64 protein-coding genes (2 of these 64 running past the window's edge) are annotated in these 57,671 nt (G+C 37.9%); 47 read left to right on the top strand and 17 right to left on the bottom strand.

Features of this window, described 5'->3' with window-relative positions; all coding sequences use genetic code 11:
* The 3 genes from FG383_RS00775 to FG383_RS00765 form a co-directional block, all read right to left on the bottom strand.
* Nucleotides 1-168 carry the beginning of an AraC family transcriptional regulator gene (locus FG383_RS00775; protein ID WP_142604931.1) on the bottom strand. 699 nt of this gene lie to the left of the window's left edge, so only the first 168 of its 867 coding nucleotides appear in the window; it begins with the start codon at nt 166-168; its stop codon lies off the left edge, out of view.
* A 93-nt stretch (nt 169-261) separates the two neighbouring features.
* On the bottom strand, nt 262-930 hold the full coding sequence (locus tag FG383_RS00770; protein WP_142604930.1) for a GNAT family N-acetyltransferase: 669 nt from the start codon (nt 928-930) through the stop codon (nt 262-264).
* A gap of 22 nt (nt 931-952) precedes the next feature.
* Nucleotides 953-1,864 carry a carbon-nitrogen hydrolase family protein gene (locus FG383_RS00765; protein WP_142604929.1) on the bottom strand — a complete coding sequence of 304 codons (912 nt, stop codon included), beginning with the start codon at nt 1,862-1,864 and terminating at the stop codon, nt 953-955.
* 234 nt (nt 1,865-2,098) lie between these two features.
* Here FG383_RS00765 and FG383_RS00760 point away from each other — a divergent pair, with 234 nt between their 5' ends.
* Nucleotides 2,099-2,614: a hypothetical protein gene (locus FG383_RS00760; protein ID WP_142604928.1), complete on the top strand. Its 516-nt coding sequence runs from the start codon at nt 2,099-2,101 to the stop codon at nt 2,612-2,614.
* Nucleotides 2,615-2,750: 136 nt separating this feature from the next.
* Here the strand turns inward: FG383_RS00760 and FG383_RS00755 are convergent, their stop codons facing one another.
* Complete coding sequence (locus tag FG383_RS00755; protein WP_142604927.1) at nt 2,751-3,242, bottom strand: hypothetical protein; 492 nt, start codon at nt 3,240-3,242, stop codon at nt 2,751-2,753.
* 246 nt (nt 3,243-3,488) lie between these two features.
* Nucleotides 3,489-4,130, bottom strand: a complete 642-nt coding sequence (locus FG383_RS00750) for a TetR/AcrR family transcriptional regulator (protein WP_142604926.1) — start codon at nt 4,128-4,130, stop codon at nt 3,489-3,491.
* A 114-nt stretch (nt 4,131-4,244) separates the two neighbouring features.
* On the opposite strand from FG383_RS00750, the gene FG383_RS00745 reads away from it, so the two are divergent.
* On the top strand, nt 4,245-4,994 hold the full coding sequence (locus tag FG383_RS00745) for an SDR family NAD(P)-dependent oxidoreductase (protein ID WP_142604973.1): 750 nt from the start codon (nt 4,245-4,247) through the stop codon (nt 4,992-4,994).
* Nucleotides 4,995-5,137: 143 nt separating this feature from the next.
* Here FG383_RS00745 and FG383_RS00740 read toward each other — a convergent pair whose 3' ends face one another.
* Entirely contained in the window at nt 5,138-5,464 is a 327-nt protein-coding gene (locus tag FG383_RS00740) for a nucleoside triphosphate pyrophosphohydrolase (RefSeq protein ID WP_142604925.1), read from the bottom strand.
* A 119-nt stretch (nt 5,465-5,583) separates the two neighbouring features.
* Here FG383_RS00740 and FG383_RS00735 point away from each other — a divergent pair, with 119 nt between their 5' ends.
* A complete protein-coding gene (locus FG383_RS00735) occupies nt 5,584-6,315 on the top strand; it encodes an MBL fold metallo-hydrolase (protein WP_142604924.1) in 732 nt (243 codons plus the stop codon).
* An 84-nt stretch (nt 6,316-6,399) separates the two neighbouring features.
* Here the strand turns inward: FG383_RS00735 and FG383_RS00730 are convergent, their stop codons facing one another.
* Nucleotides 6,400-7,281 (bottom strand): LysR family transcriptional regulator, encoded by an 882-nt coding sequence (locus tag FG383_RS00730; RefSeq protein ID WP_142604923.1) that lies wholly within the window; start codon nt 7,279-7,281, stop codon nt 6,400-6,402.
* Between the two features lie 129 nt (nt 7,282-7,410).
* On the opposite strand from FG383_RS00730, the gene hutG reads away from it, so the two are divergent.
* Both hutG and gltS read left to right on the top strand, forming a co-directional pair.
* Complete coding sequence (gene hutG, locus FG383_RS00725; protein ID WP_246096778.1) at nt 7,411-8,385, top strand: formimidoylglutamase; 975 nt, start codon at nt 7,411-7,413, stop codon at nt 8,383-8,385.
* Nucleotides 8,369-9,559 (top strand): sodium/glutamate symporter, encoded by a 1,191-nt coding sequence (gene gltS, locus FG383_RS00720; protein WP_142604922.1) that lies wholly within the window; start codon nt 8,369-8,371, stop codon nt 9,557-9,559. The genes hutG and gltS overlap by 17 nt, the downstream gene beginning before the upstream one ends.
* Before the next feature lie 66 nt (nt 9,560-9,625).
* On the opposite strand, the gene FG383_RS00715 is transcribed toward gltS, so the two are convergent.
* Nucleotides 9,626-10,045, bottom strand: a complete 420-nt coding sequence (locus FG383_RS00715; protein ID WP_142604921.1) for a pyrimidine dimer DNA glycosylase/endonuclease V — start codon at nt 10,043-10,045, stop codon at nt 9,626-9,628.
* Between the two features lie 169 nt (nt 10,046-10,214).
* Between FG383_RS00715 and FG383_RS20795 the strand changes: the two genes are divergently transcribed.
* The 3 genes from FG383_RS20795 to FG383_RS00705 all read left to right on the top strand — a co-directional run bounded on the left by FG383_RS20795 (nt 10,215) and on the right by FG383_RS00705 (nt 12,091).
* Nucleotides 10,215-10,376: a hypothetical protein gene (locus tag FG383_RS20795; protein ID WP_221887495.1), complete on the top strand. Its 162-nt coding sequence runs from the start codon at nt 10,215-10,217 to the stop codon at nt 10,374-10,376.
* Between the two features lie 91 nt (nt 10,377-10,467).
* On the top strand, nt 10,468-10,713 hold the full coding sequence (locus tag FG383_RS00710; RefSeq protein WP_142604920.1) for a hypothetical protein: 246 nt from the start codon (nt 10,468-10,470) through the stop codon (nt 10,711-10,713).
* A gap of 253 nt (nt 10,714-10,966) precedes the next feature.
* Nucleotides 10,967-12,091: an NADH-dependent flavin oxidoreductase gene (locus FG383_RS00705; protein ID WP_142604919.1), complete on the top strand. Its 1,125-nt coding sequence runs from the start codon at nt 10,967-10,969 to the stop codon at nt 12,089-12,091.
* Between the two features lie 53 nt (nt 12,092-12,144).
* On the opposite strand, the gene FG383_RS00700 is transcribed toward FG383_RS00705, so the two are convergent.
* Both FG383_RS00700 and FG383_RS00695 read right to left on the bottom strand, forming a co-directional pair.
* The gene (locus FG383_RS00700) at nt 12,145-13,038 is read right to left on the bottom strand and encodes a fumarylacetoacetate hydrolase family protein (protein WP_142604918.1); all 894 of its coding nucleotides are present in this window, start codon (nt 13,036-13,038) and stop codon (nt 12,145-12,147) included.
* Between the two features lie 15 nt (nt 13,039-13,053).
* Nucleotides 13,054-13,959, bottom strand: a complete 906-nt coding sequence (locus FG383_RS00695; RefSeq protein ID WP_142604917.1) for a VOC family protein — start codon at nt 13,957-13,959, stop codon at nt 13,054-13,056.
* 174 nt (nt 13,960-14,133) lie between these two features.
* On the opposite strand from FG383_RS00695, the gene FG383_RS00690 reads away from it, so the two are divergent.
* Both FG383_RS00690 and FG383_RS00685 read left to right on the top strand, forming a co-directional pair.
* A complete protein-coding gene (locus tag FG383_RS00690) occupies nt 14,134-14,772 on the top strand; it encodes an aspartate/glutamate racemase family protein (protein WP_142604916.1) in 639 nt (212 codons plus the stop codon).
* Between the two features lie 19 nt (nt 14,773-14,791).
* The gene (locus tag FG383_RS00685) at nt 14,792-16,441 is read left to right on the top strand and encodes an FAD-dependent monooxygenase (RefSeq protein WP_185907803.1); all 1,650 of its coding nucleotides are present in this window, start codon (nt 14,792-14,794) and stop codon (nt 16,439-16,441) included.
* Here the strand turns inward: FG383_RS00685 and FG383_RS00680 are convergent.
* Entirely contained in the window at nt 16,434-17,180 is a 747-nt protein-coding gene (locus tag FG383_RS00680; protein ID WP_185907802.1) for an IclR family transcriptional regulator, read from the bottom strand. The two genes, FG383_RS00685 and FG383_RS00680, sit on opposite strands and share 8 nt — an antisense overlap.
* Before the next feature lie 217 nt (nt 17,181-17,397).
* On the opposite strand from FG383_RS00680, the gene FG383_RS00675 reads away from it, so the two are divergent.
* From FG383_RS00675 to FG383_RS00645, 7 genes are all read left to right on the top strand, one after another.
* On the top strand, nt 17,398-18,420 hold the full coding sequence (locus FG383_RS00675) for a TRAP transporter substrate-binding protein (RefSeq protein ID WP_142604913.1): 1,023 nt from the start codon (nt 17,398-17,400) through the stop codon (nt 18,418-18,420).
* Between the two features lie 28 nt (nt 18,421-18,448).
* Nucleotides 18,449-18,994, top strand: a complete 546-nt coding sequence (locus FG383_RS00670; protein WP_142604912.1) for a TRAP transporter small permease — start codon at nt 18,449-18,451, stop codon at nt 18,992-18,994.
* Complete coding sequence (locus FG383_RS00665; protein ID WP_142604911.1) at nt 18,991-20,298, top strand: TRAP transporter large permease; 1,308 nt, start codon at nt 18,991-18,993, stop codon at nt 20,296-20,298. Before FG383_RS00670 ends, FG383_RS00665 begins: the two co-directional genes overlap by 4 nt.
* A gap of 204 nt (nt 20,299-20,502) precedes the next feature.
* Complete coding sequence (locus FG383_RS00660) at nt 20,503-21,117, top strand: NUDIX hydrolase (RefSeq protein WP_142604971.1); 615 nt, start codon at nt 20,503-20,505, stop codon at nt 21,115-21,117.
* A gap of 252 nt (nt 21,118-21,369) precedes the next feature.
* Nucleotides 21,370-21,570 carry a cold-shock protein gene (locus tag FG383_RS00655; protein ID WP_093273989.1) on the top strand — a complete coding sequence of 67 codons (201 nt, stop codon included), beginning with the start codon at nt 21,370-21,372 and terminating at the stop codon, nt 21,568-21,570.
* 195 nt (nt 21,571-21,765) lie between these two features.
* Nucleotides 21,766-22,404: a PAQR family membrane homeostasis protein TrhA gene (gene trhA, locus FG383_RS00650; protein WP_142604910.1), complete on the top strand. Its 639-nt coding sequence runs from the start codon at nt 21,766-21,768 to the stop codon at nt 22,402-22,404.
* Between the two features lie 59 nt (nt 22,405-22,463).
* Complete coding sequence (locus tag FG383_RS00645; protein ID WP_142604909.1) at nt 22,464-22,889, top strand: GatB/YqeY domain-containing protein; 426 nt, start codon at nt 22,464-22,466, stop codon at nt 22,887-22,889.
* Between the two features lie 181 nt (nt 22,890-23,070).
* On the opposite strand, the gene galU is transcribed toward FG383_RS00645, so the two are convergent.
* The 5 genes from galU to FG383_RS00620 form a co-directional block, all read right to left on the bottom strand.
* Nucleotides 23,071-23,961 (bottom strand): UTP--glucose-1-phosphate uridylyltransferase GalU, encoded by an 891-nt coding sequence (gene galU, locus FG383_RS00640; RefSeq protein WP_142604908.1) that lies wholly within the window; start codon nt 23,959-23,961, stop codon nt 23,071-23,073.
* A 59-nt stretch (nt 23,962-24,020) separates the two neighbouring features.
* On the bottom strand, nt 24,021-25,541 hold the full coding sequence (locus tag FG383_RS00635) for a glycosyltransferase family 2 protein (protein ID WP_246096776.1): 1,521 nt from the start codon (nt 25,539-25,541) through the stop codon (nt 24,021-24,023).
* A gap of 307 nt (nt 25,542-25,848) precedes the next feature.
* A complete protein-coding gene (locus FG383_RS00630) occupies nt 25,849-27,291 on the bottom strand; it encodes a Na+/H+ antiporter NhaC family protein (protein ID WP_142604907.1) in 1,443 nt (480 codons plus the stop codon).
* A 40-nt stretch (nt 27,292-27,331) separates the two neighbouring features.
* Nucleotides 27,332-28,585, bottom strand: coding sequence for an amidohydrolase (locus tag FG383_RS00625; RefSeq protein ID WP_142604906.1), 1,254 nt, complete (start codon nt 28,583-28,585; stop codon nt 27,332-27,334).
* Between the two features lie 331 nt (nt 28,586-28,916).
* A complete protein-coding gene (locus FG383_RS00620) occupies nt 28,917-29,723 on the bottom strand; it encodes an IclR family transcriptional regulator (protein ID WP_246096773.1) in 807 nt (268 codons plus the stop codon).
* Nucleotides 29,724-29,914: 191 nt separating this feature from the next.
* Here FG383_RS00620 and FG383_RS00615 point away from each other — a divergent pair, with 191 nt between their 5' ends.
* The 17 genes from FG383_RS00615 to FG383_RS00535 all read left to right on the top strand — a co-directional run bounded on the left by FG383_RS00615 (nt 29,915) and on the right by FG383_RS00535 (nt 47,032).
* Nucleotides 29,915-30,682, top strand: a complete 768-nt coding sequence (locus FG383_RS00615; RefSeq protein ID WP_185907800.1) for a dioxygenase family protein — start codon at nt 29,915-29,917, stop codon at nt 30,680-30,682.
* A 138-nt stretch (nt 30,683-30,820) separates the two neighbouring features.
* Complete coding sequence (locus tag FG383_RS00610) at nt 30,821-31,654, top strand: alpha/beta hydrolase (protein ID WP_142604903.1); 834 nt, start codon at nt 30,821-30,823, stop codon at nt 31,652-31,654.
* Nucleotides 31,655-31,688: 34 nt separating this feature from the next.
* On the top strand, nt 31,689-33,347 hold the full coding sequence (locus tag FG383_RS00605; protein WP_142604902.1) for an SLC13 family permease: 1,659 nt from the start codon (nt 31,689-31,691) through the stop codon (nt 33,345-33,347).
* Nucleotides 33,348-33,370: 23 nt separating this feature from the next.
* Entirely contained in the window at nt 33,371-34,093 is a 723-nt protein-coding gene (locus FG383_RS00600; protein ID WP_142604901.1) for a carboxymuconolactone decarboxylase family protein, read from the top strand.
* A gap of 12 nt (nt 34,094-34,105) precedes the next feature.
* On the top strand, nt 34,106-34,792 hold the full coding sequence (locus FG383_RS00595) for a CoA transferase subunit A (RefSeq protein WP_142604900.1): 687 nt from the start codon (nt 34,106-34,108) through the stop codon (nt 34,790-34,792).
* Nucleotides 34,789-35,427: a 3-oxoacid CoA-transferase subunit B gene (locus tag FG383_RS00590; protein ID WP_142604899.1), complete on the top strand. Its 639-nt coding sequence runs from the start codon at nt 34,789-34,791 to the stop codon at nt 35,425-35,427. The genes FG383_RS00595 and FG383_RS00590 overlap by 4 nt, the downstream gene beginning before the upstream one ends.
* 21 nt (nt 35,428-35,448) lie before the next feature.
* Nucleotides 35,449-36,564, top strand: coding sequence for a muconate cycloisomerase family protein (locus tag FG383_RS00585; RefSeq protein WP_142604898.1), 1,116 nt, complete (start codon nt 35,449-35,451; stop codon nt 36,562-36,564).
* 15 nt (nt 36,565-36,579) lie between these two features.
* On the top strand, nt 36,580-37,773 hold the full coding sequence (locus FG383_RS00580) for a thiolase family protein (protein WP_142604897.1): 1,194 nt from the start codon (nt 36,580-36,582) through the stop codon (nt 37,771-37,773).
* A gap of 890 nt (nt 37,774-38,663) precedes the next feature.
* On the top strand, nt 38,664-39,440 hold the full coding sequence (locus FG383_RS00575; RefSeq protein ID WP_246096771.1) for a 3D domain-containing protein: 777 nt from the start codon (nt 38,664-38,666) through the stop codon (nt 39,438-39,440).
* Between the two features lie 110 nt (nt 39,441-39,550).
* On the top strand, nt 39,551-40,468 hold the full coding sequence (gene purU / locus FG383_RS00570) for a formyltetrahydrofolate deformylase (protein ID WP_425467606.1): 918 nt from the start codon (nt 39,551-39,553) through the stop codon (nt 40,466-40,468).
* 209 nt (nt 40,469-40,677) lie between these two features.
* Nucleotides 40,678-41,766, top strand: a complete 1,089-nt coding sequence (locus tag FG383_RS00565; RefSeq protein ID WP_142604895.1) for an ABC transporter substrate-binding protein — start codon at nt 40,678-40,680, stop codon at nt 41,764-41,766.
* Nucleotides 41,756-42,592 carry an alkaline phosphatase family protein gene (locus tag FG383_RS00560; protein WP_142604894.1) on the top strand — a complete coding sequence of 279 codons (837 nt, stop codon included), beginning with the start codon at nt 41,756-41,758 and terminating at the stop codon, nt 42,590-42,592. The genes FG383_RS00565 and FG383_RS00560 overlap by 11 nt, the downstream gene beginning before the upstream one ends.
* Nucleotides 42,593-42,623: 31 nt before the next feature.
* Nucleotides 42,624-43,466, top strand: a complete 843-nt coding sequence (locus tag FG383_RS00555) for an ABC transporter permease (protein WP_185907799.1) — start codon at nt 42,624-42,626, stop codon at nt 43,464-43,466.
* The gene (locus FG383_RS00550) at nt 43,466-44,251 is read left to right on the top strand and encodes an ABC transporter permease (RefSeq protein ID WP_142604893.1); all 786 of its coding nucleotides are present in this window, start codon (nt 43,466-43,468) and stop codon (nt 44,249-44,251) included. The genes FG383_RS00555 and FG383_RS00550 overlap by 1 nt, the downstream gene beginning before the upstream one ends.
* Nucleotides 44,248-45,252 (top strand): ABC transporter ATP-binding protein, encoded by a 1,005-nt coding sequence (locus FG383_RS00545; RefSeq protein WP_142604892.1) that lies wholly within the window; start codon nt 44,248-44,250, stop codon nt 45,250-45,252. The genes FG383_RS00550 and FG383_RS00545 overlap by 4 nt, the downstream gene beginning before the upstream one ends.
* Complete coding sequence (locus FG383_RS00540; protein ID WP_142604891.1) at nt 45,249-46,034, top strand: DeoR/GlpR family DNA-binding transcription regulator; 786 nt, start codon at nt 45,249-45,251, stop codon at nt 46,032-46,034. The genes FG383_RS00545 and FG383_RS00540 overlap by 4 nt, the downstream gene beginning before the upstream one ends.
* Nucleotides 46,031-47,032 carry a histidinol phosphate phosphatase domain-containing protein gene (locus tag FG383_RS00535; RefSeq protein ID WP_142604890.1) on the top strand — a complete coding sequence of 334 codons (1,002 nt, stop codon included), beginning with the start codon at nt 46,031-46,033 and terminating at the stop codon, nt 47,030-47,032. Before FG383_RS00540 ends, FG383_RS00535 begins: the two co-directional genes overlap by 4 nt.
* A 52-nt stretch (nt 47,033-47,084) precedes the next feature.
* Here the strand turns inward: FG383_RS00535 and FG383_RS00530 are convergent, their stop codons facing one another.
* Complete coding sequence (locus FG383_RS00530) at nt 47,085-48,131, bottom strand: acyltransferase family protein (RefSeq protein WP_142604889.1); 1,047 nt, start codon at nt 48,129-48,131, stop codon at nt 47,085-47,087.
* 281 nt (nt 48,132-48,412) lie between these two features.
* Between FG383_RS00530 and FG383_RS00525 the strand changes: the two genes are divergently transcribed.
* The 13 genes from FG383_RS00525 to tsaD form a co-directional block, all read left to right on the top strand.
* On the top strand, nt 48,413-48,853 hold the full coding sequence (locus FG383_RS00525) for a hypothetical protein (RefSeq protein WP_142604888.1): 441 nt from the start codon (nt 48,413-48,415) through the stop codon (nt 48,851-48,853).
* Nucleotides 48,854-49,446: 593 nt separating this feature from the next.
* Entirely contained in the window at nt 49,447-49,749 is a 303-nt protein-coding gene (locus tag FG383_RS00520; RefSeq protein ID WP_142539785.1) for an urease subunit gamma, read from the top strand.
* A gap of 16 nt (nt 49,750-49,765) precedes the next feature.
* Nucleotides 49,766-50,080, top strand: a complete 315-nt coding sequence (locus FG383_RS00515) for an urease subunit beta (RefSeq protein WP_142604887.1) — start codon at nt 49,766-49,768, stop codon at nt 50,078-50,080.
* 4 nt (nt 50,081-50,084) lie between these two features.
* Nucleotides 50,085-51,797 (top strand): urease subunit alpha, encoded by a 1,713-nt coding sequence (gene ureC, locus FG383_RS00510; RefSeq protein ID WP_142604886.1) that lies wholly within the window; start codon nt 50,085-50,087, stop codon nt 51,795-51,797.
* 9 nt (nt 51,798-51,806) lie between these two features.
* A complete protein-coding gene (ureE, locus tag FG383_RS00505) occupies nt 51,807-52,262 on the top strand; it encodes an urease accessory protein UreE (RefSeq protein ID WP_142604885.1) in 456 nt (151 codons plus the stop codon).
* Entirely contained in the window at nt 52,255-52,941 is a 687-nt protein-coding gene (locus tag FG383_RS00500) for an urease accessory protein UreF (protein WP_142604884.1), read from the top strand. The genes ureE and FG383_RS00500 overlap by 8 nt, the downstream gene beginning before the upstream one ends.
* A gap of 21 nt (nt 52,942-52,962) precedes the next feature.
* A complete protein-coding gene (ureG, locus tag FG383_RS00495; protein WP_142604883.1) occupies nt 52,963-53,574 on the top strand; it encodes an urease accessory protein UreG in 612 nt (203 codons plus the stop codon).
* A 1-nt stretch (nt 53,575) separates the two neighbouring features.
* On the top strand, nt 53,576-54,400 hold the full coding sequence (locus FG383_RS00490) for an urease accessory protein UreD (RefSeq protein ID WP_142604882.1): 825 nt from the start codon (nt 53,576-53,578) through the stop codon (nt 54,398-54,400).
* Between the two features lie 279 nt (nt 54,401-54,679).
* Nucleotides 54,680-55,090 carry a YugN family protein gene (locus FG383_RS00485; RefSeq protein WP_142604881.1) on the top strand — a complete coding sequence of 137 codons (411 nt, stop codon included), beginning with the start codon at nt 54,680-54,682 and terminating at the stop codon, nt 55,088-55,090.
* Between the two features lie 128 nt (nt 55,091-55,218).
* The gene (gene tsaE, locus FG383_RS00480; RefSeq protein WP_142604880.1) at nt 55,219-55,671 is read left to right on the top strand and encodes a tRNA (adenosine(37)-N6)-threonylcarbamoyltransferase complex ATPase subunit type 1 TsaE; all 453 of its coding nucleotides are present in this window, start codon (nt 55,219-55,221) and stop codon (nt 55,669-55,671) included.
* The gene (gene tsaB, locus FG383_RS00475) at nt 55,668-56,354 is read left to right on the top strand and encodes a tRNA (adenosine(37)-N6)-threonylcarbamoyltransferase complex dimerization subunit type 1 TsaB (protein WP_142604879.1); all 687 of its coding nucleotides are present in this window, start codon (nt 55,668-55,670) and stop codon (nt 56,352-56,354) included. Before tsaE ends, tsaB begins: the two co-directional genes overlap by 4 nt.
* On the top strand, nt 56,344-56,805 hold the full coding sequence (gene rimI / locus FG383_RS00470; protein ID WP_142604878.1) for a ribosomal protein S18-alanine N-acetyltransferase: 462 nt from the start codon (nt 56,344-56,346) through the stop codon (nt 56,803-56,805). The genes tsaB and rimI overlap by 11 nt, the downstream gene beginning before the upstream one ends.
* Nucleotides 56,802-57,671, top strand: partial view of a tRNA (adenosine(37)-N6)-threonylcarbamoyltransferase complex transferase subunit TsaD gene (gene tsaD / locus FG383_RS00465; protein WP_142604877.1) — the 5' portion only. 150 nt of this gene lie beyond the right edge of the window; the window shows 870 of its 1,020 coding nt (coding positions 1-870); it begins with the start codon at nt 56,802-56,804; the stop codon falls past the right edge of the window. Before rimI ends, tsaD begins: the two co-directional genes overlap by 4 nt.

Genomic DNA, 57,671 nt, shown 5'->3' with positions numbered 1-57,671 from the left:
AGATTCGTCTTCACCGATTCGATAAGTCAAACTACCTTCCAGTACAAAAAGGATTCCGGGTTCCGATGACTTGAACTCAGAACTTGTTTTATTTTGATAATGAGAAAATGAAATACTATTAAGCACCACATGATTCTCTTTTTTTAATACTTCAAGTATATGTTTCAACTCGGCACACCCACTTCCGATTTTGTCCGTTAAAATAAATATAACGGAAAACGCCTCTCTATATCAATAGAGAGGCGTTTGTCAAAAGATGAATTATAAAGGATACAACTCAATCTCGTCTTTTGATTCCAATTCTGTAATCATCGTGTGCCAGGCTTCTGGTTTATGCGACAGAATCGCATAATATGATTTCAAAAAATCAGCGATAAAGCGGGCATTTAACGTTTGGACATCTTGGTATGGCAAGAAGCAAAAATCCAAATCAGTAACGGCATCCCCTTCATTTGTCCAAGATGGGTGCACATAAGTGAAATTCAATCGTTTGAAGCCGAGGTGAGCTAACACTTCACGACGTACAAATGGATTCATTGCTTTAATTCCGCCAAACGCATGGTTTCCAATTCGGTAAGGATCGTAAATTTCGGCAAACACACCAATCAACTCGACGTTATGCTCTTTAGAGAGCTGCATTAAATCTTCATGCCGTTTTTTCGCAAGGAACGGTCCGACACCAATGCCTTCCTTCCCAATCATTGTAAAGTCCGTCATGGATAACATCTTGTCTGCATAGAATCGATATTCCGTTGCACCTACAACTTCGCCATCTTCCACTGCCACAAACATACGAATAGTAGGGTCAAGTAAAGGCTCTCTCCATAATTCGTACTCAAGTACCTCTTCAGCAGGAAACACTTCTTGCATCAATCTGTGCATTTTCGGAAACAATGGGTCTTCTATGTTTTTAATTTGAACGTATTCCATTACAGCCACTCCTTCATTTTTTTTATGAATTTGTCTTTTGCAAGATCATTTCCTTTGTCATGGATGTTTCTACTGTCATTGTACCAAGGTCTGGATATAAATCGAATCGACGGTCTCTCCATGTTGTGACAGAGCCGTGTTCCCGAACTTCATGCAATAGTGATAAGTCAAGATCGGCGGAAATAACCATATCGTTATTAATTTCACCTTTCACCAAAATTCCATCTTGCGGAAAAGGTACATCATTTGGTGTGATAACAGCTGCTTGACCAAAGTTTCCGCGCATAAAGTCTACCGTTGGAAGTGATCCAACAGTTCCAGTTGTCACAACATACACTTGGTTTTCAATTGTGCGTGCGTGGCTTGTATAACGCACGCGGTTGAAGCCGTGACGGTCATCCGTACAAGAAGGCGAGAAAATCACGTCGGCACCCATACCACGAACCATTCGTACTACTTCTGGGAATTCGATATCGTAACATGTTAAGAGTGCTATTTTTCCTTTTGGCGTTTCGAAAATTCGGAGAGACTCACCGGGTGAAATACCCCATTCAGAGACTTCAGTCGGCGTTAAGTGAAGTTTCGCTTGTTCACCAATCTGACCATCCGGAGAAAATAGATGCGCAACATTGTATAAACGCTCCTCTTTACGAATGACATGAGTCCCGCCAATAATATGAACTCCATGTTCCATAGCTAACGAAGAAAAAAGCCGATAATAGCTTTCCGTGTAATTCGGTAGGTTTTGGATTGGTTGACCTTGGCCCTTATCAGAAATGGAAAGCAACTGTGTCGTTATAAATTCTGGAAACAAAATAAAATCAGTATTGAATTCAGCAGCTGTTTTCACATAATGTGTCACCTGTGCCTCGAATTCCTCAAAACTATTAATTGTATGAAGATGATATTGTACAGCAGATACACGCAGTTTCATCTGTATACCTCCTTGAAAATTGTATCTATATTATTAAATAATAGATGAATCATATCATAAACCATGAAATAATCCATTCGAAATTCATTCATAAAATGATGTGATTCATGCATCTTGATGCTACTCCGATTACTATAAACAACAGTGTTTGATACCATCTATGATATAATTCCGTTACGTAGTGGCTTGCTCGCAAATGGGAAGCTCGCGGCACTTTTATTTGGAGGTATTATTATGTATGATCCAACCATTTTTGAAAATTTAAAAGTAGCATTTGAAAATCATGTGTATGATTTAGATAATTTAGAACGCAAGATAAATATTACAAACAGAGCAGACCAAATGGATTTATCTATTCTTGCGAGAAGGTTCGAACTTCAATTTACACTAGTCGATCAACAAGCTATTACAGCAGAAATAGTATTAAAGGCTTCTCTAGAAGATTTAGCGGGGGAGATACTTGAAATACTTGGGGAAAGTATAGGGTGTTCCTTGTTACTGCGATTTAACAAACATGTTCAAAATATACCTATACAGTGTAAAAAGATAGAGCAAGCATTAAATGCTATTTGGGAAAATGAAATTCAAGTAACACAAACACTGAGCTTTGTGTATGAACAGGAAGAATCGAGTTATTTAGATACGATAGAAGTGGAGTTTGTCCACAAAATTAACGAAGAACATATGGGGGACATTGCAGATTTTTTGGAACATGTGTTAGAAACGTTGGAAGTGTTGAATGGGATATAAGGGTTTGAAATTGTCTCTGGATTTGTGACCCTGTGTCAGAAACATTCACGTTAATTCAAACAAACGTGAATGTTATAATTTTCATGTTTGTTTCTGACACAGGGAACTAACACTCACACTATTTTCATGTTCGTTTCTAACACCAAACGATTATTTTATAGGGGGTCGTTTGAGCTGGGATACTTCTTGTGGTAGGTCCATAACTAACAATTAGATTCCGGTTTGCAGGGTTTCTTTTAAAGGCTTGCCCATTTGTTAATAATAGTTGCGTATCTGGTGAAATATTTAATCTTAATTGACCGTCACTACTCTCCAATTGGCTATTAAAATAGTCTACTTTTACATTTTGATAGGCATTATCTTTTACCATAACAAGTGCACGATATTGTGGTGGGTATATAAAAGGAACAGGCGCATTTGCATCATAATATCCAGTTACCCGATCTCCTACCGCCACCATGACATGGTCTACAAAGTAAGTAGTAGGGGATACCACGAAATTTACTACATCTCCGTTTCTGTTAGCTACAGACATTAATGAATAACAACCTTCACTTTCCCCATTTTGTCCTATCATAAAATCACTAATCATGGTGACAGTACCATGAAAAGATTGAAAATTTACCACTCAACTATCTTCCTTTCAATTTCATTAGAAACATTAGAAAGAAACAAAAGTTGTTTCCATTCCTTTAATTTATGTGAAATGGTCTACAATGGTGAATGTTTTCCCATGGTTTTTAAGTTCATTTGTATGATAAATGAACTTAAAACCATTAGATTCCCGTGAAAGAAGAAGAGGACAAGACATGTGAAAGAGCTTCTTCACTGTCTTGTCTTTTTTATCTTTTCACTTCGTAATACAGCTCAGCAATCAAACAGGTCGTACATATGATAAGAGAATGTCTTTTAATAAACGTTGCTGAATATGTGGATCTATATCTTCCTCCAAGAAAGAAATCGGTGCTTTTAGTACAACATTATTTACGAAAGTACCAAAAGTATTAATGATTGTTATGAGCGTTTCTTTGATGGCTAGATCGGTTCGAATGGATCCATCTGTTTTCCCATCTTCGATAATTGGGTTTAGGCTATTGCTAATTTGTTTCTGAATCTCGATATAGTCATCAATGTCTGGTAATGGCTCTTTTGTAAAAGAAGCATAGCTTTCAAAAGCTTCCCGAAATTTGGAAGAATTACCTGGGGGAGAGTTTTGATCTTCTTCGAGCAAGTAATTTAACACATCTTCCAACCGTACATACGCCGTTTTAGGAGAAGCTGCGATTTCTTCAAATGCAGGTAGTATTCTTTCCAGGTTTTGAATAGCAACTGCAACAATTAGTTTATCCTTTTTGGGGAAGTAGCGAAAAACGGTGGCGATTCCGACTTCAGCTTCGTTAGCTACATCTTGCATTTGGACGCTATCTAATCCACGGTCCAGAAATAAGCGCTCAGCTGCAGAAACAATATGTTGGTAACGTGTAGATTTATTTTGTTCGCGAACACTAAGTGGCATAGGATAACCTCCTTTATTTTTTTATTATACATCGTTTAAGTTTGCACCTGTCCATTTTTAGGAGTAAAATAAATGATAGTTAGACTATCAAAATTTAATGATGAGGTGAAGGAAATGAGACTAGCAGGTAAAGTAGCTGTAATTACAGGAGCAGGAAGCGGAATGGGAGAAGCCGAAGCACTTTTATTTGCAAGAGAGGGTGCTAAAGTTGTAGTAACAGACATCAACTTTGAAGCAACAGAAGCAGTAGTAGCAAAAATCAAAGAAACTGGTGGAGAAGCGATTGCGATCAAACATAATGTTGCTTCCAAAGAAGAGTGGGAAAATGTTTATAACAAAACAATCGAAGCATTCGGCAAATTAGACATCTTAGTAAACAATGCAGGAATCTCGTTGGCTACGCCATTCATGGAACAAACAGAAGAAGACTGGGTACGAACATATGCTATCAACATCAACGGTACGATGCATGGAATGCAACTAGCAATTCCACTCATGGAGAAAAATGAAGGTGGTTCGATTGTAAACATTGCTTCGATCTCTGCCTTAACTGGGATGGCTGGAGCAGGAGCTTACACAGCTTCTAAAGGTGCTGTACGTTCCATTACAAAAGCAGCAGCTGTTGACTACGGTAAGAAGAACATACGTGTGAACTCTGTGTACCCTGGCTATATCGTCACGCCAATGAGTGCGCCACATATGGAAAGTCCGCAATACAAAGACTATTTCTTGTCTCAAATTGCCCTACCAAACCTAGGAAAAGCTGAAGAAGTAGCTACAGCAGTATTGTTCTTAGCATCAGACGAAGCAAGCCATATTACAGGTATCGAGTTACCGGTAGATGGTGGAGTTACAGCGAAATAAGTGAAAAGAGCTTGTGGAAGTGGAAGTCACTTTCGCAAGCTCTTTCAATTTGGTACATTCTTTAACTGTGGAATCACTGGCTTAACCCCTGATTTCATAGTGAATGTAGTAACCCAGTATATACTAGATGCATCAACGGTAACTTATTCATCCTCAACCGCTATCAAAAATATTCCTTCCTCAAATCCACCACGTTTTTCTTTCTTAGCGATGCGCCTTTTCTCTAGATCTTCATAAGTTGCTTCATGAATTGGAAGGGCTGCATGAATGAGCTCCAAAATGTCAGCTAATTCTTCTAATGCATCTTGATGGTTCGTCGTTACTTGGAATTCCTGTACTTCTTCAAATAGCTTTTTCTTTATTTCTGTTAAATGTTCGGGAGGATCAAGAGTGCGTGTGGTGAATTTGCTACCTGTATTTTCGATGACTTGTGGTATTAGGTCGCGTACTAGTTTGTTGTAAACTCTCATTGGACAACTTCCTTTTTCTTTTATTATAGAGAAAGGTAGTATTATTTCAAAGAAGGGTTCTAGGGAGATGTTGGAGAAATTAGTTAATCAGAATCATTCAGTGAAAGAGGCTAAAACTTATGGAGTGTAGAGTAATTGGTATGTGGGGAGGATTCCCTAAAAAGAATGGTCCTTGTTCAGGGTATTTAATTCAGCATGATGGGTTTTCGTTATTAATTGATTGTGGAAGTGGTGTTTTAACGGCATTACAAAATTATATTGATTTAAATGATATAGATCATGTCATTTTAACTCATTATCATTATGATCATTTTAGTGATATTGGGGCGTATTTATTTTCTAGACTGGTGAACACACATTTAGGTAGAGCTGATGAAGAGTTATGTGTTTATGGACCAGAAGACGAAGATATGAAAAAGCAGGTGGAGGCTGTTGCTTATTCCCGATTTAGTTCTTTTAACGAAGAGAGTCAGTTAGAAATTGGACCATTCACCTGTACATTTGTGAGAAATATTCATCCAGTAGAAACGTATAGTATCAAAATAGTATGTGACAATAAAAGTATTGTATTTACATCTGATACTAGCTTTACGAATGACTTAATTCTGTTTGCAGCTAATGCAGATCTTCTTATTACTGAATGCAGTTTGTATGAAGGAATGGACGGAGCAGCTTCTGGACATATGACGTCTGAGCATGCAGGAATACTAGCATATCAATCAAATGCAAAAAAGGTGTTATTAACACATCTCCCCCACTACGGGGATTTAAACGATTTAGTAGTTAGTGCGAAAAAACAAGGCAATGAAAACATTGATTTAGCAGAGCCGGGAATGTTAATAGAATTATAAAAGCTGATAGAATGAATGCTCTTTGGAGTATTTGCTCTATCAGCTTTTTTTCCTGTGCGAGAAACATTCCTGTTTATATCCAGTTCAACAAAAAAACAGCTTTATTTTATTTATAAATCCATGGATGGCGGGTGATACATAGCGGTTTTTTAAATAAGTCAAATAGACAGTTCTATCCAGTGAAGGTGAATCGATAGATTTAGTTACAAGTGTATTATCGGGTAGAGCTTGTAGATAGTTTTCTGGAATTAGCGAGATGCCGATACCTTCTCGTACTAGACTTAATGCGGTTTCAAAACGTTCTATCTCATACTTGATAGTAGGAATTACGGCTTCCATTTCAAAAGCACTTAACACATCTTCTCTTGTTTGAAAACCCTCACTACTAATAATAAAAGGCTCCCCTACTAGGTCCTGCAATGTAACGGTTGGATAATTCGTCAACGGATTGCTTTCATGAAGTACTAATACTAGTTTTTCATTATATAAAGGAATTGTTTCGATATCCTCTTCTTGTATAAATTGATTTGTTATGATGGCATGTGTGTTGTAATTCCGTAACGAATTTTTTACATCATTTCCACTGAGTACTTCGGTTAGTTTGATGCGCATATTAGGAAAATCCTCATTGTATTGAAGAATCACCTTTGGAATCCAATGCTTTACGGATTCAATCATGCCAAGTTGTATCTCTCCACTACCTATAAGTCTTACTTCATCCATTTCTTTTTTTACTCTGTCCATCTCTAACAAAAGCTGAACTGCTTTGCTATATAAAATAGTGCCAGCCTCCGTTAACTCAATATTTCTCGTATTGCGATCAAGAATTTGAGAGCCTAAATCATTTTCTAAACTTTTTATGGCATTACTTAATGAAGGTTGAGAAATATGCAGTTTTTGTGCAGCTTTAGAAAAGCTCTTATGGTCAACAATTGCCACGAAATAATTAAGTTGTTTCAAATCCATCTATGACACCTCCACCATTTATAGGTATAAGCTATATATTTATAGTAATTATATATTAGAATTTATAAATAAGTTAATTTATAATTGATAAAAATGTATGTTCTTCAGTTTAAGAAAGGATGAATAGACTTGCTAAAAAATGTAAAGATGGATATTTGGTCGGGACGTACTGATCATCTTGAAAATAGAACAAGTTTCCGGTATCACCAAATTGTTGAGTTAGAAAAAATGGAAGCGCTTAAATCTATAGGGGAGACTTGTGTAATTATAGGTTTTGAAAGTGAAGAAGGTGTCCGGAGAAATAAAGGACAGCTAGGAGCGGCAAAAGCACCTAACGCAATACGATCCGAATTGGCAAAGCTACCATGGAAATTATCTAATGAAAAACGTCTTGCAGATATAGGAACAATTGAGTGTATTGGCAATGACTTAGAAAAAGCCCAACAACAACTTGGGGAAGTAGTAAACAAAGTACTAGATAAAAAGATGACCCCGATTATTCTTGGCGGCGGACATGAAACCGCTTACGGACATTATCTGGGTGTTCGAAACCATGTTGGAATAGAAGCGAAGCTAGGGATTATTAATATTGACGCACACTTCGATTTGCGTCCATACGATGAACAGACTTCTTCGGGGACGATGTTCAGACAAATACTTGAACAAGATGAAAACAGTAGTTATTTCGTACTTGGTATCCAGCGCTACGGAAATACGCAAGAACTATTCAACAGGGCAGATGAACTAGATGTCCAATATATTTTAGAAGAAGATATGCACTATGGTCAGATGACCCAAGTGAAAAAAGAGATAGAGAAGTTTATCCAAGAAAATGATTGGATCATGCTTACGCTGTGTACGGACGTACTAAATGCTGCATTTGCACCCGGTGTAAGTGCTCCATCACCGTTTGGTTTGGATCCCTCCATTGTTCGTGCAATTATTAAGACGGTAACTTCCCATGAAAAAGTGTTATCTTTTGATATTTCGGAAGTAAATCCAATGATGGATGAAAATAATAGAACCGTAAAACTTGGAGCATATTTGACAAATGAAGCAATTACATCATTTTTAGGAGGAAGAAAGAATGACACTAGCACTTGACCAAATTACAACAATCTTTCTTTCCATCGCACTATTGGTTTTAGGTACTTACCTAGTGAAGAAGGTTGGATTCTTAAATAAGTTCTGTATACCGGCACCAGTGGTCGGGGGATTACTATTTGCATTCCTCGCTACAGTAGCCAAATCTTTTGGTTTGTTTGAAATTACATTGGATACATCTTTACAAGGCTTGTTCATGCTTACTTTTTTTACTACAGTTGGCTTGGGCGCAAGTTTTAAGCTTGTAAAATTGGGTGGTAAGCTACTCGTCATTTACTGGCTAGCTTGTGGATTTTTAGCGCTTGCGCAAAACACAATAGGCGTGTCTATGGCATATTTATTTGATCTTCATCCTTTAATCGGAATGATGGCTGGAGCTGTATCAATGGAAGGTGGACATGGTGCAGCAACTGCATTCGGACAAACTGTTGAAGATTTGGGTATTAATTCGGCAATGTCTATCGGTGTAGCAGCGGCTACCTTTGGACTTGTTGCAGGGGGACTTATTGGAGGACCGATTGTTAAATATCTTGTTACCAAGTATGATTTGAAATCAACGGAAACGGATGAAGTTACAGAAGTTGACCTTGAAGAGAAAGGCAAAACAATTAATACGAATACCTTTTTCACACAACTATTCCTCATAACTTTCTGTATGGCTCTTGGAACTTACTTAGGAGGTTTGTTCTCCTCTGCAACAGGGTTTGTTCTTCCGGGATACGTTGGGGCTATGTTTGTAGCAGTGATCGTGAGAAATATTGTAGATAAGTTTAATCCTAAAACAGTAGACATGAAAAGTATCGGCTTAGTAGGTGATATTTCTTTAGGGATTTTCTTATCCATGGCACTAATGAGCATTAAACTTTGGGAAATAGCGGACTTGGCGCTTCCATTAATCGCAATTGTTATCGTCCAAGTTATTTTTATCATTCTTTTTGGCATCTTTGTTCTGTTCCGTCTATTAGGAAAAAATTACGATGCTGCTGTAATGGTAGCTGGTTTCACTGGGCATGGTTTAGGTGCAACACCTAATGCTATGGCGAATATGGCTGCTGTAACAGAAAGATTCGGACCATCGAAAAAAGCATATCTAGTAGTACCAATTGTTGGAGCGTTCCTCATAGATGTGTTTGCAATGCCTATTATTATTACGACAATTAACTTATTCCAATAAACGATAATAATCCCTTGTTCATGTTGTTGAACAGGGGATTTATTATCGTTCCTGTGCAAGAAACTTTCATGTTTGTTTGTTACATAGGGACAAACGAATTACTTCGTACATCTTCGTTAAAGCTTCATAGCGCGCCGCATCAAAATCCTTTTGGCCGCGCATAAATTTTTCTTTTAAATTAAAGTAACATATCTCGAAATATTCCTCGTTATGATGACGAACAAATGGATGCGTCACTTTCTCAAAAGGTCCATCGTCGAAATAACGCTCCATTTTATCTAGCGTGCGAATATTAATATTGCGTGCACGCATTTCATGCATAACAAGCTGTGTATAGGCAAACAAATCATCTTTCGAATAGTCATACATATAGTTAATCAAAATATGACGGTCTTCCTTCGCAAAAATACTATTTAACTCTCGCCACTGTGCCAGTAGTTGTGATTTCGGCAAAATGCTGAGTAAACTATAGTGCCATAAACGCAAAAAAATCATCTCCTGTTAAACCTATTATGCACCAAGGATAACAAAAATAATTCCACAATTTCCAGTCTTAATTTAAGACCAACTCGAATCTTTAAGTTTCTAAAGAAAAATGTTAGAAACGAATATTTTGGGGAAAAGTAATGTTGAAAAGACCATTAGGGAGGTGAATATGATGAAAAATGAGTTGAATCATGAAAAGGAATCCTCCAATCAAAAAGATCAAACAGTTGAACAAGGAAAGCCCAATGAGTTAAGTGACAAACAGAAAGAAGAACTTCAGGTGAAAGATGGTCAAAACGATCACCATGTGGATGAACGGGGCGGAAATTAAGTTTAGAAAGTTAATAGGATGAAATCCGTGACTCCATGCGGGGTTACGGATTTCATCATTTAATAGTTGAAAGCAAAAAGGAGTGATACTTATGGCAATGTGTCCTGTATGTAACTCATTAAAAGAATTAGATATCTCTTGCCCAAAATGTAATACTCGGTTAGATGACTCAGGAAAGGTATCCGATTATTTAGATCCTTATGGACATTATAATGATGAAGAGACGGTGAAAATGGGTGATGGTTATTTAAATACAGTTAATAATAAGATTTGTCCTCATCTAATGGTTTGTAATAATTGTGGATATGATGTGGTGAAATTTATACTAGAAGAATAGATTATTTAAAGGCAACACCACCAAAATGATTGTTGTCTTTTTGAACTAATCTATTGTTCTCCCTTAGGCTTTTCTCGTTGTTTAGCGATATTGGAATTCATTTAATCCCTATGTAGCATACTATCGTGGGATAGTGTGCAGCATAGGGATTTTTTAGATGGCAGATTGTTGGAAGGTTAAGTCTAACTTCTGTAGTATTAAATAGAGATAACATATTGTTCTTCTCAGGAAGGGCTAAAAAGGAGTTAAAACAATGAAGCAAAAATATGAAAAAATCTTTCAAGAGTTTACGTTTCCATCAGGAGTAAAAGTAAAAAATCGAATAATGGTCGCACCGATGACTAACTATTCCTCTGAAGAAAATGGAGAGGTTTCGGAAAGAGAGCTAGCTTATTATAAAGAGCGTTCTGGTGGAGTCGGAACATTCATCACTGCCTGTGCGTATGTGAGTATGGGTGGTAAAGGATTTCCGGGACAATTCAGTATAGATAATGATAAATTCATTCCGGGTTTGAAAAAACTAGCGAAGACTTTTCAGTCGAATGGAACAAAAGCAATTATACAGATTTATCATGGAGGTAGACAGTCGCCATCACAATTACTGCCAGATGGACGACCTGTTTCAGCAAGTGCTATTGCTGCGGCAAATGAAGGTGCAACAGTTCCGAGAGAGATGACAGAGGATGAAATAAATCATACAATCCACGCTTTTGGTGATGCTACTAGGAGAGCTATAGAAGCAGGTTTTGATGGAGTAGAAATCCACGGGGCGAACACATATTTATTACAGCAATTCTTCTCACCACATTCCAATAGAAGAGAAGACCAATGGGGCGGATCCCTTGAGAATCGGATGAATTTTCCTTTAGCTATTGTAGATTCTGTCCAAAAAGCAGTAAAGGAACATGCAAAAACTCCATTTATCGTTGGTTACCGAATATCTCCAGAAGAAGGCAGTAATCCAGGGATTCAATTGGAAGATACATTGCAATTTGTCGATAAGCTGGCAGATCAAGGATTAGACTATTTACATGTGTCTGTGAATCATTTCTGGAATGGCTCCTTCCGTGAAAAAGATAATACACAGTCAAGAATTATTAAGATACATGAAAAAATAGGAAATCGTGTTCCGGTCGTCGGGGTAGGTTCATTGCACACACCAGATGAAGTGGTAGAAGCACTTGAAACAGGTGTCCCAATCATTGCGCTAGGTCGCGAATTTCTAATGGAACCGAAGTGGATGGAAAAAGTCCAAGCAGGTGAGGAAGATCAAATACGGACAACTCTTTCTAAATCTGCTCAGGAAGAATTAGTTATTCCTGATCCATTATGGGACAGACTGATGAATGTAAAAGGTTGGTTACCTGTAGAAGATTAAAAAGGACCGGGCGTTTTTTGCCCGGTTTTTCTGCTGCTTGGAAGAGGAAACAACTAGCTATTCGTAACTTCCACAGCTCCATCTGTTACTTGTTCAGATTGCATCAGTTTTTCAGATTTAATAGGATTCGTTAAAATCCCTATTTTACTTACTTCTACTTCCACTATATCTCCATCTTTCATGAAAACAGGAGGCTGACGTTTTGCACCTACACCACCAGGAGTACCAGTGACGATAACATCACCAGGCTCTAGAGTTATAAAAGATGAAACGTACTCAATCAATTCAGGAATAGAGAATAATAGTAGGCTAGTATCCGCTTTTTGCATAACTTCCCCATTTAAACGTGTTTCTAACGTTAATACTTCACCAGGCTCGAACTCATCTGCAGTCACTAACCAAGGTCCGAATGCACCTGTATGCTCGAAGTTTTTACCAGGACCCCATTGAGAAGTATGAAGCTGATAATCCCTTACACTTCCATCGTTGTAGCAGGAGTAACCAGCGATATAGTCATAAGCGTCTTCCTGTGAAATACGACGTCCTTCTTTATTGATCACAATTGCAATTTCACCCTCAAAATCAAAGCGTTCAGATTCGTGCGGAATAATCATTGGTGCATTGTGTGCAACTTGTGATCTTGGAACTCGGAAAAATATTGTAGGATGTTGTGTATGGTCTCTTTTCGTTTCTAGTCGATGTTCATCGTAATTTACACCTGCACAAAATATTTTGGAAGGATTAGTTACTACAGGAAGTAACTTCACTTCGTCCATTTTATAATCTACTGCATCGTTAGCATATGTAGATAGGCTTTCAAACTTGTTTTCTTCTAGAGCAGACTTAATGTCTTTAAGCCCTGTTTTAGCGGATAAATCCACTATTCCCTCTTCGGTATAAATCCCGAATTTTTGTTCATTATTCACTTCAAATGTAACTAGTTTCATTGAAAACGCCTCCATTTATTTTGTTAGTTGAACCTTATCTAACACATAGTCCGTAATATTTTTTTCGAAGTTATCGTACCAAGTACAGTTATTTTCCCAGACTTTTGGTCGCATTGGCAGTTCAGCATGCCATGGACGTGGGTCAAAATAATTTAAATCTGCAATAAATTGATCCATATCAGTAAATAGCTCGATTACGTTAAGCTCAGGATCATGATGGTAGGAGGCTAAATTATGGCCCGCTGTATGACGGAATGGTCCCCAAGACAAAGCTTTTCCGTTTTGTGATAAAAAGTCAGCACTTAATGTATGGTGACTGGAGTCTTTTAACTCGAAAGCAATATGATGCATCATTTTATGACCAAACTTAGAGATATTCAGTACGTGATGGTCACTATTACATGTTAAAAATATTGCTCTCTCACCAATACGGTCAGTATGTTTGAAATTTAGTACTTTCATATAAAATTCTGTAGCTAGCTCTGGGTTAAGTGAACCAAGTGCAATATGCCCCAGTTTTTGAGGGCAAATAGAATTCTTTTTAAATCCAGGTGCTGGCATATCAATCTTTTGAAGAAGATGTACTTTGTAGCCATCTGGATCTTCAAGCTCTAACAGCTCATGTACACCAGGCTGAAAATCGTGTTTTAACTCCGATTGGATTCCTTGAGCTTTTAAGTTTTTTTGTATTTCAACTAGATTCTCATCAGCAGAAACATGAAAACCTATAGTTGATAGTTCACTATTTTCACTGCTTGTTAAAACAAGATTATGATGTTCTAATCCTGTACTTAAATAAAAAGTATCCCCATTTGTAGATTCAACTACTGTAAGACCTATTACATTCTCATAGTAATCAACCATTTTTCTTACATTGCGACAGTTTAACGAAGCGTAAGTTAATTTAACAGTCTTAATCAAATCATCACCCCTAATATGTGTTATTCTCACAATATGATAATAATATAAATTTTATTATTAATCAACACATTAATTTTTATATTTTGATAATTAAGAAAAAATTATTTGACATATGATTCATTATTAAATAACATCAGTTCATAGAGTATGAATAAATTGACGAGGAGGTATATTATGAAAATTTGTCTAATTTCTGCCACAACAGCTTCCCTAGCACCTATAGAGAAAGCTCTCAAAGAAGTAGCACCTGAGGTAGAATATGTTCACTTATTGGACTCCAGCTTACTGAAACAGCTGAAAGAGAAGGGGCAAATTGATGAGCAGATTACGTTACGTTTTGATACATTAATTACACTTGCAGTGGATGCCAAGTGTGATGGAGTACTGTTTACTTGCTCTGCTTTTAACGATCTAGCTAATTATTTTGATGAAAAATTCACCATTCCAATCGTTCGTTCAGATCAAGGTTTGATAAATGAATTATTACAATATGATAATGTGGGGATCGTTTCTACAGTTAAAGAGACTCCACCAGTACTGATTAGTTCATTAAAGAAAGTTCGGCCTGATCAGATTATTAAGACTGTTGTAGAGGATGGATTAATCCATTTGGCAGAAAAGGGAGATTTCGAATCACACGATAAAATCCTGCAAGGTCATATTGACTCTTTAGCAGAGGAAGTGGAGGTAATAGGTTTATCTCAATTTAGTATTGCTCATCTAAAGGGGCAGGTTCAAATTAATAAGCCAATTATAGATCCAGCTCAAACAGCGGTGAAAGAAATTATTAAAAGAATAAATGAAAGCGCTTAACTCGAAAGGGGTAATCATTATGAAGAATTATTACGATGTCGTAATAATCGGAGCAGGCCCAACAGGTCTTATTGCAGCTAGTTTATTAGGTGAGTACAATATTCAAACATTGTTAGTAGAACGAAATGCTTCCACAAGTGAGATACCTAAAGCTATTTTAGTGGATGATGAGACTTTGAGAGTTTGTCAAAATATGGGTTTAGAAAAAGTGATGGAGCGAGTAATAAGTCCTGGAGGGGGAGCTGAATACTTTGCAGATAGTAATAGTACAACGCCTTTTGCTCAAGTGAAGCCAAAGATTGGGAGGTTTGGTTATTATCCACGTAATAAAATAGATCAGCCGGAATTTGAGAAGACATTATATGAAAATGTCAAAAAGTATTCTTCTGTTGATATTGTATTTAATCATGAACTAATAAGTTTTAATGAACAACGAGATAAGACAAGTATTAATCTGCATAATTCAGAAACGAATGAATCACTTATGGTTTCGTCTAGGTTTTTACTTGGCTGTGATGGTGGACGCAGTACTGTTCGAAAATTATTAAATATTAAGCTGATGGATATTTCGAACAAAGCAGATGGTTCTAGCTTTGAGGAGCCATGGATTATTTTAGATTTAAAAAATGATGATGTGAAGACTAGAAATACGGCATTTTATTGTAATCCTCCAAGACCATCCATGCATGCAGCAACCTCTAAAGGAATGAGAAGATATGAATTTATGCTGCTGCCAGGTGAAAGTGAAGAAGAAATGCTTTCAGATGATGTGCTAGAGCAATTAGTTGCGCCTTTTACGAATTATAAAAAAGAAAATGTAGTGAAAAAAGCAGTTGTACGTTTTAACGCTTTAATAGCAGAGAAATTCAGATTCGGGAGAACTATACTATTAGGGGATGCTGCTCATTTAACGCCTCCGTTTGCAGGCCAGGGATTAAATTCAGGGGTAAGGGATTCTTATAATCTTGTATGGAAGTTAAAGCTAATTTTAGATAGGATATCAGATGAATCTATATTGGAATCATATGAGGAAGAGCGAAGAGACCATGTTGCAGCAATGATTAAACTATCCGTTAACATGGGGAATTTTATCCTAACAACTAGTAAAAAAAGACGAATGATTCGAAACACTGCATTTTCAGTTATGTCGGTTGTACCTCCATTAAAGAGATACGTTACAGAAATGAGATTCAAGCCAAAACCGATTTGTACAAAAGGATTATTTGTGGATATAGAGACGAAGGAAAAAGATTCTATTTTAGGTGCAGCTATTCCGCAACCAAATGTCCTTTTCTCTGATATTACGTATAGATTGATGGATTACGCGCTTAATAATAATTTCACGTTACTAAAAGTAGGAAATCCTGATTCTATTCATTTTCCAGAATTCAATAAGGAATTGTTCACTAAGCTAGGAATAAAAGAAGTAACTGTCCTTCCATCAAGCTATTTGCCACATGAAGCGTATGGAGAGACAGTTATTACCGACACGGAAGGTGTTTTTAATGCTTATCAAAACAAATTTATTTTATTAAGACCTGATCGATACGTAGCAGGCATTTTTACTTCTCAGCAATGGAATGAGTTTTTTGGAAAGCTAGAAAATACACTGCAAATGAAAGAAAGAATGGTTATCAAGGAATCTTCATTACAGCATAATATTAGTTAAAGTCATTTGTTATACTGCTAATTTGACTTGCAGCTTCCGTAACGTAAGTAATAAGTCGGTCTAAATTATATACTTCTAATCTTTGAGTTGGAACGATTAATGTAAGACTTCCTTTTATGATGTTATCACTAAAAATCGGTGCAGCTATACCTGTTAGGTTAGAATCGAGTTCCCCATGAGAAATACAATATCCTAGTTTTTTTATGTGGGACATTGATGCTAAGAAATCCTTCGTGGATTCACTCGTATTTTCTAATTTGATACTAGCTAGATTATCATTGTAAAGCTTCAATAACTTAGCTCTAGGTAGATACGCGTAAATTATTTTTGAGGTTGAGCCCTTTAATAAAGGATGTGGGACTCCTCTTGCATAAGTTATACGCTCCTTCCAATTATTTGGGCTAACTGCATGAACATTAATAACTTCGGTATCAAAAATATTGCTTAATAGTACTTGGCAGCCTGTTAGTTCTTGAAGACTTTGCATAATGGATTCGCCTTTAACAATATAAGGATCGCTAATACGGATTTGGTGATCGAGTTTAATTATTTTTGGACCAATAATATACTCACTGCTGTTAACCTTTGCCAATAAGCCAGCATCTATAAGCGTTTTAATATATCGATAGGCAGTAGGGACTGAAAAGTCCATTACTTCTATAATGGCGTCGATATGCCATTTTGTTTTTTCTTCTGTGAATAGATCCAGGATTGCAAGCATTTTTTGTAAACTCGACATAATTACTAACTCCTTTTGCATATAAGTATTTTTAGTATATCATGAAAAAACAAACAATTATCAAATAGTGATAAAAACCAAGGTGAAAAAATATTTATTTGAATATAAATATTAGTTATTGATAATAAGTACCGGTGCGTATATAATTTGTTAATATTCTAATATTTCTGAATCGTAAAACGGAAATGAAAGCGTTAACTACAAGGGGGAAAATTATATGAAGAAGAAAAGTTTAAAATTATTTTTGTTAAGTACTTTGTTCGTCTTACTTACAGCATGTAGTAGTTCGGATGCAAGTGGATCAGAAGCTAAATTATCGTTTTCTCATTTCTGGCCAAGTCATCATATTGTCCAAACGGATGTAATTGAAAAGCTACAAACTACTTTGGATGAAGAAAGTGATGGCAATATGCAATTAGAAATTTATCCGACGGGACAGTTAGGAGCTCCTGATGAGCAATATAATTTAGCGGTTGATGGTACTGCTGATATTTCCTTAAGTGTACATGGATATACGCCTGGGATATACCCACTAACTTCTGTAAGTGACTTGCCTTTTATTTCAACAAGCTCTGAAGAGGGTTCTAAAATTATGCAAACACTTTACGATGAGTTCCCAGAAATACAAGCTGAGCATGATGATGTCCATCCTTTATGGTTATTTACTGGAGAGCCTAATCAAATTTTAAGTGCTTCTAAACCAGTGAAATCTTTGGAAGACTTAAAGGGACTAAAAGTTCGTTCTCCATCTACTCAAATGAACGCAGCTTTAGAAGCACTTGGTGCGGTACCAGTATCAATGCCTGTTAACGATATCTATGAATCTCTTAATAAAGGCGTCATTGATGCAGCAATGGCCGGGGTTTCTACTATTAATGATATGAAGCTATATGAAGTAGTAGATTACATCACAATTACGAACATTTCAAGCTCTTCTATGTTTACTGTAATGAACAAAGATTCGTATGATAGCTTATCAGATGCTAATAAAGAAATTTTAGATACATTTGCAACTACTGGAGCTGTGGAAACAGGTAAAGCGTTAGATGCAGGTGGACAAGCTGGATTGGATAAAGCAGCTGAAGAAGGCATTGAAATAATAGAATTAGCGGATGATGAAATTGCTCGTTGGGCTGATGTTGTTGACCCAGTGATTAAAAGTTGGATTAAAGAAATGGACGACAAGGGACTTCCAGGTCAAGCAATTTACGATCGAGCGAAAGAGCTTGGATCGAATTAAAGCATGGCATACAAAGGGGTGATGAAGAGTGAATAATAATCAACAAAATACATCACAAAATGAAACCTCATTAGAGAAAGTCACTCGTAAAGTAAATGATATTACGAAATCCATCAATGGTATAACACATAAAATTGGGTACGTTTTATTATTTGGATTAATGCTAGTAACAGTTGCGGATGTACTGATGCGCTTTCTATTTAATTCACCTTTAAAAGGAACAATGGAGTTAACAGAAATTGTTGTAGCAATGGTAGTATTTTTTAGCTTAGGGATGGCACAAATCATGGGGAACCATTTAGAAATTGATTTTTTAGTTAATAAGTTTCCAATTAAAGTGCAACGAGTTGTTCAAATAATAATTTATCTAATAGGATCTATTCTATTGATTTTATTGACTTGGAAATTATTAGAACTAGGTATTTCCTCGTTGAATAGCGGTGAAGTTAAAGGTGACTTAGGTCTTCCAGTTTATATTGTCATATTTATTGTGACCCTTGGCAGTGCAGGATTCACCTTAACTTATTTAGCAGCACTGTTAACGACAGTTACAAAGGTTGTGGTGAAAAAATGAGTGCAGAATTAATCGGGTTTATCGGGATTATCGTTTTAGTGCTACTAATCTTATTTAAAGTACCAGTTGGGCTATCACTATTATTAGTAGGTTTTATAGGAATCGGTTTAATCAAGAATGTTGATGTTGCATTATCTCAACTTGCTTCATCCTCCTTTTCAACAGTAAACAGTTATTCGCTAAGTGTTATTCCCTTGTTTATATTGATGGGAATGTTTATGTCAAACACAGGATTTGGGAATGATTTATTTACGGCTGTTGAAAAATGGATTGGAAAGGTTCGAGGTGGTCTTGCGATTGCAACAATTGGAGCGGCCTCCATTTTCTCGGCCATTTCAGGCTCAGCCAATGCTACAACTGCAACTCTTGCTAAAATTTGTATTCCAGAGATGGAAAAATACAATTATAAAACAACTTTTGCAACAGCAGCAGTTGCTGCGGGGGGAACACTAGGCTCGCTAATTCCACCGAGCGTATTATTGATTTTATATGGGGCACTTACATCGGAACCAATAGGTGCACTGCTGATTGCAGGTATTGTTCCTGGGGTTTTAATGGCAATTTGTTTTATGCTAATGATTAATCTTCAAGTAAGAAAGAATCCTGAAATTGCTCCTCAAAGAACAGTAACGGTAAGCGTGAAAGAGAAAATATATTCTCTTAAAAATGTATGGCCATTCCTTGTAATATTCTTAATTAGTATTGGTGGTATTTACATTGGAGTATTTACACCAAATGAAGCTGGTGCTATCGGTGCTGCGGGTGCGTTTATTTTATCGCTAGTTACACGTCGTATGTCAATTAAAATATTGTTAGAATCATTGGATGAAACATTGCGAATTACTGTTATGATTTTCTTTGTATTAATCGGGGCATCTATTTTCGGAAGATTTTTAGCTTTATCAAAGATACCGATGCTTTTATCTGATTCAATTACATCATTAGATGTAGCTCCATTTGTTATTTTGACGTTAATCTTAGTCGTATATTTCTTCTTGGGAATGTTTTTAGAAGGAATTGCAATTATGGTATTAACCCTTCCAATTGTTTACCCAATCATCACTGATTTAGGATACAACGGATTATGGTTTGGGGTAATCATGATACTAATTGTAAACATTGGCGTATTAACACCTCCACTTGGTTTAAGTGTTTATATCATTGCTGGTATTGTGAAACATGTTTCCATAGAGCAAATATTTAAAGGTGTAATTCCATCAATTATTACAATGATTTTATTTATCATTATATTAATTATTTTCCCTGAAATCGTAACGTTTTTACCAGATATAACGTTTAAGTAGCTTATCAAGGATAGATAATTTTAGAGTCGGCTCTTTGAGTCGATTCTATTTTTATGTGGAAAAACAAGCATGAGAAACAGTTCAACAAAGTTTCTTACCTGGATTTCTTCTGTATTTGGAACATAAAATAATACAGCTACTTTTATCATCAGAAATTTTCATGATACGATAGGGGTATGTAAAGTGAAGCAAGGGGGAGTTTCCATGTTCTTGGATAAGCTAAAAAATGAGTTAAATCAAAATCAGCCTCTATTTATTGGTGAGGAGACGGCGCTACGTTCCGCTATTATGATCCCGCTTGTGCAAGTGGATAAAGAATGGCATGTCCTTTTTGAAGTGCGTTCACTAACTATGAGAAATCAGCCAGGAGATATTAGTTTCCCAGGTGGTCGAATCGATCCAACAGATGCAACACCAATGCATGCAGCCATACGTGAGACTCATGAAGAGTTAGGTATCGACCCCAAATATATCAACGTTTTGGGACAGATGAGTGCGTATATTTCGTCGCCATCCTTTGTTGTGTATCCGTTTGTAGCGATTATTGATAAACATCCAATACATTCGTTTAACAAGCAAGAGGTAGAGGAGGTATTCACGATACCCGTCGAATGGTTATTGAACCATCAACCTTATATGCATACAGTGTCCGTTCAACCGATGCCCTTAACTGATTTTCCCTATGAAAAGATAGCGAACGGCGATAAGTACCAATGGAGGCCACGAGCGATGGAGGAATGGTTTTATGACTATGGAAAATATACAATTTGGGGTTTAACCGCTAGGATTTTAAAACATTTTGTGGAGACGATTAAATAATATATAAAGGAAGGACCCATGCCTCAGAAACATTCATCTTATTTCAAAACAATACTGCTTTTCATAGTATCTAAATTAAATTTTTAAATACATTAGTGGACAAATGTATAAAACTGTTATATACTTAAAACAATAATTAAATTGCTTAACAGAAACAATGAATTCACATATTACAAAAAGTAATCGTGTTTGTTCGGTACTTTTTGTAATATGTGAATTTTTTATTCATCACAACATTTGGAGGTCTTTTAAATGACACAAGGTACAGTAAAATGGTTTAACGCAGAAAAAGGTTTTGGATTTATAGAAGTTGAAGGCGGAAACGACGTATTCGCTCACTTCTCAGCTATCCAAGGCGACGGTTTCAAATCACTTGACGAAGGTCAAAAAGTGGAATTTGATATCGAAGATGGTCAACGTGGACCACAAGCAGTAAACATCGTAAAACTTTAATTCTTAGGAATTAAATAAAAAAAAGGAGACACTCTTTATGGGGGTCTCTTTTTTTGTTTTATTTTAAATATGACCTGATAGAAATATTTGTGACCACTCAGGAAAGGTATCATCAGACTGCGGGACAAAGTTTCACCTATTCAAACAAAGTGATAACATATGGATATAAAGATTAACCAGATAGGAATGAACCATATGAGTAATACACATATATTTTCGAAGCGTGAAGAGATTGCGAATGCAATCATCCACGGAATTGGAGCACTTTTGAGTATAGCGGCTCTTGTCATTTTGATCGTGTCTTCTGTGACACGAGGAACGGCTTGGCATGTAGTGAGTTTTACGTTGTTTGGAACGACGATGGTGCTGTTATATGCATCATCTACACTCGTCCATGGGTTTCCAACGGGCCGAGCGAAAGATGTATTTGAGATAATGGATCATTCGGCTATTTACTTTTTTATTGCAGGTACATATACTCCTTTTCTATTCCTTGCGGTAAAAGGGACACTTGGTTGGACATTGTTTGGGATTGTGTGGGGGCTTGCGATAGCTGGGACGGTGTTTAAAGCATATTTTGTGAAGCGCTTTTTGCATACGTCGACGTTATTGTATGTGGTGATGGGCTGGTTAATGGTATTTGCATGGAAACCACTTGTGGCAAACGTATCGACTCAAGGTCTTATTTATCTGGCTATAGGTGGTGTGCTCTACACAGTAGGGGCAGTTTTTTATGTATGGCGCGGATTTACGTATCATCATGCAGTCTGGCATGTTTTTGTACTAGCAGCATCCATATTGCATTTCTTTGCAGTGATGACTTTATTGGCGTAAACTTACTAATATATTTATAACAAGAATGGCCATTAAGACGTAAAGGGAGAGATATGAATATGATAAAAGCGACTGTATTTGAACAATTAAAACGTGCGATGAAAGAGAAAGATGTACTAGCAAAAGGAGTACTAACACTTTTAAAATCAGCATTGGATAGCACCGAAAAAGAAAAAGGTACAAGCCTTACTTCAGAAGAAGAAATTGCTATTGTGAATCGTGAAGTGAAACAAACGAACCAAGCATTAGAAGGAGCTCAAAAAGCAAATCGACAAGACTTAATCGAAAAAGAAGAAGCAAAACTAGTATTACTAAAAAGCTTCTTGCCGAAACAATTAAGCGAAGAAGAAATTGCGGCGTTATTAACAGAGGCTGGAGTTGTAAAAGGTATGAATATGGGCGATGCGATGAAAATTGCAAAACCATTACTTACTGGAAAAGCAGACGGGGCGACCATGTCGAAAGTCGTGAAAAGTTTGCTATAAAAAAATAGTAAAACACTTAGCTGAATTAATTTAATTATCCAGGTAAGAAACAGTAAAGCAATGTTTCTTACCTGGATTTTATTTGATAAAATTTTCAAATAGTGCCCAAATAGTTTCCCAGTGTAAGACATGATTCAGACACTATTCTGAATCATGTCTTACACTGGGAGCAGTCACTATATCAGGTTTTCAACAAGGTCTCCTTCATATTCATGCTTAATTCTTTAATATAAGCAGACAATTCATCGCGGAGATCCCCTTGCTGAAGTGCAAATTCAATTGTAGTTTTTACAAACCCAATCTTATCTCCAACATCATATCTTTTTCCTTCAAAATCATATGCGAATACCCTTTGAATTTGGTTTAATTTTTGTATCGCGTCGGTTAACTGAATTTCCCCTCCAGCTCCAATTTCTTGTTTTTTTAAAAACATGAAAATTTCAGGTGTAAGAATATATCGTCCCATTATGGCAAGATTGGAAGGAGCTGTTCCAGCAGTTGGTTTTTCCACAAAGTTTAGTACCTGGTAAAGTTTTTCAACTTGTGTACCTGGATCAATAATTCCATATCGGTGTGTTTCTGTACTCGGAACTGTTTGGACACCGATAACAGATGAATGTGTTTCTTCATATATATTAATTAGTTGTCTTAAACACGGTGTTTCGCTCTGGACTATATCATCACCTAGGAGAACCGCAAATGGTTCATTCCCGACAAAATTACGTGCACACCAAATAGCATGCCCAAGCCCCTTTGGCTCTTTTTGACGAATATAGTGAATTTCCGCAAGATTTGTAGTGTAACGAACCTTTTCTAATAAGTCCAATTTCCCTGTTTTTAATAAGTTTTGCTCAAGTTCAGGAGCAAAATCAAAATGGTCTTCAATGGAACGTTTTCCTTTTCCCGTAACGATGATAATTTCTTCAATTCCCGACGCGATTGCTTCTTCCACAATATATTGGATAGTAGGTTTATCGACTATCGGTAGCATTTCTTTCGGTTGAGCTTTCGTTGCTGGTAAAAATCTAGTCCCAAATCCTGCTGCGGGGATGATTGCTTTTTTTATTTTCATAAAATCCTCCTTCAATCTGAAATAATTTAGTGAAGTGAGCAATTAATTTCTTGAAATTTTCATGCTTTATGATTAACTCTCAATCTCCAAATTTGGTATAACATAGCCAAAGTTGAGTAAATGGTTAAGTAAGTTAGCACTACCCAGCCGGTTTCTAGATAAGGCTGTACTGCTATCTGTACAGTTTCACTTGTTAAAAAAGCTCTATGGTCAATACACAAGTAAGTTCCTATTGCTATTAATAGGATAATAGCGATAATACCTTCCGCAAGTTTGCTTCGTGTGTTGCCTCTTTCTGCGTTATACTGCGTTGCCCAACCATCTTTTTTGACAGCGGAAAACTTCCCTAACCATACATTTCCAAAGGTGATTAAATTAACCCATAAATATATTTCAGGACTAATTAACAGTGCAGCTAAAATGACATCTATCGTTCTGTGCATTGGAGTCTTTATTGCTAATATAGTATTTAATATAGATGCTATAACAACAGGAGTAAGCCATATCCATGACCAAAAAAATTGGTCCGTTGCAGTGGCTAAAATTATTAGTAAGATTAATAATACGCGTATCGTCAAATTGATAAAAGATTTTATTTGAGAGCCCCATATTTTTCCCCGGTGTTTTGATTTAACTCCAATATCACTATTCGTAAGTAATTCAACCGTTCCCGATTGCCATTTATTTCGTTGTTGTCGAAAAGTATGGTACGATCTCATCGCGTCAACAAAACAACGGGCAGTGGGACTGATTAGTGTTTTCCATTTCTTCTGGATTTGCCAAGTTAAAAGCATATCCTCTACGTCACTTTCATCCTGCCAAGGGCCATCTAACTTGTTTTCGTCTATCACATCTTGCAATGCTTCTGGTCTAAATAATGTCGCTTGGCCGCCAAGAACGTATGTACTGCCTCCACTATATTGTAGACCTAGCAGCCAGCTTGCCATATCTTGTTTTTGCTGATGTGTCCACCAACGTGAAATTGGACCCCCATACTGTCCAGTTGCAATCTTTTCTTCGTACTGCACATCATCTTTTGAAATGAGACTTTTCTTTTTTGGCATCCTCATGGTGTACTTAGCCATTACTCCACCAATATTACGAGAACTCATGAGTCCTTCCCATAATTGAGATAATGCGTCCGGTGCAAGTCGACTATCTGCATCCATACCAAGTATTGCCTTGATGGAATGTTTGTAGTATTCCTCTTGTATGTTTAATTTTTTATCATATAAATCTAGTGGATCTCCATAAATACTTTTCCAAGCAGAGTTTAAAGCTCCCACTTTTCGTTGTTTATTATTTTTGGTGGTGAGAACTCTCAAACTTAGGTTGAATTCAAGTCCTGCTTCTAATGCTATTTCTTCTGTTCGATCGGAGCAGTTATCGGCAACCACAATAACATCAAGTTCAACGTCTTTTGGCAAGGTTTGATCCCCTAAACCAGCTAAACAGTCACGGATTGATTTCTCTTCATTATGCGCAGGGATAAATGCAACAATTCTTGGCTTCATATACGTATTCCTAACTTTTGCCAGAGTCGTACGATTGTGAATATTCGTAATAGCGGAATCCGTCATAACTCACCAATCACCCCTTCATCGTATAAAATAAAACTCGAATAAGATAAAAACCTCGTTATGATAAATGTATTAATTTAAAATAAAAATAGAACTAAAATTTGTAGTATGATAGGCAAGTAGTACTAGTTTCGGGTCGCTAAGTAATTCGTTGTATTGCATGAATAGGGACTAATGGTATTAACAAAACCTCACTTAAATACGTTACGGAGAACCTTATCATAAATGGAAAGATTTGAAGGTATCTGTCAAAAAAAAGCTTGTCCTAAAAATTGGTTTTCACCGATTTTTAGGACAAGCTCTATTTTTAATAACCAACCCAGCCGACAGAGGCGATAAAATATAAAATGATGGAACCAAGCACTATCCATAATCCAAACAGAGGTAGCATAAATTTTATCCAAGAACCAAAGTTTGCTTTTGCTAGCGCAATTGCACCCATCGTAGCACCTAATGTTGGAATGATTAGGTTTCCTAAACCACCACCGAACTGAATAGCTGTTACAAGTACTTGGTCTGTCATACCTAACATTCCTGCAACAGGCTGTAAAATCGGCATCATAACACCACTCATACCTGATCCGGATGGAACAAGGAAATTAAAAATCGTTGCAACGATGAAAATAAAAATAGCTGTCATACCACTTGAAAAGTCATTCAATGATCCTGTTAAGCTATTAACAATCGTCCCTAAAATATTTCCTTTTTCGAGAATGATGCTTACTGTTCTGGCAAGTACAATAACAATTGCGACAATCGTTATATCTTGCACACCTTTCGAAAATGCGATAATCATATCTTCTGTATTTTTTCTTTTTAAAAGAAAGCACGTTACGAATGCGATACCAAACACGGTAATAACAGCGCCATTTCCGTATTTTGCTGGCCATCCGAGAATAGTATTCCCATATGCTAGCGTAATTGGTGCAATAATAATAATGGCAACTACGAGGAAATCTTTCCATTCGACTTTTATGCTTTTCTCTATGGAAACATTTTGCACTTCATCTAATTCTGTTAGCCATTTTGTATCAGACATCGCACTTTTTAGCGGATTATTTTTCACACGGTTTGTATAAAATACTACATACACCGCAGTGACAATAGCGAACAGGATAAACATGCCCGTTCTTTCCAAATAACCTGAGTAAAGCGGAATACCAGCAAACAATTGAGCAATTTGTGCTTCTCCAGATGGAGCAATTGAAAAGGCTAAAAATAACGGTAAAAAAGTGACTGCAAGTGCTGAAATTGGATCCAATCGTAACTTACGTGTCAATATGACCCCTAATGTAACGAAGACAATCATCATATCCCCGCCGATGAAGAATCCGATGAACGACATTAATAAGAATAATCCTAAAACCAACACATTGGAACCGGCTCTTTCAAACTTATTAATGAGCATTGTAATAACGTTATTAACCGAGTCCAACATGAAAATACCGCCTAAAAAACCACCAATAAACAAAATTAAAATAGCGACAGGACTTGCTGCAATTCCACCTTCTAAAATGAGTGTAATTGCTAAAATTGGATTGACTGGTGTTTGCTCTATTGTATGATAGGAACCAGCAACTAGTTTTTTATCTTCTGTATAATCAAAACTGCCCGCTGGTATAATATACGTCAGTAAACAAGCAAACATCATGATTAATAGCATCATTACTAATACATTTGGTAGTTTAAACTGCAATTTCCTTAAGTAACTTTTCTTCGCTTTATCTTCTTGTATCTCCACAGCATTCATCTGAGATCACCCCTTCAAATTTTTACTTTCATCCCCTTAACTAAAACCCGTATTGTGCAAGTAATTCATGAACGTCTTTTTCTGCCTTTGTGTACGTTATTCCTCCTTTATAAGAAAGGAAATCTAAGGCATATTGTACAGTCGATGTGACTCCAACTATTAAGGCCGATTCATCTATATCGAAATGTTCATTGTGATGTTCAGCCCCCATTCCTTGTTCTTCGTTTTGCACACCTAGAAAAGCGAAAACTCCAGGGAAATACTTCAAATAAAAACTAAATGATTCCGAAGCCATCCATGCTGGAATAGTAGCCAATGCCTCTTTGCCAAGTGCTTTTTCTACTGCGGCAGTTGCAATCCCAGCACATATTGCTTCATTGTTAACAACTAAATCAGAAACGACAGGCTCCGTGTTATATTCGAAAGTACAGTTGTTCATAGCACAAACATGTGTCAGTAAATCCTTAAAAATTTGAATAGCTTGCTCTCCTTGTTCTTTGTTCAAATAACGAAATGATCCTGCAAATTGTAGTGTATCTGGAATGATATTGAGCGCGGAACCTGCCTCCACAATACCGATGGAATACGTTATTGTTTCAAATGGACTTAATCGACTATGGCGCATATTCCGTAACGCCTGGTAAAAATCAACGAAACAATCGACTGGTGACACAGCTAAATCAGGACGAGAACCATGCCCGCCTTTCCCTTTTAGTACAACATTAAACCCTGAAGCCGCCGCCATACGAGGACCAGCGTCTACGGAAATTTTTCCGGCATCTAAATCTGATTTTAAATGGATTCCCCAAATACCATCTGCCCCGATTTGATGCAGTCGATTTAGTAAGTTTTTAATGCCCCCGCCCATTTCTTCGCCTTGTTCAAAGGCAAGGATAATGGTTCCAGCTATTTTTTCCTTCTGAGAGGATAAAATTTTTGCTGCACCAAGTAACATCGCGGTATGTGCATCATGTCCACATGTATGCGCTGCATTTGGTGTATTAGATGTAATCGCTTTCTTTTGTTTTAGATTAAATGGACTTTCTTTCATAGGCAGTGCATCTAAATCAGCTCGTAAAATAATTGACTTGCCAGGCTGTTCCCCGTGTATAAACCCAATAATGCCGCCGTCTTGTACAATTTCATAAGGAATTCCCATATTAGATAATTCCTCCGTTACAATATTCATTGTTCGCACTTCTTGTAAGCCAATCTCTGGATGTTGATGTAAATCACGTCGGATATCAATCACAAATTGTTCAATGGATGCAACGGTCTCACTCAATTTCATCATAAGCCCTCCTTTATTTTAATGATTCTCGATTGTGAAGTACTCCTTACTTCATAAAACACCTCCGAAACGTCAGAGTGGCGTGTTATTAAAAAATAGTTTACCACCTAAACTTTATTTGTACAACACTATTTTTAGATAATTCTGATTAGAAAGAAAGCGTTTTTTTGATAAAAAGAAGAACAATCTATTGTAGTTAGTTTTGTAAAATTGGCTTTTCTAAATGAACTAAACTTAAATTTGGATATACGGACAGTAAACAAATAAAAATCCAGGAAAGAAACATTTTAGAGATGTTTCTTTCCTGGATTTAGTTTTGCGTATATATAATTGTTTACACATATCTCGAGTTATTCGTAATGGCCATTGCTTGACCAATTTTCTCTCCGGTTTCTTGTAAAAGTGGTAAAAAATCATTACGCAGAACTTCTTTTGAAACGCGCCCTGCATGAACAGAGCAATTAAAGGCAGCGAACACTTTGCCAGATCCATCACGAAGAGGAACGGCAATAGAGCGGAGCCCTTCTTCTAATTGTTGGTCGACTCCACCCCAATTTTGCTCTCGAACGTTCTCTAAAATATCGAGTAATTGCCCTTTATCCACAATCGTTTTGTCCGTAAATTTTTCGAAATCGATGAACTCTAAGTATTGTTCTAATTTCTCTTTTGGTAAGTATGCAAGTAGAACATGCCCCATGGATGTTGCGTAAGCTGGTAGTCGCGAACCTACGTCTAAGTTGATCGACATAATTCGTTTGGTGGAAACACGGGCTACGTAAATAATATCCGTGCCATCTAAAATAGAAATGGAACAAGACTCTCCAGTTTGATGGACAAATTCACGCATGAACGAATGGGCAATGCTCCAGCTATTATTAGAAGATAAGTATGCGTAGCCGAGCGATAGTGTACGTGCCGTCAATGAGAATACACTGTTGTTGGATTCGGCGAACCCTAAATGTTCAAGGGTCAATAATATCCTACGAGCAGTTGGCCTACTAAGTCCTGTAAGTTTCGAAACATCACTAATAGTGAGTGCTTGGTTTTCTTGTGAAAATGCTTGGATTACTTGAAGTCCACGCTCTAATGATTGTATGTAGTCTCCCGACTGTTTAAAATTATCTGTTTTTTCTGTTGACAAATGTATCATCCTTTATGTTAAAATGAGGTTGTACGAATAAGGTATATATGTACGTATATCGTACAATAAAAAGTTCAATAAAGCAAGTACTTGTTAGTTCGTTTTATTTTTAAAACTAAAAATGAATGCGTTTACATCATTGAGCCATGTGGGGTAGGGGAAATCAAACAAAACTTGAGGGGGAAATGAAAATGACAGAAGTAGCAGTGAAAAACACTAGAGTATTAGAGGCGTATGAAGGATTCGTTAAACATATGAAAGCGTTTCTAGATGAGCAGCAGTTTAATCATGAAGAGTATACAAACTTCGTTAAATGGGCAGATCGATTAGGTAGAAGTGGCGAAATTCCATTATTCTTAGATGTTTTCGTGGAAACATATGTGTTAGAAGCAAAGTATAAAAATGCTCCAGGAACAGAGCCATCGCTCCTTGGGCCTTACTACGAAGAAAACTCACCTTTATTGGAAGGTTCAAAAGTTGTTATTCCACAACGCTCAGACGAACCGGGTGATAAATTGAAGTTTTACGGTAACGTTAGTTCTGTGAATGGCCCAATCGGAAATACGAAAGTGGAGTGGTGGCAAGACGACGCGGACGGATTATATTCTAACTATGATTCTACTGCACCAGATTTCAATTTAAGAGGACAATTTTATACAGATGAGAATGGTGACTTTGAAGTAGAATCTATTGTTCCAATTCCATATCAAATTCCAACCAGCGGTCCTACAGGTGAATTTACATTTGCTGCTGGTTATCACGCATACCGTCCAGCACATATTCATATAAAATTCGAACATGAAGGACACGAGACTTTAATTACACAAGTGTTCTTTGAAGGGGACAAGTGGTTAGAGACGGATGTTGCTGGTGGTGTTCGCTCCACTCTTACTACTAAACTGATAGATAAAGGTGACCATAAAGAAGCTTCCTTGAACTTTGTTATGAGAACTGAATAAGATATTAATTTCATAGCTGTCGAGTAAAATTTGGCAGCTTTTTTTATTAGACCTTTCCGACTGTTTCGGTATGATAAACATATACTTGTACGAATAGAATAACAATGCGCGAAATGCGTACGTAAAAGGAGTGCGATAATGGATTTTTACAAAGTAAATATAAATGGGAAAGCTATTCAAGTTGCTGATTATCCAGGAGAAAAGGGACCAATCATTGCCATTCATGGGCTAACTGGTACACATAAGAACATGCATTACTACGCAGAAAAGTTTAAAGGGGAATATCGCTTTATTTCTGTAGATTTGCGAGGTCGTGGGAACAGTGATGAGACAGATGTAGAACCATCTATATTCAAACATGCGGATGATATTATCGGTTTAATAAATGAGCTGAAGATTGAAAATCCAATTCTATTAGGATATTCAATGGGTGCTTTTATTTCGGCAATTGTTGCAAGTCGATTGAAGTCGGTACAGGGTTTGATATTACTGGACGGTGCAGCAAAAGCGACGGAACACCAACGAGGAATTGTACAGCCGTCTTTAGGTAGAATTAGTAGAGAGTTTACATCAAAAGCGCATTATGCGGAAGAAATTAAGAAAATTTATTCGAACTTAGGTATTGAGTGGAATGATGTATTACAAGAAACAGTTGAATACGAAGTGGGTCCTGCAGGAGACCATTGGGAAAATAAATCAACAGAAGCACGCATAGTTGCGGATTTTGATAGCTTCTATACATTTAGTCCGAAAGAGATTTGTTCCCAAATTGAATGTCCAGTATTGCTCGTTTACGCAAAAGGCAATATTGGTTCCATGCCACCGCTTTTTTACATAACAGATTATGAAGAAACTAGGGAGTTTACAAAGGAAATCGAAACCGTCATTTCGGATTGTAATCATTACACAATGGTGTTTGAAAAGCGGGAAGATATTGAACAAGCTGTAGATGTATTTCTAAATAAACTATAACGGGGAACAACAAAGGAAGTAAGGGGAGAAACAGATGAAATTTTCAATCAAACATATTAATCGTATGTTGTGGGAATCCCACAATAAAACGAAGGATCTTGTGACAATGGCAGACCTTAGGAATCACAGCAGTGCAGGGGTGGTATCTGCTGAATTGCCAGTTGGAAAAATGAGCACCACTCGGAACGAACAAACAAAACGTAATAAATCTTATAGCACGACGCAATTTGTCGGTCTCTTTTTAGGGCCGTTATTATTTCTACTAATATTGTTTTTCTTGCCTCTACCAGGACTGAGTGATGAAGGGCGATCTGTCCTTGCAATTACTGCATGGATTGCTGTTTGGTGGATTTTGGAGTCTATCCCATTAGGCATTACCTCGCTCTTGCCACTAGTTTTATTGCCAGTGATGGGGACAGTCGGGGAGGGTGTTGCGGCTGCTAGTTATGGAAATCCTTTAATCTTTTTATTTATCGGAGGGTTTGCGCTAGCTTTGGCTTTAGAGCGTTGGAATCTCCATGAACGAATTGCCATTACGATTATCAGTGCAGTGGGGACAAGTACTCCAGGGCTCGTTCTAGGATTTATGCTAGCAACAGGTTTAATATCAATGTGGGTATCGAATATGGCCACAGTTATGCTAATGCTTCCAATTGGTACGGCTATCATTACAAAAGTCGTGACTCTCATGAAAGAAGATAATGTGTATACCAAAGAAGAAGAAATGAAATTCACGAAATCCATTATTTTTGCAATAGGCTTTGGAGGAACAATTGGAGGGAGCGCAACCTTGATAGGAACACCGACGAACCTTGTGCTCGCAGGTCTTTCCAAGGAACTATTAGGGTTTGAAATATCCTTCGCCCAATTTTTTCTCTTTGCCTTTCCGTTGACAGCGTTGTTGATGCTGTTTTCCATCTTCTATATCACAAAAATTGCTTATCCGATGAAAGTTAAAAAAATCAAGAACGGTCGTCAGTTTGTTAGCGATCGGAAAAAAGAACTCGGTAAAATGTCGTATGAAGAAAAAATTGTTCTATCCATTTTCATTCTAACTGGCTTTATGTGGATGACAAGGACATTCCTATGGAGTGATATCATTCCTGGTTTGAGCGATACGATGATTGCTATGGTAGCCGCAGTTCTACTACATATTATTCCATCATCTAATAGACCAGGCGAACGTATCCTTGGAAAAGATTCACTGAAGAACATGCCATGGGATGTTCTACTGTTAGTCGGCGGGGGGTTAGCACTTGCTGCAGGTTTTAACGGAACGGATCTGGCGAGTTGGATCGGTAGCCAATTATTATTACTAGATGGTGCTTCCTACATGATGATTCTAGGCGTTACTACCTTGCTTGGTATCGGGATGACCCAAATGACACCGAATACAGCTACAGTAACGATACTTGTTCCAATTACTGCGGCGTTGGCACTGGCAATGAATATTCACCCGCTTCCGCTTATGACAGCAGTAGCTATGGGAGCTGGATTCGCATTTATGTTGCCGATTGGTACTCCATCGAATGCAATCATTTTTGCGACAGGCAAAATCACGATGATGGACATGTTAAGAAAAGGCACAGGACTTACGGTATTAGCATTCGTTCTGATTGTGGTGTTTGTATATTTCGTACTTCCGATCATATTTGGCATCAATCAGTTTGAATATCCGGATACCTTAAAATAATTCGAAACTTAGAGGTGAAAATGATGAGTAAAGGGTTAGCATATTTTAAAGAGGTATATGACGAAGTTCCAGGTTGGGTGCAGAAAATGCATGATTATAGCCCGATTGTGCTCGATCATTATACAGGATTACGCGGAGAGATTATGCAAGATGGGGCATTATCTCGAAAGGAAAAAGATGTACTTTTAGCGAGTATGAACGCCGCTCGATTATATACACGTAGCATGGGTTACCATACGAAAGGCGCAATCGACTTTGGTTCCACGATTCCAGAACTAGTGGAGTACTTTTTAGTTTCTTACTTATACGGAGGAACGCCTGCTTTAAAAGTGTCACTTGAGGGACTTGCTTACGCTCTAGAACTAAAAGGGCAACGAGTAGTACAATCTGAAAAAGGTCCTGAGACGATAGAAGAGGTTTTCGAGACGATGATCAAGTGGTTGGGTGACGAGGATACTAGCTTTTTAGTAGAATCTCTTACAATCATTCAAAGTAGTGACAAAGATAAAATAGAAGCCAAACTCCTGTGTGAGGGGCATGTGTCTACTCGTATGAAGCATTTAAATATGGTTGGAAATTTTATTACCCAACTACGTGGCGCAGATGCTGTTCCTTGGATAGAAAAAGCGAGAGCAGTCGGTGTAACGGAAGCTGAACTTGCGGATGTTGGGTATATTTGTGTGTTAACTGCAGGTATTCCAGCATGGTTTGAAATAAGCGATTCATTAAAATTGGTTACGAAGTAAGGAGAGGGTAAGATGTCAAAAGTAACGAGTGATATACAAGATGCTTTGTCATGTGTGGAAAGTGGTCATACCGTTTTAGTAGGTGGTTTTGGATTAATAGGAGCACCTCTTTCATTAATAGAAGGTTTAACTGAAAAAGATGTGAAAGATCTAACGATTGTTAGTAATAATCTGGGAGAATCGGGAAAAGGGCTTGGAATACTGCTCAATCAAAATAAGATTAAAAAAGGAATTGGCTCTTATTTTACAAGTAACCGGGATGTCGGTGACAAGTATCAAAAAGGGGAAATCGAGTTAGAGTTGCTTCCTCAAGGGACATTAGCGGAGGCTTTACGTGCTGGAGGGGCTGGACTGGGCGGCTTTTATACAACAACTGGTGCTGGCACAGATCTTGCAATAGGCAAAGAAGAGCGCGAGATTGATGGCATAACATATATTTTCGAAAAAGCGATTCGCGCTGATGTTGCACTTATCCGTGCGCATAAAGCGGATACACTTGGAAATCTCATTTATTACAAAACGGCACGTAATTTTAACCCGCTCATGGCGACGGCTGCAAAGAGAGTGATTGTAGAAGTGGATGAAATTGTGGAACCTGGTGCGTTAAATCCGGAAGAAATTGTCACACCATTTTTGTATGTCGATACAATCATTCAAGCACAACAAGTGTTGACAAAGGAAGGGGTTGTGAATAGATGACGACAATGAGTAAAACAGATATGCAACATTTAATCGCAAAGCGTGTAGCGGCTGAACTAGAAGGACCTTGTGTCGTGAATTTGGGAATTGGAATTCCTACACTTGTTGCAGAGTATATGAACGCGGCAGATATTTATATGCATACGGAGAACGGTCTACTCGGAGTAACGGACGTGGAAGAGGTGGATATCGATCCAAACCTTGTAAATGCAGGAAAGTTACCGGTTGGGGAAGCGATCGGAGCGTCTTACTTCAATAGCTCGGATTCTTTCGCAATGATTCGCGGTGGTCATGTGGATGTTGCTATTCTTGGCGCACTTCAAGTGGATCAGACCGGCGTTATTGCAAACTGGGCTGTACCTGGAAAAAATATTATGGGCGTAGGCGGGGCGATGGATTTATTAGTCGGTGCGAAGAAAGTGTTTGTAACGATGAGCCACACGTCAAAGGATGGTAGCAGCAAGTTGTTAAAGAAGTGTATATATCCGATTACTTCGACAAGAAGCGTTGATATGATTTTTACGGAACTTGCGGTATTTGAAGTGGTAGATAAGCAATTGAGACTAGTGGAGCTAATGCCTGGTGTCACAATTGAAGAAGTAAAAGCAAAAACGGAAGCAGATTTTTTATCATAAATTTTAGAAAGTTGGTTTCAGATGAAAATACGTTCTTTTGATGTTTATATACTAGATTTACCGACTATTCGCCCGCATCAATTGGCGATGCATACGATTGTGTCACAGTCCATTGTTGTTGGCTGTGTTACAGATGAAGAAGGACGAGAAGGCTGGTCTGAAGTGGCAACAATTGGAGGAGCTTCTTACGGAGAGTCCACACCTGAAGCCATTAAAGCAAATATTGATACGTATATTGCACCACTCGTTATCGGGAAAGATCCTATTCACTTTGACAAAATTATGTACGAGGTTTCGAAGCAAGTTAGAGGAAACAATTTTGCGAAAACCGTAGTGGAAGCAGCCATTATAGATTTAGCAGCTCGTAGTAAAGATGTGGCAGCTTTTGAATTATTCGGAGGCCAAATCCATACTTCATTGCCAATTGCTTGGACGCTAGCGAGTGGAGAAACAGCACAAGATATTGAAGAAGCGAAAGAGTTTTTACACCAAAAGCGCCATAATATTTTTAAGTTGAAAATCGGAAAAGGCGACCCATTTAAAAATGTTGAGCATGTTCGTCAGATTAAACAAGCAGTAGGAGACGAGGCACGCATTACAGTCGATGTCAATCAGGCATGGGATGAGGATACAGCGAATTATTGCATCGCAGCTTTGGAAGATGGTGGCGTTTCAATGGTCGAGCAGCCGCTACCAACGTGGAATTATGAAGGAATGGCAAGGTTGACTTCTCGTTTCAAAGTACCAATTATGGCGGATGAGGCAGCAAATAGCATACAAGATGTATTCCAAATTTCGAAACACCGTGCAGGAAATTGTATTGCGTTGAAGCCTTGTAAGGCAGGAGGATTAACACAAACAAAGAAAGTTGCAGGTATCGCAGAAGCAGCAGGAATTGGATTGTATGGAGGTACGATGATCGAGTCAAGTTTAGGAACAGCTATTTGTGCACAACTTTATGCCACTATTCCAGAGATGAAATTCGGTACAGAAATCTTTGGTCCTTTATTATTTAAAGATGACCTTACGTTAGAACCTATTAAATTTGAAAACTTTGAAGTTGTCATACCGAACGGACCAGGTTTCGGAGTAGAAATTGATCGCGAAAAAGTAAAACATTATGCGAGAAGTCTTTAAGGTGGAGATGATGAGATGAAAAATGTAGTAATCGTAGACGCAGTTCGTACAGCAATAGGAAAACTTGGTGGTAGCATTGGCAATGAAACAGTAGATTTTCTCGGGTCACACGTAATAGAAGAATTAATACGTCGTACGAATCTCGATAAAACTGCTGTCGAGGAAGTCATTTTAGGGCAAGCAAAACAAAGTGCCGATGTATCCAACTTAGCGAGAGTTACGATGCTTCGAGCTGGACTACCTGTAGATATTCCGGGATATACCATTCACAGACAATGTGGATCAGGTGTACAAGCGGTAAATTCTGCAATGCAACAAATTCAAACGGGACTTAGTGATATTATCATTGCTGGGGGAGCAGAGTCGATGAGTACTGCTCCGTACTATGTGAATAGTGTGCGGTTTGGTACAAAATCTGGGGATGTTTCGCTGAAAGATCCAAATACTGCAAGCCAACCAGGCTCACAGCCAAGAGAAATTTATGGCGACTTAAACATGGGAATCACCGCAGAAAATGTTGCAGAAAAGTATGGGATTTCAAGAGAAGCACAAGATGAATTCGCATTAAGTAGTCAGGAAAAAACAAAAAATGCGATTGAAAAAGGCTATTTTGAAAAAGAGATTGCCCCTTATCCAGTGAAAACTCGTAAAGGTATCGTAGAATTTAAAGTCGATGAACATCCAAGAGAAACAACTTTGGAAAAGCTAGCAACACTTAAGCCAGTGTTCAAAGAAGGCGGCACGGTAACCGCGGGAAATGCGAGTGGTCGTAATGATGGAGCAGCAGCATTACTCGTAATGTCCGAAGCCGAGGCATTGAAACGCGGTTACAAACCAAAAGCGAGAATTATCGCTCAAGCTTCTGCAGGTTGTGCACCTGAATTGATGGGAATGGGTCCTGTTTATGCGATGCAAAAAGCATTGAAGCAAACTAACTTGTCGATAGCAGATCTAGATGTAGTAGAATTGAACGAAGCATTCGCATCGCAAGCAGTTGCATGTGTGAATGAGTTAGGTCTTAAGTTTAGTCAGGTGAATCCAAATGGCGGTGCTATTGCAATGGGGCATCCGATTGGTGCTACTGGTGCAATTTTGTTGACGAAGTTAGTGCATGAACTAGAGCGTACTGGTAAGAAATATGGTGCGGTGACGCTATGTATTGCGGGCGGTATGGGAATTGCAACAATCATTGAGAATATGCAAGTTTGAGTGAGGGCTGCTTTGGCAGCTCTTTTGTTTTGTGAGTGGATTGGTTGCTCTCGTGAGTTAACTAGTTGCTCTCGTGCTTAATTTGGTTGCTTATCTCCTTGAACTGGTTGCCCTCATGAGTGAATTGGTCGCCCATCGCCATTTTGTAACTAATAAAAGAAAATAATTCCACCTCGCACCTTCGAGGAGCTATATCAGGAAGAGTTTAATTTATACTATGAGAACTGGTTGCTTTCGCTAGGGAACTAGTTGCTCCCATGGTTAATTTGGTTGCTTATCTCCTTGAACTGGTTGCCCTCATGAGTGAATTGGTCGCCCATCGCCATTTTGTAACTAATAAAAGAAAATAATTCCACCTCGCACCTTCGAGGAGCTATATCAGGAAGAGTTTAATTTATACTATGAGAACTGGTTGCTTTCGCTAGGGAACTAGTTGCTCCCATGGTTAATTTGGTTGCTTATCTCCTTGAACTGGTTGCCCTCATGAGTGAATTGGTCGCCCATCGCCATTTTGTAACTAATAAAAGAAAATAATTCCACCTCATTCCTTCGAGGAGCTATATCAGGAAGAGTTTACTTTATACCATGAGAACTGGTTGCTTTCACGTATAAACTAGTTGCTCTATCGGTTAATTTGGTTGCTTATCTCCTTGAACTGGTTGCTCTTAGAAGTAAACTGGTTGCTCTTCTTCATTAATTTCTAGTAAATTTGTAATTTCTTACATTTTAAATTGTTCCGAAAATAGAGCCATTTTCTAAAACAGATTTTAAGTGTTTTAGAGGGTGGCTTCTTTTTATTTTATTAGAATGTTTGTTTTTCGAAGTTTTTGGGCAAGACTGGGACGAAATAAAAATGTTTTACAGTTTACTTGTAAAGGAGGAGTTTTATTTTGAAGTTTAGAACATTTTTGTTCATTGTGCTAATAGCATTCTCAACGAACACAGTAACACAAGCCGCGGATCTTCCTATAGGCATAGGCACAAGTGGAGGCGTTTTCGATGCTTCCTATAGCTTTCCGGAAGAAGATGAATTGCCTTTCCAATATGCTTTAGATTTGGGATTAGTCAATTATCCACCAGTGGAACTAGTGGAAGAGCCTAAAGGCTATAAGGTCATGGACGGGGATAATTTGTTTCGAATTGCTTTGAAACATAATATTCCATTAGAGTCGTTGATTGAGTGGAATGATTTAAAGGGAGATATTATACATCCTGGTGATGAATTGATTGTGAGCGCTGGTAGTGTGGAAGCAGAGACCGTACATCAGAAGCCAGATAGGAAGGTGGCGGCCGTATCCACCCCAATTGTAACATCGCCACCGATTGAAGAACCGGTGGTGAAGGAAGAAAAAGTAGAAGTGGTAGAAGCACAAGTAGCGAATGAATTAACAGTAACAGCAACCGCTTATACTGCATATTGTACAGGATGTTCCGGGACGACAGCGTATGGAATTGACTTACGTTCCAATCCAAATCAAAAAGTGATTGCCGTAGATCCAAAAATTATTCCACTTGGCACAAAAGTATGGGTGGAAGGTTATGGAGAGGCAATTGCCGGTGATACAGGTGGGGCTATTAAAGGACATAAAATCGATGTATTCATTCCTTCTTACGATAGTGCGATGGAATGGGGAGTCAAAAAGGTGAAACTTAAAGTACTCAATTAATAAGGAAATCCTATGCAAAGCGCTTTGCATAGGATTTTTTATATGAAAAATGGTATTGAGAATAGTTTAATAATAGTGCATAATGATAAAACTGATAAGTAGTTTAGGGGATGTGCTGTATGTCTATTAATACACAAGTTAAAGTGAACTCAAAGCAACAACAAAAACAACTAGAAAATAGAGGTTGTTTATTAGTGAAATGTCCAGATAAACCAGGGATTGTATCTGTTCTATCAACATTTTTACATAATCACGGATCAAATATTATTGAATCAAGCCAATATTCAAGCGACCCGGAAAACGGAATCTTTTTTATTCGGATCGAGTACCACAGAGAAAATTTACTAATCGAGAAGGAAAATATGGAAAATGACTTTCGTGATATTGCGGCCGCTCATGATATGGAGTATGACTTTTCCTACCGAAATGATCGAAAGCGTTCTGCGATATTTGTTTCAAAGGAAACACACTGCTTGATGGAGCTTTTGTGGGAATGGCAAAATGGTGATCTTGATACGGATATCGTCGTTGTTATTAGTAATCACGAAGATGCTCGTCCAATCGTAGAGTCATTAGGAATTCCTTTTCATTACATACCGGCAAATAAAGATATTCGGAAACAGGTGGAGGAAGAACAAATCGGCTTGATGGACAAGTATGAAGTCGACTTATTAATTTTAGCAAGATATATGCAAATTTTGACTCCAGACTTTGTTCGCCACTTTGAGAGTCGAATCATTAATATTCACCATTCCTTTTTGCCTGCGTTTATAGGTGCAGGACCATATGAGCGTGCATATGAACGTGGGGTGAAATTAATCGGAGCGACTTCACATTATGTGACGAATAATCTAGACGAAGGACCAATTATTGAGCAGGATGTGGAACGAGTAGACCATCGGGATGATGTCATTAATTTAAAGAAAATTGGCCGCCAAATTGAGCGACGGGTACTTGCAAAAGCAGTGAAATGGCATTTAGAGAATCGCATAATTGTGGAAGGGAATAAAACAATTGTGTTTCATTGATAATAAATAGATCCAGGTTTGAGACGATCGTTATTCGTTTCTAACCTGGATTTTTTTGTGGAAAAATGTGAGGGGACCCTAACCTTCACAAAACCTCAACAATTTTTACTGAACATTATTAACTCCTCCATACTTCCTTAATGTTTGTTTCGTAACATAAGCCTTGTAAGCAAACCAAAACAAACACAAACAAATGGAGGTTTTTATCAATGTCTTTTAAGCGTGTCTGGAAGAAAAGTTTAATCGGTGTACTAGCAGTTTCTATTTTAGCGGCTTGTTCAGATAGTTCGGCAAAATCAACTGTAAATGGCAACGATTTATCGGTAGATGAGATTATAACAAAAGCGAAAGAGGAAGGTACGGTAAATTCAGTAGGTATGCCAGATACTTGGGCGAACTGGGTGGAAACTTGGGAAGAGCTTGGGACTGAGTACAACTTGAAACACTCAGATACAGATATGTCGAGTGCAGAAGAACTTGCAAAGTTTGAAGCCGAGAAGGAAGATGCAACGGCTGATATCGGAGACGTTGGTATTGCGTTTGGACCGATTGCGAAAGACAAAGATTTAACATTAGCTTATAAAACTTCATACTGGGATGATATTCCGGATTGGGCAAAAGATGATGAAGGCCACTGGATTGTTGGATATACAGGAACAATGTCCTTTTTAACAGATACAAATAATGTGAAAAACCCACCTAAATCTTGGGACGATATTAAAAACGGTGATTTTAATGTAAGTATTGGAGATGCACTTACTGCAAACCAAGCACAGTTTGCTATTTTAGCAGCTGCTATGGCTTATGGTGGGGATGAGAAAAACCTACAACCGGGAATCGATTTCTTCGCAGAGCTTGCAAAACAAGGTCGTCTACAAGGTGACGCAACAGTAGCAAACTTGGAAAAAGGCGAAATTGATGTAGCGATTATGTGGGATTTCAACTCGTTAGGATACCGTAATCAAATTGATGAATCACGTTTTGAAGTAGTCATTCCAGCAGAAGGTTCTGTTATTTCTGGATATGCAACTGTTATTAATAAATACGCAAAAAATCCACATGCTGCGATGTTAGCACGTGAATATATTTTATCGGATGCTGGACAAGAAAATCTAGCAAAAGGATATGCTCGTCCTATTCGTGAAAACGTAGAGCTTTCAGCAGAAGTAGAAGCATTATTATTACCAGCGGAAATGTATGCAAATGCAAAACCAGTTGGCGATCAAAAAGCTTGGGAAGAAACAACGAAACAAATTCCACAAATGTACCAAGAACAGGTGTTAATCCATGTCAAATAATGGTGTAGTTCTTATCGTGGTAGATGCACTTAGATACGATACTGCATGTACACATATGGGATTTATGCAACATTTAGTGGAAAGAGGTGCTGCTGCTCGCTACGAAGTGCGCTCGGAAGTACCATCATTATCCCGCCCACTATATGAGACGATTTTAACGGGGACACCACCAATTATTCATGGTGTTACAAGTAATGCAACGGTACGTTTATCCAATCAAACAAGCTTATTCCATTTAGTAAAAGAGAGCGGAAAAACAACCGCTGCTGCTGCTTACTATTGGGTAAGTGAACTGTATAATCGAGCTCCTTTTAATCATTTTGCGGATCGTATTCAATTGGAGACAGATTTCCCGATTGAAAATGGCTTATTCTATTTTGAAGATCATTATCCAGATAGTCATTTATTCGCCGAAGCAGCTTGGCTAATGAATGAAAAACAGCCTGACTTTTTATATATTCACCCAATGAATGTGGATGATGATGGACATAAGTTTACGGCAGATTCCAAGGAATATCGAAATCGTGTATTAGCGGTAGATGCGATTCTTTCGTTGTTCATCCCTAATTGTTTGGCGCAAGGATACGATGTAGTTGTCACTGCAGATCACGGCATGACAAGCGATGGGAATCATGGAGGTAATACGATAGAAGATCGACATGTTCCGATGTTTGTATTGTCGAGGCAAGTGAAGCAGGGTATTAAAGAAGGTATTGTTTCCCAGTTACAAGTAGCACCTTTAGTGTGTCAATTATTAGAGATAGAGCCTTCGGAAGAAATGGTTCCTCTTCTTCTGAACGGTGTACGTACAAAAAAAGAGGCCTAGTGCCTCTTTTCTTACTTTTAAAAAGGAAGTAGTGATTTTGTTGACTTCTAAAAAGCAATTGTTCGTCTGGATATTGCCGTTTTTAGTGCTCGTCACGTTATTTTTCATCGTACCATTGTTATATATGGTCATTTCAAGTTTTAGTAATGGTGATGGCTTTACGCTCGGTCATTATCAAGAGGTTTTGACGAGTAGCTATATTTTACAAGGATTTAAAAATAGTATTACATTATCTGCTGTTTCGGCTATTATTGCGTTAATTGTAACGTTATTTGCAGTGTATGCGATGATGCGTTTTTCAGAGCCGGTGCGTGAGCGTATTTTAATGGTTTCGAATTTGACATCGAATTTCTCCGGTATACCATTGGCGTTTGCTTTTATCGTCTTGTTAGGGAACAGTGGTTTGTTTACATTGCTATTTGAAAAATGGGGAATCGATTCGTTATCCTCGTTCTCTTTATATAGTTGGGGTGGATTACTCCTTGTGTATATTTACTTCCAGTTACCTCTTTCCTTGATGCTTTTGTATCCAATATACTACGGTATCCAACAGCAATGGAAGGATGCTGCTGCGTTACTTGGAGCATCGACATTTCAGTTTTGGAGAAAAATCGGAGTTCCTATTATGCTTCCAGGAATTGTTGGGACATTTAGTGTGCTTTTTGCGAATGCAATGGGAGCATATGCATCCGCCTACGCACTGACAGGCAGTAATTATAATTTAGTCGCTATTCGAATTGGTGCGTTACTCTCTGGTGATATTTTTGCACAGCCAGAGCTAGCAAGTGCGATTGCAGTAATACTCGGTGTAACGATGATTATCGCCATGTTATTAAGTGAGTGGAGTATTAAGAAAACAAGGAGGAATTTATAGTGAGAAAGAAAGGTTTCGCAGATTTGTTTTTTGTCTTCCTTCTATTATATTTATTCCTCCCAATTTTAGCGACAATGCTTTATGCGTTTGCAACTAATTGGAACAAAACGGTGTTACCAGAAGGGCTAACGTTTAAATGGATTGCTACGTTATTTCAGGACAGTAGCTTTATAGAAGCGTTTGGACGATCGGTGTTACTTTCTGGAGGTGCGGTATTACTTGCTTTATTGTTCATCGTTCCTGCAATTTTTGTCATCGTACTTTATTTTCCAAAGTATGAGAAATGGATTCAAGCAGCAGTTGTGATGGTCTATGCATTTCCTGGTGTAATACTAGCGGTCGGGTTAATCCGCGCATATGCCCATATTGGAGTGCCGATGATATTAGCAGTACTCGGGGTATATGTGATTAGTATATTGCCTTACATTTATCAAGGTACTCGTAATAGTTTGCGCAGTGTGAATGGAAAGCAGTTATTGGATGCTGCTGAGTTATTAGGTGCATCTAAAGCTCAAGCTTTTACAAAGGTGTTACTACCCGCTGTATATCCGGGTCTGTTTGCTGGTGCGCTATTGTCATTTTCCGTGTTGTTCGGCGAATTTGTTTTGATCAATTTAGTAGTAGGTTCACGGTTTGAGACGGTTCAAATTTATTTGATGAAAAAGTTAAGTACGAGCGGTCATATTGCGAGTAGCGTGGTGTTTGTTTATTTAGTATTAATGGGTATTTTAACATTTATCATATCCATGTTAACGAAACGATCAAAAGGGGCGGCAAAAGCATGAGTTATGTTGTAATAGAAGGTCTTCATAAAACATATGGCACGAATGCGGTGTTGTCCAATATTGATATGGCGATCGAAGAAGGCGAGTTTGTAACGTTGCTCGGTCCAAGTGGTTGCGGGAAAAGTACCATTTTACGTATAGTCGCTGGTTTAACCGGTGCGACTTCAGGTGTCGTGAAAATCGAAGGAAAAAATATGAACGATATCCAACCGAAAAATCGGGAAGTAGGAATGGTGTTTCAGTCTTACGCATTATTTCCGAATATGACGGTAAAAGAAAATGTCGCATTCGGGTTAAAAATGAAAAAAATGAACGCGATTGAAATAGAGCAAAAAGTAAAAGAAGTGTTAGCGCTCGTGCATTTATCCGATAAAGAGCATGCGTTTCCACATGAATTATCTGGGGGACAGCAGCAACGGGTTGCACTTGCAAGAGCATTGATCGTACGTCCAAAAGTTTTGCTTTTAGATGAACCTCTAAGTGCACTAGATGCGCAAATTCGTAAAAAGTTGCAAGCAGATTTGCGTTCTATTCAGACAGAGCTTGGCATGACGATGGTTTTAGTTACACATGACCAAGAAGAAGCGATGGCGGTCTCTGATAAAATATTCGTAATGAATAAAGGAGAAATTGCGCAAGAAGGTTCTCCAACAGAGATTTATACGAAACCAGCAAGTGAATTCGTAGCGAATTTCATCGGGCATTATAATGTATTTACGAAGAAAGAATTGGAGCAAATGATCGGTGGCAAATTACCTGGTGAACGGGAAAAGTTCGCGATTCGTCCAGAGGCAATCCATTTGAAAGCAAATGCGGGAGATTTACGTTTCACAGGTATTGCGAAAGAAGCTGTGATGAGTGGAAATGTCATTCGAACTGTTTTTGAAGTAGGAGAACGTACTTTTTCCGTGGAGCAATTACACGATAGGCAAGCTTCGGTAGTACTTGGCAATACGTATGAGTGCTATGTGTCACAAGAAGATGTGGTTGCGTTAATATGACCTATTCCAAATTAGAACGTTTTGAACATATTTTAAGTAAGTTAGAGTTCGATCGAAAAATTGTTGTCTCCGTTATTGCGGAAGAATTAAATGTTGCACCAGAAACGATTCGTCGTGATTTTGATGAGTTAGAAGAACAGCATTTATTGACAAGGGTGCATGGTGGTGCCGTGAAGTTCATCAACTTACGAAAAGAGCAGGAGTATTTACGGAAGATGGATATGCAAAAAGAGGCGAAACGTGAAATTGCACGTGTTGCAGCAATGCGTATAAAGGATGGAGATACAATTGCAGTAGATGTGGGGACGACCACTGTTCATATTGCGGACTTTCTCGTGGAAGTGAATAATGTAACGGTCGTGACAAATTCCATTTCTGCAGCGATAAGGTTCAATGTAGCTTTGGAAGAAAAAAGAATGACTGGAAAAGTAATTTTACTTGGAGGGACGACAAACCCTAAACAATCTTCTGTATCTGGAGCGATGACATTGGAATGGCTAAGTCGCATGAATTTGGATAAAGCATTTTTATCTTGCGGGGGAATCGATGAAGGAATTGTCTATGATTACGATTTGGATGAATCGCTTGTTTCTGCAAAAATGATGGAAAATAGCTGTTTCCGCATATTATTAGCGGACGATTCAAAATTAGAACAAAAGTCTTTTTACACGATTTGTTCGTTAAATGAGCTAACAGAAATCATTTGTAACGAAGCATGTCCAGAAAAGTGGATGGCATTTGAAGGGAAATGGATAGTGGCAGATGGAGGTAAGTGTAAATGAAAATGGATTATCATGTACATTTGGAAGAAGGTCCATACTCGCATCAATGGTTGGAGAGAACTTCTCAAGCAATAGCTTCTTTTGATTCATCAGATGGACTAAAAAAAGGCTCGAAGGAATATATAACTTGGCAAATAAATGCGTTGAAAAATAGATTAGATCAAGGTTGTTATAGTGAAGAGTGGTTAGATTTTTACTTGATGCGCGCGAAACAGCTCGGATTGAAGGAAGTCGGTATTGTTGATCATTTGTATCGTTTTCACGAGACAAAAGCGTATTTTGAAAAAAATATGATTTTGGATGATACGGACTTAGGAAAGATGCAACGTTATTGGTTAGATAGCGTTATGACGGAAAATATGCATGATTTTGTAGATACTATTTTGCGAGCGAAAGAGAAATGGCATCGTGAAGGCGTCGAGTTAAAATTAGGCATCGAAGCAGATTATTTTGTTGGATGTGAAACGGAGCTTACGGAGCTTTTAAGCGCCTATCCATGGGATTATGTGATTGGTTCTGTTCATTTTGTTGATGGCTGGGGATTCGATAATCCTCAAACCGTTGATAAATTTGAAGGTATGGATTTGAAAGTATTGTATGAGCAATTTTTTAGGACAGTGGAAAAAGCAATTCGCTCGGAGTTGTTTGATTTTGTAGCGCATTTAGACAATTTGAAAGTATTCAATTTTCAAGTGAATGATATGGAATTTAGGGTGACTTGGTATAAACGAATTGCGGATGCGCTTGTTTCGACTAGGACTGCAACGGAAGTGAATGCTGGGCTTTATTATCGTTATCCAGTGAAGGAAATGTGCCCTGGACCTGATTTTGTGAAGGTTTTAGTGGAGAGCGGAGTGGAATTTACAGTATCCTCGGATTCCCATTACCCAGATGATTTAGGGAAATTTACGGTTGTGAATGCAGATATGCTGAAGTGTTTAGGAGTACAAAAGCTTGTTGGATTCGATCAGCGGATAAAAAAATATTATACATTGTAAGAAAATAGAATAACTAAAAGAAAACCTCTTCCGTAACAAGGAAGAGGTTATTTTAAAAATGAATTGTTTTTTTTGCTCGAATATCTCCAAGAAAGAACTTTCCGTATGGAATTATTTTTTGAATAACAACGGAAGCGAGAATTGGAACGGCTAAACCTAATGTTGTAAATCCTATTAATCCATATTGGAAATAATCGTTCATAATGATATCTGTAAAAATATGCAAATACATAATAGCGATCGAGTGTTTCTCCACTTTCGCCAACCATTCTAGCGATAGAATTGTTGTAAGCCTTTGGAAAACGCCGAGAATGACAATAATAAAGGCCACTGGAATTACTAAATCGAGCACCAAATGGTCATAGCGTAAAAACTTCATACTCAGATGATAATCGATCAATCCTACATAATCTGCAGCAACTGCACCAAATATTACTACGAGAGCACCAAATAACCAGGGAAGCTTTATATTCATCCAAATAGATTTGGCATAATAACCAAGGGAAAAATAGACGATTGCCATTAACACTACATCTAAATTCCATAACATCGGAATCGTTTGAGCAGCTTCAGCTGGGGCCCCACTTATAACATGCATGGCAAAAATACTTTCTAAATGGGCTACTAAATAGAAAATAACAAGTAGTGTGATTTGTTTCAAACGACTTAAATATTTGGTCATCCAAATGAACAATAAGTAGGTAAAAAATAACGTCGTTACAAACCAAAAAACTCCGTAAGCTCCTCGTGCAAAACGACCTGCAATAACTAGCTTCCATAAATCTTGGAAGTACCATGATAATTCAAAGTTTCCTAATGCTAGTTCCATGCTATAACGAACTGCTGTAATAATAAATAGGAAAAACAAATATGGCACCATTAGTTGCATAAATCTTTTCTTAATAGTTATTTTAGTGTTTTGATTATCTTTTATTTCTTTAAAAAAAATGCCACTTAACAAGAAAAAAGCCGGCATATGAAACCAGTAAATATATTTGATGAATGGAAAATTAAGTTCTCCAGGATAATGACCAATTACTACAAGTATCATCAAAAATCCTTTCGTTACATCCACCCATGTTAATCTTTTTTGCGACATACAATTTCCTCCAACACATCATTCTACGTTTTATTTAACCTATAATAAGGGAATATAAACGTATAGTATGTTTCATTTCGATTACATTTTGATTAAATTCCATTTTTATGATGAGACTAACAATGAAAAAGCGAGTTTTAATAACTGTAAAAGCACTTAACAAAACCTGCCAAATTACTCTGGTGAATTAACTGATAAAATATGATAAGGAGGGTTCGATATATAAAAAAGGGGTATAATTGAATTAAGTAATTTATGAGAGTGTCGAAAGGAGGATTTTTATGATAGAAAATTTTCAATATGAAAAAGAAATTTTTGGAGGCTTGCCTCATAATATAATACAATTTAGTTTCTCTTTTCAAGACAACACATTCAAAGGGCATTACAAAGATGGAGAAATTAATTGGTTTCATCCAAAACCTGAGCGGCTTGTAGAAGATACGCTTCCTCATGAGATAGAGGAGGAAGTACTGAAGAAAATAGAACAAGAGCTAGGAATATTTATACTAATGGATAATTTTCAAGTGGAAAGAATCTTCGAAGGTTTGCCTCACGAGGTCATTGAATTTAGTTTCAATATGGATGATAGGACCTTCAAAGGTCATTTTAAGGATGGAGAAATTAGTTGGTTTGATCCAAAACCTAGCCATCACACGGAAGAAATCCTTTCGGATGAAGTGGAAGCTGCAGTGTTAAAAAAACTTGGACCATATTTATCTTAAGACAGCCTATGTGCTGTCTTTCTTTCTATTATTGAATTATTAAATAGACATATGTATCAACTGTAACTATAATAAAAAATAGTGATTGAAATTTGTTTTCAGATATATACATGAGTACATAATCTGTAAAGATGAAAAGTAACATTACCTTCCTCCGCTTGCTTATTTTAGGCAGGCTTCTTCTAAATCCACTAAATCTATCAGAAAGAACTTTTAACTTACGAAAGCACTAGTTGCTGCATACAATTGAAGGGAACTTAGCGCAATGCATAAGGCTTTAGCTCATAACAAAATGCAAAAGCGCAAAACTCTCTGAATAGTTATTTTATAAATAAACTATAAGAATGCCACTATTTTTGTGCGTTCTAACTTATAGGTTCTTTTTGTTGTATAAATTATTATTTATTAACCTAAACTTACCTCTGAAAGACGCTTCCTATTTATAGGAATTTTTACTAGTACTTTTCATGCGAAAAGGAGAACTTTCAGGTTATTAAAATGTATTTATGTTATCAGAAAATACCGTTTTCAATCTACTATATAGACTAAAAAATGAGATAAAACTATTTCATTTTACGATTGGAGGAAATGCCGTGCATTTGTTACCGCGCGAACAAGAAAAATTATTAATCGTCGTTGCAGCAGACTTAGCAAGACGCCGAAAAGAAAGAGGCTTAAAGCTGAATCATCCGGAAGCAGTATCACTCATTACGTACGAAATATTAGAGGGTGCTCGTGATGGAAAAACGGTAGCTGAACTAATGGCTTATGGTGCCACTATATTATCAGCGGAAGATGTGATGGACGGTGTTCCGGAGATGATCGACGATGTACAAGTGGAGGCCACATTCCCAGATGGCGTAAAGCTTGTTACTGTACATTCACCAATTCGTTAAGAAGGAGGATTTCGACATGATACCTGGAGAATATGTTTTAAAAGAGGAAGACATTGTTTGTAATGAAGGAAAAGAAACGAAAATAATATCAGTTGTAAATAATGGAGATCGACCTATACAAGTTGGTTCGCATTTTCACTTCTTTGAGATTAACAGTTGGATTGAATTTAATCGAAAAGAGGCTTTTGGTTTTCGTTTGAATATCCCAGCAGGTTCGGCTGTTCGCTTTGAACCAGGTGATCCAAAAGAAATAGAACTTGTTGCTTTTGGTGGAGAAAGACGCGTTTACGGATTGAATAATAAAACTGAAGGATCATTAGATCGGGGGTAATACGATGAGTTTCAAAATGACAAGACAACAGTATGCTTCTATGTACGGTCCAACAACTGGGGATGCTGTTCGTCTAGCGGATACTGAACTTTTTATCGAAATTGAGAAAGACTACACAACTTATGGTGAAGAAGTTGTGTTCGGTGGAGGTAAAGTAATTCGTGATGGAATGGGGAGTCATCCACTTGCAACACGTGATGAAAATATTCCAGATTTAGTAATTACGAATGTTATTGTTTTAGATTATACAGGAATTTACAAAGCAGACGTCGCGGTTCGTGATGGTAAAATCGTCGCGATAGGAAAAGCGGGAAATCCATTATTAATGGATAATGTAGATATCGTGATCGGTGCATCTACAGAAATAATCGCCGGTGAACATAAAATTTTGACAGCTGGTGGTATTGATACACATGTGCATTTTATCAACCCGGCACAAATTGAAACGGCGCTGACAGCTGGACTTACGACATTAATCGGAGGAGGAACTGGTCCTGCTGAAGGTTCAAAAGCAACGACGGTAACTCCAGGTGAATGGCATATGCATCGTATGCTAGAAGCAGCAGAAGATATGCCGATCAATGTTGGTTTCTTAGGGAAAGGTCATGCGGCAACAGAAGAACCACTTGCTGAGCAAATTCGCGCTGGTGCAATTGGTTTGAAAGTACATGAAGATTGGGGTGCAACTTACTCTTCCATCGACATGTCGTTAAAAGTTGCGGACGAATACGATGTTCAAGTCGCGATTCATACGGATACATTAAACGAAGGTGGATTTGTTGAAAATACAGTGTCTGCGTTCAAAGATCGAGTGATTCACACGTTCCATACGGAAGGAGCGGGTGGTGGACATGCCCCTGATATTATTAAAGTAGCGAGTCAGATGAATGTTCTACCTGCATCTACTAATCCTACCCTTCCTTTTACTGTAAACACTATAGACGAGCATTTAGACATGTTAATGGTTTGCCATCATTTAAGCCCTGATATTCCGGAAGATGTAGCTTTTGCAGATTCCCGTATTCGTGCGGAAACAATTGCTGCTGAAGATATTCTACAAGACTTAGGAGTTTTTAGTATAACTAGTTCGGACTCTCAAGCTATGGGACGTATTGGAGAAGTGCTAATTCGTACATGGCAAACAGCGGATAAAATGAAAAAACAACGCGGAAAGCTTGAAGGGGACGAAGGAATCGGCGACAACAATCGTGTGAAACGATATGTTGCAAAATATACGATTAACCCTGCAATCGCACACGGAATTTCTGAATACGTAGGATCGATTGAAGTAGGGAAATTCGCAGATTTAGTTTTGTGGGAACCGAGATTTTTTGGTGTAAAACCAAGCATGATTCTTAAAGGTGGAATTGCGGTACAAAGCTTAATGGGAGATGCGAATGCTTCTATTCCAACTCCACAGCCTATTCTCTATCGTCCTATGTACGGAACGATGGGAAGAGCGAAATATAAAGCATCGATTACATTTGTTTCGACTGCAGCATATGAAGCTGGTGTGCACGAAAAACTTTGCTTACAAAAAACAGTTCTTCCTGTACGTGGTATTCGTAATTTAACGAAAAAAGATATGAAACTAAATGGAGAGACGCCGGAAATCGACGTAGATCCAGAAACATATGAAGTACGTGTAAACGGAGAGCTTCTAACATGTGATCCAGTGGATACAGTTCCAATGGGGCAACGATATTTCTTATTCTGAGGTGACGAAATGATAATTGAAGAAGTAGTAACACATATTGATCAAATAGATCCAAAAATTTTGGAAAGTACACATAAAGAAAAAATATATTTGGAAAGTAGTGACCTTGTAAAGCGTATTCAAAGAGTCACAACTGACCATGGCAAAGAAATCGGAATTCGCTTAAAGGAAGCAAAAGATTTGCAAGCTGGTGACGTGCTGTACATGGACGAGAAAAATATGATTATCATTGAAGTTTTTCCGGATGATTTATTAATTATCTCGCCCCGAAGCATGCATGAAATGGGGACAATCGCCCATCAATTAGGGAATAGACATTTACCTGCTCAGTTTGAAGAAGACCAAATGCTCGTTCAATATGATTATTTGGTAGAGGAGTTATTAGAACAGCTTGAAATTCCTTTCTCGCGTGAGAAACGAAAAGTGAAGCAAGCCTTCCGCCATATCGGACATAGTCATGACTAATTACTTGTTGTCTTTGTTTCAATTATGCGACTCTAATTTGCCGACCGGGGGATTTAGTCATTCGTTCGGCTTGGAGACGTATATTCAAGAAAACAAAGTACATGATAAATCGAGTTTTTCTAAATGGCTCAAAATGTACTTAGATGAGCAACTAGTCTATTCGGATGGGCTTGCTAGTAGACTTGTTTACGAGGCATTGGCGACGGATGATTTGGAGAAAATATGGGAATTGGACCGACGTATTACGGTTCAAAACTTAGCTCGTGAAACGCGGGAAGGCACAAACAAAATGGGAGAGAGAATGCTCACTTTAGGCTTAGATTTATATCCAAGCCCTCTCCTGCAAACTTATAGGCAACGTGTAACAGAAGGAGTGTCATTTGCACACCCTGCCATTGTATTCTCCATCATCGCTTTTCAGTTGGAAGTCCCACAAAATTTGGGGATTTCAGCGTTTCTTTATTCCTCTATTTCAGGTTTAGTTCAAAATGCAGTTCGTGGCATACCATTAGGTCAAACGGCCGGACAACAATTATTAAGAGAGTTTCAAACATATATCGAGGAAGCCACGAATAAGATAGCGCTTCTTGACGAAGACGATTTTGGGGCTGTGGCGCCAGGATTAGAAATATCGCAGATGAAACATGAGCGTGTGAATATTCGCATATTCATGTCTTAATGAAGGGAAGATTATTTAAAAATGGAACCAATTAAAATAGGAATAGGTGGCCCAGTAGGTGCTGGGAAAACAATGTTAGTAGAAAAATTAACTCGCCATATGGCAGATGAAATCAGTATGGCTGCTATTACGAACGATATTTATACAAAAGAAGATGCAAAGTTTTTAATGACAAATGGTATTCTTCCAGAAGATCGTATTATTGGGGTTGAAACAGGAGGGTGTCCGCATACTGCTATTCGTGAGGATACATCGATGAACTCCGCTGCAATTGAAGATTTGAAAAAGCGTCACCCTGATTTAGACTTAATCTTTGTCGAAAGTGGTGGAGATAACTTAGCAGCAACATTTAGTCCTGAGCTTGTTGATTTCTCCATTTATATTATTGATGTTGCGCAAGGAGAAAAAATTCCTCGTAAAGGTGGACAAGGGATGATTAAATCTGATTTGTTCATTATCAATAAGACTGATCTTGCTCCATATGTAGGTGCAAACTTAGACGTGATGGCTTCGGATACAAGAGTGTTTCGAGGAAACAAACCATTCATTTTTACAAATCTTAAAGACAATACAGGTTTAGAAGAAGTAATGGATTGGATTCGTAAAAATGCGTTACTTTCAGGATTGAAATAAGATGGAAAACTGGACGGGGATTCTACAACTTGTGATGGAGAAAAAGAAAGAAAAAACTGTCACAAAAACGGTGTACTTCCAAGGTGCATTGAAGGTACTTCGCCCGAACTATCTGGATAATACGGGACAGGCGTGTTTTTTTATCGTAAATCCTGGTGGTGGTTATGTCGGTGGTGACCGTTATCGAATAGAAGTGACGCTGGAAGAGCAGGCAGAGTTAATATTAACTACTCAATCTGCCACGAAAGTATATCGAACGCCAACTGCACCAGTACTACAGGAAACGGAATTTATATTAAAAAAGGGTAGTGTCCTCGAATACATTCCAGATCCTCTCATTGCTTATCGGGACGCAAGGTATAACCAAAACACAGTAATTAGAATGGAAAGAGGATCCACACTTGTTTATACGGATATATTAACGCCAGGCTGGTCTCCAGATGGAAAGTGGTTTAAGTATGAACAACTTCGCTTGAAAAATGAAATATATATGGAAGACCAATTGATTGCTTTCGATCATTTAAATTTACAACCTAGTGATTCACAAGTAGAGGATATAGGGTTTATGGAAAACTTTACGCATTTAGGTTCCATGATTGTAGTGGACGTGCGATGTACAACTAGTTTTCTTAATCAATTGTACGAAGAGTTGGAAAGTCAAATCGGGGATTGTAAAATAGGTATGTCCATGCTTCATGAGTCAGGATTTACGATTCGGATTCTTGCTTCTTCCACGCAACAAATTGAAGAATTACTAGCATTATGTACTTCCTTTATTCGCAGGGAATGGTTTTCTAAAAAACCTTTATCATTAAGAAAGTATTAAACTATTACTAATAGATCGATTAAAGGAGTGATGACTCCTTTGATCGATCTTTTTTCATTGCTTAGAAAATTGTAAAATAATGGATCAGGGCGACCAATCGTTCATTGAAAACAATCAATTCTATTCGGAAAGCAACCATTTTAGCACGAGAGCAACCAAGTTACCGATGAAAGCAACCAACTCCTAAAACAGCACTTACGCATTTTTTCTTTCGCTTGAATTGAATCATTCTTTTTTGGTGAAGATAGAACAGAGTATTTAATAAGGAGTGAAACGATTATGTTACAACTAGAAACAGATTTAGAAGGAAAGCAAGCGTACTTTGGACAATTAAAAAGTAGCATCCAACGTTTGGGGTATAGTATCGGAGGGAACTGGGATTATCATAAAGGAAGCTTCGATAATGTTTTATGGCGTGAAGCAGGAGAGACCATCTATTTAAGGCTTCCATTCGAAGTACTTGAAGGTGACTTAGACCATCAAGAAGCATATATAAGATTTCAAACTCCTTATGTTATTAAGCACGTCGTAAACGTTGGCTTAGATAGGGATGAAAATGCATTATTAACTTCTAGCGGGTTCAATCAGTTCCAAGAACCTCTCGACAAAGACGGTAAAATTGAGGATAAAAATAGATGGGTGCATGCTGGAGAACAGGCAGTACAAGAAATTGTACGTTTCGTGCACTAATGAAAGTAAAATCATTTCGCCATTTCGCGAAGTGATTTTTTTTGGCTTAAGGGCTGTCTACTTACATTCCTGCTACTATTTCTTTATAATAGAAGCAAACAGATAAGTACTTGAAAGGATAGCGACTAATGATATATGAACGTATGATTAATTCGGAACAGGAGACAGAACAGCTTGCTCAGCAACTTGCCGAACTTTTAGCGTCCAGTGATGTGCTTACGCTAGAAGGAGATTTAGGGGCGGGGAAGACAACGTTCACCAAAAGTATAGCTAAAGGTCTTGGAATTACACGGAATGTGAATAGCCCGACGTTTACTATTTTAAAGCAATATGAGGGCAGACTGCCTTTAAACCATTTAGATGTATATCGCTTAGCAGATAGCGATGAGGATTTAGGGTGGGACGAGTTGTTTTACGGAGAGGCAGTGAGTATTATCGAGTGGGCTCATTTGATAAACGAAGATTTGCCACCGGAGCGTTTAGCAATCCAAATTCACCGGTTAGAAGATGATAAGCGAAAATTTACGTTTACCCCGTTTGGAAAACGATATGAACGATTATGTGAGGAGCTTTTTGAATGATTTGGTTAGGAATAGATACATCCCATACTCCGCTTGCTGTAGCTGTTGTAAAGGATGACCAAGTACTTGCAGAATTTAAGTCGTCCCTTAAAATTACGCATTCCATTGGAGCAATGCCTACAATTGAAGCGTTATTAAAAAAAGCAGATATTAAGCCTAGTGACATAGATGCGATTGCTGTGGCGAAAGGACCGGGTTCTTATACAGGTGTTCGAATTGGTGTAACAATAGGAAAAACACTTGCATGGACGCTGAACGTACCGATTGTTTCGGTATCAAGTTTGCAAGTGTTAGCCGGGAATGCAGCCTATTTCCCTGGAATTGTTTGCGCGATTATGGATGCAAGACGTGGCAATGTATTCGCAGGAATTTATACGAATGGGGAAGTAGTGAAAGAGGCACATATGTCGCTTCTAGAATTGTTAAAAACAGTGGAAGAAATGGGACAACCGGTTTTATTCGTCGGGATGGACGTTAACATACATTGGGAACAAATAAAAGAAGTGCTTGGTGATAAAGTCGAGCGTGCCAATGCAGCATTCTCGTTACCAAGTGCCGCTGTTCTAATCGAACTTGCTAAAAAGCAACAACCAACAGAAGCGCACACGACCGTGCCCGAATACTTACGCATAACAGAAGCAGAGGCAAACTGGATGAAAGAGCAGAAGAAAAATGATAACTAATCAAACCATTACGTATCGAAAAATGACATTGGAAGATATAGATCAAATACTTTTAATAGAAGAAGAAGCTTTTGCAACACCTTGGACAAGAGAAGCATTTGAGCATGAAATGACGACGAATTTGTATTCGCACTATATTGTGGCAGAGACAGAAACGAAAGAAATCGTTGGTTACTGTGGCATGTGGATTGTCATGGATGAAAGTCATATAACAAATGTGGCCGTTTCAGAGCGTATGCGCGGACTGAAAATTGGCGAAGGCTTAATGCGTGAAGCGATTCGTGTAGTGTTAGAACAAGATGTTGTCCTAATGACGCTAGAAGTACGTGTGACGAATGATATAGCCAAAAACTTGTATTATAAACTAGGTTTCCAAGATGGTGGCATACGAAAAAATTATTATACAGATACACAAGAGGATGCTCTTGTCATGTGGGTGGAGTTCAAATGATAAAAGATCAATATATATTAGGAATAGAAACGAGCTGTGATGAAACGGCTGCTTCCATCGTAAAAAATGGACATGAAATCATTTCCAATGTAGTCGCTTCCCAAATCGAAAGCCATAAGCGCTTCGGTGGAGTTGTACCTGAAATTGCGTCCAGACATCATGTGGAGCAAATTACGATTGTTATCGAAGAAGCGTTGAAGCAAGCAAATATGATACCGAAGGATTTAGATGCTGTTGCAGTTACAGAAGGACCAGGACTTGTAGGTGCGCTATTAATCGGCATAAATGCCGCAAAAGCTTTTGCATTTGCAAACAGCCTTCCATTAGTTGGAGTGCATCATATTGCTGGCCATATTTATGCAAATGCACTTGTGCAACCGATGGAGTTTCCGCTATTGGCACTAGTCGTATCGGGGGGGCACACCGAATTAGTATTAATGAAAGCAGACGGTCAGTTCGAACTAATCGGAGAAACACGCGATGACGCGGCTGGCGAAGCGTACGATAAAGTAGCTCGAGTATTAAACTTGCCGTATCCAGGTGGGCCACATATTGACCGACTTGCTAATGAGAGTGACGGAGCTGTGCCTTTTCCTAGAGCATGGTTGGAAGAAGGATCTTACGACTTTAGCTTTAGTGGCCTGAAATCTGCCGTGATTAACTATCAACATAATGCAGAGCAACGAGGAGAAGAGATTAATCCTAATCATTTAGCAGCAGGTTTCCAAGAAAGTGTTATTGAAGTATTAACGGCAAAAACACTACGTGCAGCAAGAGAATTTAACGTGAAACAAGTAATCGCAGCAGGTGGAGTTGCTGCGAATAAAGGACTACGAAAATCACTCGAAGAAACATTCGAAAAAGAA

Origin of the sequence: Psychrobacillus soli, from assembly GCF_006861775.1 — a bacterium.
Taxonomy (GTDB): domain Bacteria; phylum Bacillota; class Bacilli; order Bacillales_A; family Planococcaceae; genus Psychrobacillus; species Psychrobacillus soli.
Note: the sequence above shows the minus strand (reverse complement) of the source record. Positions and strands in the feature narration are given on the sequence as shown.

Excerpts from the sequence above, each read along its gene's own strand:
- FG383_RS00770 (WP_142604930.1), bottom strand. The coding sequence starts at position 930 with ATGGAATACGTTCAAATTAAAAACATAGAAGACCCATTGTTTCCGAAA.
- FG383_RS00485 (WP_142604881.1), top strand. The coding sequence starts at position 54,680 with ATGTTACAACTAGAAACAGATTTAGAAGGAAAGCAAGCGTACTTTGGA.
- FG383_RS00745 (WP_142604973.1), top strand. The coding sequence starts at position 4,245 with ATGAGACTAGCAGGTAAAGTAGCTGTAATTACAGGAGCAGGAAGCGGA.
- FG383_RS00525 (WP_142604888.1), top strand. The coding sequence starts at position 48,413 with ATGATAGAAAATTTTCAATATGAAAAAGAAATTTTTGGAGGCTTGCCT.
- tsaE (WP_142604880.1), top strand. The coding sequence starts at position 55,219 with ATGATATATGAACGTATGATTAATTCGGAACAGGAGACAGAACAGCTT.
- FG383_RS00625 (WP_142604906.1), bottom strand. The coding sequence starts at position 28,585 with ATGATGAAATTGAGTGAGACCGTTGCATCCATTGAACAATTTGTGATT.
- FG383_RS00675 (WP_142604913.1), top strand. The coding sequence starts at position 17,398 with ATGAAGAAGAAAAGTTTAAAATTATTTTTGTTAAGTACTTTGTTCGTC.
- FG383_RS00680 (WP_185907802.1), bottom strand. The coding sequence starts at position 17,180 with ATGTCGAGTTTACAAAAAATGCTTGCAATCCTGGATCTATTCACAGAA.
- FG383_RS00615 (WP_185907800.1), top strand. The coding sequence starts at position 29,915 with ATGACAGAAGTAGCAGTGAAAAACACTAGAGTATTAGAGGCGTATGAA.
- FG383_RS00660 (WP_142604971.1), top strand. The coding sequence starts at position 20,503 with ATGTTCTTGGATAAGCTAAAAAATGAGTTAAATCAAAATCAGCCTCTA.
- FG383_RS00655 (WP_093273989.1), top strand. The coding sequence starts at position 21,370 with ATGACACAAGGTACAGTAAAATGGTTTAACGCAGAAAAAGGTTTTGGA.
- FG383_RS00735 (WP_142604924.1), top strand. The coding sequence starts at position 5,584 with ATGGAGTGTAGAGTAATTGGTATGTGGGGAGGATTCCCTAAAAAGAAT.
- tsaB (WP_142604879.1), top strand. The coding sequence starts at position 55,668 with ATGATTTGGTTAGGAATAGATACATCCCATACTCCGCTTGCTGTAGCT.
- FG383_RS00490 (WP_142604882.1), top strand. The coding sequence starts at position 53,576 with ATGGAAAACTGGACGGGGATTCTACAACTTGTGATGGAGAAAAAGAAA.
- FG383_RS00630 (WP_142604907.1), bottom strand. The coding sequence starts at position 27,291 with ATGAATGCTGTGGAGATACAAGAAGATAAAGCGAAGAAAAGTTACTTA.
- purU (WP_425467606.1), top strand. The coding sequence starts at position 39,551 with ATGTGCTGTATGTCTATTAATACACAAGTTAAAGTGAACTCAAAGCAA.
- FG383_RS00590 (WP_142604899.1), top strand. The coding sequence starts at position 34,789 with ATGACGACAATGAGTAAAACAGATATGCAACATTTAATCGCAAAGCGT.
- FG383_RS00610 (WP_142604903.1), top strand. The coding sequence starts at position 30,821 with ATGGATTTTTACAAAGTAAATATAAATGGGAAAGCTATTCAAGTTGCT.
- ureG (WP_142604883.1), top strand. The coding sequence starts at position 52,963 with ATGGAACCAATTAAAATAGGAATAGGTGGCCCAGTAGGTGCTGGGAAA.
- FG383_RS00565 (WP_142604895.1), top strand. The coding sequence starts at position 40,678 with ATGTCTTTTAAGCGTGTCTGGAAGAAAAGTTTAATCGGTGTACTAGCA.
- FG383_RS00750 (WP_142604926.1), bottom strand. The coding sequence starts at position 4,130 with ATGCCACTTAGTGTTCGCGAACAAAATAAATCTACACGTTACCAACAT.
- FG383_RS00730 (WP_142604923.1), bottom strand. The coding sequence starts at position 7,281 with ATGGATTTGAAACAACTTAATTATTTCGTGGCAATTGTTGACCATAAG.
- FG383_RS00645 (WP_142604909.1), top strand. The coding sequence starts at position 22,464 with ATGATAAAAGCGACTGTATTTGAACAATTAAAACGTGCGATGAAAGAG.
- FG383_RS00685 (WP_185907803.1), top strand. The coding sequence starts at position 14,792 with ATGAAGAATTATTACGATGTCGTAATAATCGGAGCAGGCCCAACAGGT.
- FG383_RS00665 (WP_142604911.1), top strand. The coding sequence starts at position 18,991 with ATGAGTGCAGAATTAATCGGGTTTATCGGGATTATCGTTTTAGTGCTA.
- FG383_RS00700 (WP_142604918.1), bottom strand. The coding sequence starts at position 13,038 with ATGAAACTAGTTACATTTGAAGTGAATAATGAACAAAAATTCGGGATT.
- FG383_RS00765 (WP_142604929.1), bottom strand. The coding sequence starts at position 1,864 with ATGAAACTGCGTGTATCTGCTGTACAATATCATCTTCATACAATTAAT.
- FG383_RS00535 (WP_142604890.1), top strand. The coding sequence starts at position 46,031 with ATGAAAATGGATTATCATGTACATTTGGAAGAAGGTCCATACTCGCAT.
- FG383_RS00740 (WP_142604925.1), bottom strand. The coding sequence starts at position 5,464 with ATGAGAGTTTACAACAAACTAGTACGCGACCTAATACCACAAGTCATC.
- FG383_RS00595 (WP_142604900.1), top strand. The coding sequence starts at position 34,106 with ATGTCAAAAGTAACGAGTGATATACAAGATGCTTTGTCATGTGTGGAA.
- trhA (WP_142604910.1), top strand. The coding sequence starts at position 21,766 with ATGAGTAATACACATATATTTTCGAAGCGTGAAGAGATTGCGAATGCA.
- ureE (WP_142604885.1), top strand. The coding sequence starts at position 51,807 with ATGATAATTGAAGAAGTAGTAACACATATTGATCAAATAGATCCAAAA.
- FG383_RS00760 (WP_142604928.1), top strand. The coding sequence starts at position 2,099 with ATGTATGATCCAACCATTTTTGAAAATTTAAAAGTAGCATTTGAAAAT.
- FG383_RS20795 (WP_221887495.1), top strand. The coding sequence starts at position 10,215 with ATGATGAAAAATGAGTTGAATCATGAAAAGGAATCCTCCAATCAAAAA.
- FG383_RS00605 (WP_142604902.1), top strand. The coding sequence starts at position 31,689 with ATGAAATTTTCAATCAAACATATTAATCGTATGTTGTGGGAATCCCAC.
- FG383_RS00530 (WP_142604889.1), bottom strand. The coding sequence starts at position 48,131 with ATGTCGCAAAAAAGATTAACATGGGTGGATGTAACGAAAGGATTTTTG.
- FG383_RS00545 (WP_142604892.1), top strand. The coding sequence starts at position 44,248 with ATGAGTTATGTTGTAATAGAAGGTCTTCATAAAACATATGGCACGAAT.
- FG383_RS00560 (WP_142604894.1), top strand. The coding sequence starts at position 41,756 with ATGTCAAATAATGGTGTAGTTCTTATCGTGGTAGATGCACTTAGATAC.
- FG383_RS00705 (WP_142604919.1), top strand. The coding sequence starts at position 10,967 with ATGAAGCAAAAATATGAAAAAATCTTTCAAGAGTTTACGTTTCCATCA.
- FG383_RS00600 (WP_142604901.1), top strand. The coding sequence starts at position 33,371 with ATGAGTAAAGGGTTAGCATATTTTAAAGAGGTATATGACGAAGTTCCA.
- gltS (WP_142604922.1), top strand. The coding sequence starts at position 8,369 with ATGACACTAGCACTTGACCAAATTACAACAATCTTTCTTTCCATCGCA.
- galU (WP_142604908.1), bottom strand. The coding sequence starts at position 23,961 with ATGAAAATAAAAAAAGCAATCATCCCCGCAGCAGGATTTGGGACTAGA.
- FG383_RS00580 (WP_142604897.1), top strand. The coding sequence starts at position 36,580 with ATGAAAAATGTAGTAATCGTAGACGCAGTTCGTACAGCAATAGGAAAA.
- ureC (WP_142604886.1), top strand. The coding sequence starts at position 50,085 with ATGAGTTTCAAAATGACAAGACAACAGTATGCTTCTATGTACGGTCCA.
- FG383_RS00500 (WP_142604884.1), top strand. The coding sequence starts at position 52,255 with ATGACTAATTACTTGTTGTCTTTGTTTCAATTATGCGACTCTAATTTG.
- rimI (WP_142604878.1), top strand. The coding sequence starts at position 56,344 with ATGATAACTAATCAAACCATTACGTATCGAAAAATGACATTGGAAGAT.
- FG383_RS00710 (WP_142604920.1), top strand. The coding sequence starts at position 10,468 with ATGGCAATGTGTCCTGTATGTAACTCATTAAAAGAATTAGATATCTCT.
- FG383_RS00585 (WP_142604898.1), top strand. The coding sequence starts at position 35,449 with ATGAAAATACGTTCTTTTGATGTTTATATACTAGATTTACCGACTATT.
- FG383_RS00690 (WP_142604916.1), top strand. The coding sequence starts at position 14,134 with ATGAAAATTTGTCTAATTTCTGCCACAACAGCTTCCCTAGCACCTATA.
- FG383_RS00515 (WP_142604887.1), top strand. The coding sequence starts at position 49,766 with ATGATACCTGGAGAATATGTTTTAAAAGAGGAAGACATTGTTTGTAAT.
- FG383_RS00540 (WP_142604891.1), top strand. The coding sequence starts at position 45,249 with ATGACCTATTCCAAATTAGAACGTTTTGAACATATTTTAAGTAAGTTA.
- FG383_RS00635 (WP_246096776.1), bottom strand. The coding sequence starts at position 25,541 with ATGACGGATTCCGCTATTACGAATATTCACAATCGTACGACTCTGGCA.